Annotated in this window: 50 protein-coding genes, 1 tRNA gene and 1 pseudogene (2 of these 52 running past the window's edge); 28 read left to right on the top strand and 24 right to left on the bottom strand. The window is 70.0% G+C overall.

Annotation, left to right across the window (positions count from 1 at the left end):
• A protein-coding gene (locus ACZ6S6_RS12655; protein WP_469705423.1) for an immunity 49 family protein crosses the window boundary here: on the top strand, positions 1-353 show its final stretch. It extends 463 nt beyond the left edge of the window; 353 of the gene's 816 nt are visible here — the last part of the coding sequence; its start codon lies off the left edge, out of view; the stop codon is at positions 351-353.
• Between the two features lie 286 nt (positions 354-639).
• Positions 640-873 carry an Imm49 family immunity protein gene (locus ACZ6S6_RS12650; RefSeq protein ID WP_469705421.1) on the top strand — a complete coding sequence of 78 codons (234 nt, stop codon included), beginning with the start codon at positions 640-642 and terminating at the stop codon, positions 871-873.
• Between the two features lie 58 nt (positions 874-931).
• Here ACZ6S6_RS12650 and ACZ6S6_RS12645 read toward each other — a convergent pair whose 3' ends face one another.
• The 4 genes from ACZ6S6_RS12645 to ACZ6S6_RS12630 all read right to left on the bottom strand — a co-directional run bounded on the left by ACZ6S6_RS12645 (position 932) and on the right by ACZ6S6_RS12630 (position 2648).
• On the bottom strand, positions 932-1402 hold the full coding sequence (locus tag ACZ6S6_RS12645; protein WP_469705418.1) for a hypothetical protein: 471 nt from the start codon (positions 1400-1402) through the stop codon (positions 932-934).
• A complete protein-coding gene (locus ACZ6S6_RS12640) occupies positions 1403-1879 on the bottom strand; it encodes a hypothetical protein (RefSeq protein ID WP_469705416.1) in 477 nt (158 codons plus the stop codon).
• A 149-nt stretch (positions 1880-2028) separates the two neighbouring features.
• Positions 2029-2346 (bottom strand): hypothetical protein, encoded by a 318-nt coding sequence (locus tag ACZ6S6_RS12635; protein WP_469705414.1) that lies wholly within the window; start codon positions 2344-2346, stop codon positions 2029-2031.
• Entirely contained in the window at positions 2343-2648 is a 306-nt protein-coding gene (locus ACZ6S6_RS12630; RefSeq protein ID WP_469705412.1) for a hypothetical protein, read from the bottom strand. The genes ACZ6S6_RS12635 and ACZ6S6_RS12630 overlap by 4 nt, the downstream gene beginning before the upstream one ends.
• Before the next feature lie 226 nt (positions 2649-2874).
• Between ACZ6S6_RS12630 and ACZ6S6_RS12625 the strand changes: the two genes are divergently transcribed.
• Positions 2875-3669 (top strand): helix-turn-helix domain-containing protein, encoded by a 795-nt coding sequence (locus ACZ6S6_RS12625; RefSeq protein ID WP_469705410.1) that lies wholly within the window; start codon positions 2875-2877, stop codon positions 3667-3669.
• Positions 3662-3883, top strand: a complete 222-nt coding sequence (locus tag ACZ6S6_RS12620) for a DUF397 domain-containing protein (RefSeq protein ID WP_469705408.1) — start codon at positions 3662-3664, stop codon at positions 3881-3883. Before ACZ6S6_RS12625 ends, ACZ6S6_RS12620 begins: the two co-directional genes overlap by 8 nt.
• A 302-nt stretch (positions 3884-4185) precedes the next feature.
• On the opposite strand, the gene ACZ6S6_RS12615 is transcribed toward ACZ6S6_RS12620, so the two are convergent.
• Both ACZ6S6_RS12615 and ACZ6S6_RS12610 read right to left on the bottom strand, forming a co-directional pair.
• Positions 4186-4866: an RloB family protein gene (locus ACZ6S6_RS12615; RefSeq protein WP_469705406.1), complete on the bottom strand. Its 681-nt coding sequence runs from the start codon at positions 4864-4866 to the stop codon at positions 4186-4188.
• Positions 4866-6131: an AAA family ATPase gene (locus tag ACZ6S6_RS12610; RefSeq protein WP_469705403.1), complete on the bottom strand. Its 1266-nt coding sequence runs from the start codon at positions 6129-6131 to the stop codon at positions 4866-4868. Before ACZ6S6_RS12610 ends, ACZ6S6_RS12615 begins: the two co-directional genes overlap by 1 nt.
• Positions 6132-6407: 276 nt before the next feature.
• Here ACZ6S6_RS12610 and ACZ6S6_RS12605 point away from each other — a divergent pair, with 276 nt between their 5' ends.
• The 3 genes from ACZ6S6_RS12605 (at position 6408) to ACZ6S6_RS12595 (ending at position 9586) form a co-directional block, all read left to right on the top strand.
• The gene (locus ACZ6S6_RS12605) at positions 6408-7565 is read left to right on the top strand and encodes an acyl-CoA dehydrogenase family protein (protein ID WP_469705401.1); all 1158 of its coding nucleotides are present in this window, start codon (positions 6408-6410) and stop codon (positions 7563-7565) included.
• 19 nt (positions 7566-7584) lie between these two features.
• A complete protein-coding gene (gene tesB / locus ACZ6S6_RS12600) occupies positions 7585-8472 on the top strand; it encodes an acyl-CoA thioesterase II (RefSeq protein ID WP_362959829.1) in 888 nt (295 codons plus the stop codon).
• Positions 8473-8548: 76 nt separating this feature from the next.
• Complete coding sequence (locus ACZ6S6_RS12595) at positions 8549-9586, top strand: cation diffusion facilitator family transporter (protein WP_469705398.1); 1038 nt, start codon at positions 8549-8551, stop codon at positions 9584-9586.
• Between the two features lie 40 nt (positions 9587-9626).
• Here the strand turns inward: ACZ6S6_RS12595 and ACZ6S6_RS12590 are convergent, their stop codons facing one another.
• Positions 9627-9989 (bottom strand): DoxX family protein, encoded by a 363-nt coding sequence (locus tag ACZ6S6_RS12590; RefSeq protein ID WP_469705396.1) that lies wholly within the window; start codon positions 9987-9989, stop codon positions 9627-9629.
• Positions 9990-10093: 104 nt separating this feature from the next.
• Here ACZ6S6_RS12590 and ACZ6S6_RS12585 point away from each other — a divergent pair, with 104 nt between their 5' ends.
• The gene (locus tag ACZ6S6_RS12585) at positions 10094-10471 is read left to right on the top strand and encodes a winged helix-turn-helix transcriptional regulator (RefSeq protein ID WP_469705393.1); all 378 of its coding nucleotides are present in this window, start codon (positions 10094-10096) and stop codon (positions 10469-10471) included.
• A 97-nt stretch (positions 10472-10568) separates the two neighbouring features.
• Here the strand turns inward: ACZ6S6_RS12585 and ACZ6S6_RS12580 are convergent, their stop codons facing one another.
• On the bottom strand, positions 10569-11348 hold the full coding sequence (locus tag ACZ6S6_RS12580) for a phosphatase (protein ID WP_362959823.1): 780 nt from the start codon (positions 11346-11348) through the stop codon (positions 10569-10571).
• A gap of 366 nt (positions 11349-11714) precedes the next feature.
• Between ACZ6S6_RS12580 and ACZ6S6_RS12575 the strand changes: the two genes are divergently transcribed.
• Entirely contained in the window at positions 11715-13388 is a 1674-nt protein-coding gene (locus ACZ6S6_RS12575) for a glycosyltransferase family 2 protein (RefSeq protein WP_469705391.1), read from the top strand.
• Between the two features lie 14 nt (positions 13389-13402).
• Entirely contained in the window at positions 13403-16384 is a 2982-nt protein-coding gene (locus tag ACZ6S6_RS12570) for an acyltransferase family protein (RefSeq protein WP_469705388.1), read from the top strand.
• Here the strand turns inward: ACZ6S6_RS12570 and ACZ6S6_RS12565 are convergent.
• The 3 genes from ACZ6S6_RS12565 to ACZ6S6_RS12555 form a co-directional block, all read right to left on the bottom strand.
• Complete coding sequence (locus ACZ6S6_RS12565) at positions 16344-17873, bottom strand: DUF6056 family protein (protein WP_469705386.1); 1530 nt, start codon at positions 17871-17873, stop codon at positions 16344-16346. The genes ACZ6S6_RS12570 and ACZ6S6_RS12565 overlap by 41 nt on opposite strands.
• Before the next feature lie 64 nt (positions 17874-17937).
• Positions 17938-19374 carry a glycosyltransferase gene (locus ACZ6S6_RS12560; RefSeq protein ID WP_469705384.1) on the bottom strand — a complete coding sequence of 479 codons (1437 nt, stop codon included), beginning with the start codon at positions 19372-19374 and terminating at the stop codon, positions 17938-17940.
• 140 nt (positions 19375-19514) lie between these two features.
• Complete coding sequence (locus ACZ6S6_RS12555; protein WP_362959810.1) at positions 19515-20159, bottom strand: SACE_7040 family transcriptional regulator; 645 nt, start codon at positions 20157-20159, stop codon at positions 19515-19517.
• Between the two features lie 95 nt (positions 20160-20254).
• Here ACZ6S6_RS12555 and ACZ6S6_RS12550 point away from each other — a divergent pair, with 95 nt between their 5' ends.
• Genes ACZ6S6_RS12550 through ACZ6S6_RS12535 form a run of 4 tightly spaced genes read left to right on the top strand, consistent with a single transcriptional unit; the run spans position 20255 to position 26081 of the window.
• Entirely contained in the window at positions 20255-21862 is a 1608-nt protein-coding gene (locus tag ACZ6S6_RS12550; protein WP_469705381.1) for a carboxyl transferase domain-containing protein, read from the top strand.
• A gap of 13 nt (positions 21863-21875) precedes the next feature.
• Positions 21876-23954, top strand: coding sequence for an acetyl/propionyl/methylcrotonyl-CoA carboxylase subunit alpha (locus ACZ6S6_RS12545; protein WP_469705621.1), 2079 nt, complete (start codon positions 21876-21878; stop codon positions 23952-23954).
• A gap of 20 nt (positions 23955-23974) precedes the next feature.
• Entirely contained in the window at positions 23975-24907 is a 933-nt protein-coding gene (locus ACZ6S6_RS12540) for a hydroxymethylglutaryl-CoA lyase (RefSeq protein WP_469705618.1), read from the top strand.
• A gap of 7 nt (positions 24908-24914) precedes the next feature.
• Entirely contained in the window at positions 24915-26081 is a 1167-nt protein-coding gene (locus ACZ6S6_RS12535; RefSeq protein ID WP_469705379.1) for an acyl-CoA dehydrogenase family protein, read from the top strand.
• 75 nt (positions 26082-26156) lie between these two features.
• Here ACZ6S6_RS12535 and ACZ6S6_RS12530 read toward each other — a convergent pair whose 3' ends face one another.
• Both ACZ6S6_RS12530 and ACZ6S6_RS12525 read right to left on the bottom strand, forming a co-directional pair.
• Positions 26157-26357, bottom strand: coding sequence for a hypothetical protein (locus tag ACZ6S6_RS12530; protein ID WP_469705377.1), 201 nt, complete (start codon positions 26355-26357; stop codon positions 26157-26159).
• Positions 26358-26629: 272 nt separating this feature from the next.
• Complete coding sequence (locus ACZ6S6_RS12525) at positions 26630-27409, bottom strand: GntR family transcriptional regulator (protein WP_469705375.1); 780 nt, start codon at positions 27407-27409, stop codon at positions 26630-26632.
• Between the two features lie 58 nt (positions 27410-27467).
• On the opposite strand from ACZ6S6_RS12525, the gene ACZ6S6_RS12520 reads away from it, so the two are divergent.
• From ACZ6S6_RS12520 to ACZ6S6_RS12510, 3 genes are all read left to right on the top strand, one after another.
• Positions 27468-27884 carry an NUDIX hydrolase gene (locus ACZ6S6_RS12520; RefSeq protein WP_469705373.1) on the top strand — a complete coding sequence of 139 codons (417 nt, stop codon included), beginning with the start codon at positions 27468-27470 and terminating at the stop codon, positions 27882-27884.
• Positions 27885-27920: 36 nt separating this feature from the next.
• Positions 27921-28589: a YdcF family protein gene (locus ACZ6S6_RS12515; protein WP_469705371.1), complete on the top strand. Its 669-nt coding sequence runs from the start codon at positions 27921-27923 to the stop codon at positions 28587-28589.
• A 183-nt stretch (positions 28590-28772) separates the two neighbouring features.
• Positions 28773-29756: an ABC transporter substrate-binding protein gene (locus ACZ6S6_RS12510; protein ID WP_469705616.1), complete on the top strand. Its 984-nt coding sequence runs from the start codon at positions 28773-28775 to the stop codon at positions 29754-29756.
• A gap of 138 nt (positions 29757-29894) precedes the next feature.
• Here the strand turns inward: ACZ6S6_RS12510 and ACZ6S6_RS12505 are convergent, their stop codons facing one another.
• Entirely contained in the window at positions 29895-31556 is a 1662-nt protein-coding gene (locus ACZ6S6_RS12505; protein ID WP_469705369.1) for a beta-N-acetylhexosaminidase, read from the bottom strand.
• Between the two features lie 382 nt (positions 31557-31938).
• On the opposite strand from ACZ6S6_RS12505, the gene ACZ6S6_RS12500 reads away from it, so the two are divergent.
• Positions 31939-32214, top strand: coding sequence for a hypothetical protein (locus ACZ6S6_RS12500; RefSeq protein WP_024489833.1), 276 nt, complete (start codon positions 31939-31941; stop codon positions 32212-32214).
• A gap of 82 nt (positions 32215-32296) precedes the next feature.
• Positions 32297-34126, top strand: coding sequence for a glutamine--fructose-6-phosphate transaminase (isomerizing) (gene glmS, locus ACZ6S6_RS12495; protein ID WP_362959795.1), 1830 nt, complete (start codon positions 32297-32299; stop codon positions 34124-34126).
• A 308-nt stretch (positions 34127-34434) separates the two neighbouring features.
• On the opposite strand, the gene ACZ6S6_RS12490 is transcribed toward glmS, so the two are convergent.
• Positions 34435-34956 carry a universal stress protein gene (locus tag ACZ6S6_RS12490; RefSeq protein WP_123471258.1) on the bottom strand — a complete coding sequence of 174 codons (522 nt, stop codon included), beginning with the start codon at positions 34954-34956 and terminating at the stop codon, positions 34435-34437.
• Positions 34957-35890: 934 nt separating this feature from the next.
• On the opposite strand from ACZ6S6_RS12490, the gene ACZ6S6_RS12485 reads away from it, so the two are divergent.
• The 7 genes and pseudogenes from ACZ6S6_RS12485 (at position 35891) to ACZ6S6_RS12455 (ending at position 42806) form a co-directional block, all read left to right on the top strand.
• Positions 35891-37108: a GlxA family transcriptional regulator gene (locus ACZ6S6_RS12485; RefSeq protein WP_362957608.1), complete on the top strand. Its 1218-nt coding sequence runs from the start codon at positions 35891-35893 to the stop codon at positions 37106-37108.
• Positions 37109-37118: 10 nt separating this feature from the next.
• On the top strand, positions 37119-37721 hold the full coding sequence (gene orn, locus ACZ6S6_RS12480) for an oligoribonuclease (RefSeq protein ID WP_362957611.1): 603 nt from the start codon (positions 37119-37121) through the stop codon (positions 37719-37721).
• A 126-nt stretch (positions 37722-37847) separates the two neighbouring features.
• Positions 37848-37920 (top strand) — tRNA-His (locus ACZ6S6_RS12475).
• A gap of 135 nt (positions 37921-38055) precedes the next feature.
• Positions 38056-38244, top strand: a pseudogene (locus tag ACZ6S6_RS12470) (glutamate synthase-related protein); the annotation flags it as partial.
• Positions 38245-38713: 469 nt separating this feature from the next.
• Positions 38714-39040 carry a hypothetical protein gene (locus ACZ6S6_RS12465; protein ID WP_469705364.1) on the top strand — a complete coding sequence of 109 codons (327 nt, stop codon included), beginning with the start codon at positions 38714-38716 and terminating at the stop codon, positions 39038-39040.
• 298 nt (positions 39041-39338) lie between these two features.
• Complete coding sequence (locus ACZ6S6_RS12460; RefSeq protein ID WP_469705362.1) at positions 39339-39656, top strand: trypco2 family protein; 318 nt, start codon at positions 39339-39341, stop codon at positions 39654-39656.
• 339 nt (positions 39657-39995) lie between these two features.
• Positions 39996-42806: a P-loop NTPase gene (locus ACZ6S6_RS12455; RefSeq protein WP_469705360.1), complete on the top strand. Its 2811-nt coding sequence runs from the start codon at positions 39996-39998 to the stop codon at positions 42804-42806.
• Between the two features lie 276 nt (positions 42807-43082).
• Here the strand turns inward: ACZ6S6_RS12455 and ACZ6S6_RS12450 are convergent, their stop codons facing one another.
• From ACZ6S6_RS12450 to ACZ6S6_RS12425, 6 genes are all read right to left on the bottom strand, one after another.
• On the bottom strand, positions 43083-44114 hold the full coding sequence (locus ACZ6S6_RS12450) for a LacI family DNA-binding transcriptional regulator (RefSeq protein WP_362957623.1): 1032 nt from the start codon (positions 44112-44114) through the stop codon (positions 43083-43085).
• A 240-nt stretch (positions 44115-44354) separates the two neighbouring features.
• On the bottom strand, positions 44355-45815 hold the full coding sequence (locus tag ACZ6S6_RS12445) for a GH1 family beta-glucosidase (RefSeq protein ID WP_362957626.1): 1461 nt from the start codon (positions 45813-45815) through the stop codon (positions 44355-44357).
• A 121-nt stretch (positions 45816-45936) separates the two neighbouring features.
• Entirely contained in the window at positions 45937-46857 is a 921-nt protein-coding gene (locus ACZ6S6_RS12440; protein ID WP_362957629.1) for a carbohydrate ABC transporter permease, read from the bottom strand.
• A 15-nt stretch (positions 46858-46872) separates the two neighbouring features.
• On the bottom strand, positions 46873-47862 hold the full coding sequence (locus ACZ6S6_RS12435; protein WP_362957632.1) for a carbohydrate ABC transporter permease: 990 nt from the start codon (positions 47860-47862) through the stop codon (positions 46873-46875).
• 205 nt (positions 47863-48067) lie between these two features.
• A complete protein-coding gene (locus ACZ6S6_RS12430) occupies positions 48068-49396 on the bottom strand; it encodes an ABC transporter substrate-binding protein (protein ID WP_362957635.1) in 1329 nt (442 codons plus the stop codon).
• Between the two features lie 560 nt (positions 49397-49956).
• Positions 49957-50658, bottom strand: a complete 702-nt coding sequence (locus tag ACZ6S6_RS12425) for a FadR/GntR family transcriptional regulator (RefSeq protein ID WP_469705355.1) — start codon at positions 50656-50658, stop codon at positions 49957-49959.
• Between the two features lie 166 nt (positions 50659-50824).
• Between ACZ6S6_RS12425 and ACZ6S6_RS12420 the strand changes: the two genes are divergently transcribed.
• Positions 50825-52600 (top strand): 2-isopropylmalate synthase, encoded by a 1776-nt coding sequence (locus ACZ6S6_RS12420; protein ID WP_469705352.1) that lies wholly within the window; start codon positions 50825-50827, stop codon positions 52598-52600.
• 112 nt (positions 52601-52712) lie between these two features.
• Here the strand turns inward: ACZ6S6_RS12420 and ACZ6S6_RS12415 are convergent, their stop codons facing one another.
• The 3 genes from ACZ6S6_RS12415 to ACZ6S6_RS12405 form a co-directional block, all read right to left on the bottom strand.
• The gene (locus ACZ6S6_RS12415; RefSeq protein ID WP_469705350.1) at positions 52713-54194 is read right to left on the bottom strand and encodes a glycoside hydrolase family 18 protein; all 1482 of its coding nucleotides are present in this window, start codon (positions 54192-54194) and stop codon (positions 52713-52715) included.
• Positions 54195-54323: 129 nt separating this feature from the next.
• The gene (locus ACZ6S6_RS12410; RefSeq protein WP_469705348.1) at positions 54324-55772 is read right to left on the bottom strand and encodes a HAMP domain-containing sensor histidine kinase; all 1449 of its coding nucleotides are present in this window, start codon (positions 55770-55772) and stop codon (positions 54324-54326) included.
• Complete coding sequence (locus tag ACZ6S6_RS12405; RefSeq protein ID WP_362957649.1) at positions 55769-56479, bottom strand: response regulator transcription factor; 711 nt, start codon at positions 56477-56479, stop codon at positions 55769-55771. The genes ACZ6S6_RS12410 and ACZ6S6_RS12405 overlap by 4 nt, the downstream gene beginning before the upstream one ends.
• A gap of 89 nt (positions 56480-56568) precedes the next feature.
• On the opposite strand from ACZ6S6_RS12405, the gene ACZ6S6_RS12400 reads away from it, so the two are divergent.
• A protein-coding gene (locus ACZ6S6_RS12400) for a hypothetical protein (RefSeq protein WP_469705345.1) crosses the window boundary here: on the top strand, positions 56569-56745 show its beginning. The gene runs 390 nt beyond the window's last position; 177 of the gene's 567 nt are visible here — the first part of the coding sequence; the start codon lies at positions 56569-56571; its stop codon lies off the right edge, out of view.

Genomic DNA, 56745 nt, shown 5'->3' with positions numbered 1-56745 from the left:
ACATGTGGAGCAATCTGGTCGCCGCGATCAGTCACGCCACCCCCGAGACCGCCCGGATCGCCGACAAGGAAACGCTACTAAAGATCCTTTACCCACCGCTCGAACTATTCCAGCTTTACAACCGCGGGGAAGCTGACAAGTTCAACACATCACTGAACGAGTTCCTCTACTGGCACAGGCAGTATTGGACCGCAGACGAGGTGCGATCCTTGAGCAGTGACGGTTTGGTTGCTCTCGCTCCACTCGCCATTGCATGCATGGCCTTCGACAACGGCTTCGCAATCGAGATCGAATCCGAGTATCTACCAAAAGAACTGATGCAGTTCGGCTGGTCTGGTGAAATCGATACTTGAGCACCACCAGGGGTGTTCAAGACTCGCAAGGCTCTGCCTCCCGAGACATACAGGAACACCGGGACGCCGCGGAGTTCTTGCCTCTTGAGGCCCCTACCCATGAGGCGCCTCGCCACGACGCACCGGTGTCGACAGGACGCGTGGCGGGACGGCAGACAACGTGCTGGGCGGCTCAGCGGGCGGACTACCTGCCAAGCCGCAGTCTGGAAGGAGAAGCGCCCGGTGGCCCGGTGACGTCGCACTGCCTGTTGGACACCGAGGCAGATCTGCTGCCCACTTGGGAAGCATGGATCAGCGCCATGCAGGTCAGCTCGGCTCACTGGAGAAGGCGCTCTGCGCACACAAGGCCTATTGGACGGCTGATCAGGAGCGAGCCGACTCCTGCTACGGATGGGGCGCCTTGGCCCCGCTAGCCATGGCCTGCTTGGCACTCGACGCCGACTTCTCCGTCGAGATCGAGTCGGACTACATGCCCGGACACCTCTTGAAGGCAACGTGGGCTGGCGAGTTCCCCACCTGACGATCCGCCCAGTGACGCGTGCCCTGATGGACGGCCCAGGAGGCAATGCCGGCCTTGTTCATTTCAGGAGCTCCCACCGAACTGACCGCCGAGCCGGTGGGCACGCGTCGGAATGGGCCCAGCTCGCCCGCGTACATACCTGCTGGCGATCTCTTTGAGCCATTCCCGTTCCGCTTTCCGTTCCGCTTTCCGGGACGGAGCCGCTACGCGGAGGAGCCTGGTGCCGGGCGACAGCCTTGACCGTGCGCACGCTTCCGTCATCGGTCTCCACCGGCAACGGGATGACGTAGTGGCGTACGACGGTGAGGAACGCGGCGGGACGGAGGACGACGCCGACGAGCTTGTGCTGCTCGCTCAGCGGAGCGGGCTTCTTGCCCGGCGGGGGGTCCGGCAGCAGGCCCGCGGTCCGCAGTTCCCGCCTGAGCGTGCCCTCGTCCTCCGGTTCGATGCTGCGCCACGGGTGGAAATGCTCGGGTGTGGAGGTGAGGGTGCCGAGGTGCGCGGTCTCACCGGCCGCGGCGACCAGCAACTATACGGTCCGGAAGAGCTCGGGTACCCCGTCGAGTATCGACACATCGCCGGAACGGTTCTTTACGCGGAGCTGGTCGACGACCATGAAGTCGTTGAGCGCGACCCGCTCCTCATGCCACTCGGTGTACTGCACGGTGGCGGAAGCACCGCCGTGGACGGCGGAGGGGCCGGTGAGGTCACTTCCGTGGAGCAGCAGATCCGTGGTGTCGAAGTTGGCGGTGACGGTGTCCTTGCCGAGAGAGACGGAGGCGAGTTCCGCCACGGACCGGCGGATGTCGTGGTCGTCCACCCACGGTTTCTGGCCGTCCGCAAGGACGTTGATACGCCTCAGGGCATCGGCGAGCCGTCCGGTCAGCAACGGCTCCGAGACGTCGAGGGTCCCGACCTCCGTACCGGGTAGGTGGGTCCACCCCATCGCCACCAGCTGCGCGACGAACGGCCGCTCCACCTCGTCCCGTTCCACCTGCACGGCCACGCCCCCACACCTTCCGCCGACCGCTCAGGTGATCCATTCTGCGCCTGAGCAGGGCGGAAGGGGAGAGTTCAGGCCGTCCGGGCACGGCGGACCGGGGGACGCACCAGGAATGTACAGGTACGCCCCCAAGTTCCCTGCCCGAAACCGGATCAGACTCCGGACGCGGGCTCGTCGTACGCGAGTACGGGGAGGCGGGCGCCTCTGCTCTCGGCGATCCGTTGAACGTCACGCAGTGCCTCGGCCATCCTGGCGGCGAGGAAGCGGAGCTGCGCGGAGGTCACCTGGCGGTCGGGGATCATGTCGGTCGCGTGGTCGAGCAGCTCCTGACACATGGAGAGCTGCACGGCCTCGATGTCATCGGCGAGGCGGGAGACGTATCCGGTCCCGTCCGTGTCGAGATAGCAGGGCTTGCCTTCCGGGCCCGACCACGGAAGCAGCCGAAGGACGCCGCCCCTGTCGCCGATCACGCGGGCACCGCCATGCCGTGGATGACGCGCGGCCCGACGTCGACGCCGTGCACGGCGAGCCAGAGGACACGGCGCCGTGCGCGCTGCCGGCGCATTTCCTCGTTTCGTTCATGTGCGAGGAGGTACGGGCGGACCAGTGCGGTGTCCTCGCCCCGCAGCAGGTACGTGTGCCGTGGCCACGGAGCGGCGGGCGCGCGCACGGGTGGCGGGTAGAGATCCGCGTCGGTGGAGCGACGAGGGCCCGGGGCGGGCGCCAGGAGCCGTAGCAGCGGCTCGAAGATTCGGGCGATACAGTCCAACACGTCGTCAACTCCGTCAGGTTCGGTTGATGGCCATGCCCCCGGGCCGTGTACAGCGGTCGCGGGGGTCCTGCGTGTGCGGGCCGGCACCGGGCACACCCCTCCTTCGCCGTAGCGGGCAGCAGGAAGGACAGCTCTGTGTAGCGATCCACTCACAGAGTGAGACGGTGCGGGCTAGGCTCGCCAGGGGTTACTTGGTGACGAATGATCTGTCACACGGGAGTTGACGATGAGTAATTGCTATGGGGACTGGCTCAAGGAACAGCGCCTGGCAGCGGGAATGACGCAACAGGAGCTGGCCGACGCGGCGGTCATGACCCGTTCGCACATCGCGCACATCGAGGCGGGGCGCCGCATCCCTTCGAAGGAGGACGCGCGGCGGCTGGACAGGGCGCTGGGCACGGGGAATGTGCTGAGCAGCTTCCTGCCGGAGGACGACTCGGCGGTGGCCGACCACTTCGCTTCAGCTCGGGTGCTCGAACAACAGGCGACTGTCATCCGGGAGTTCGCGTCCACTCTTGTACCGGGCATCCTTCAGACGGAGCGGTACATCCGTGCACTGATGCGTACCGCCTTCCCCCCGTGGAGTGAAGAGGAATGTGACAGGCTCGTTGTCACACGACTGGCGCGCTCACAGCTCCTCGCTCAACCGACAACGCCCGTAGTATGGGCGCTTCTGGATGAAGCAGTCTTGCGTCGCCCTGTCGGCGGCCGTGAGGTCATGGCGGAACAGATCATGCACATCGTCCACGTGACCGAGACCGAGCGCGTACGGACTCACGTGTTGCCATTCAGCTTGGGTGCACACCCGATCATGCAGGGCATGATGACGCTGATGTGGTTCGAGGACCAACCCACGGTCGCGTACACCGAAGGCGTGAGTACCGGCAAGGTGCATGACGCTCCGGCCCTGGTCGAACGGATGCGGGGGGCCTACGATCTTGCGCTGGGCGACGCACTGCCGCTCCGAGAATCACTTGCCCTGATGCGGGCTACAGCGAAGGAATACGGACATCATGACTGAGCGCACCATCCGGACCGCCTCCACCCTGAGCGGATGGCGCAAGTCGTCGTACAGCGACAACCAGGGGGGCAGCTGCGTCGAGGTGCTGGACGGCTATCCCTCAGGCGTCCCCGTCCGAGACTCCAAGACCCCGCACGGCCCTGCGTTGCTCTTCCCGGCGGCTGGCTGGTCATCGTTCGTCACGGCCGTCAAGGACGGCGAGTTTCCCGCCTGAACCCCCAAGAACTCCCGGCCCCTGTCATGTCAGGGGTCTCGTCACCTGCCGACGGCGGCCCTGGAACCGCCGGACCAGAACCGGTACGACTCCCCCAGCCCGGCTGGACACTCGGGGCTTAGCCGCACACCGAGATGCTTCTCGTCTGGATCTCGCTGCACGGCACTCCTCGACCGGGACCGGGACTATCTGCACGTCCACACGGAGCTGTGGATCGCCTTGCGGTACAGGCGAGCACTCAGAGCAAACCCCACCGGGCGCATCACCGGACTCGGCGGAACCGATCAGGCCGGCAGCGGGCGTCAGTACGACGCGATGCCGAGCCCCTTCTCGACGAACTCGAAGACGTCCGTGTACGGGTCGCGGTGAGCTTTCGCGATGTAGTCGGGGTGCTCGGCATTCATGTCGAGAGCGTTCTTCTTGGCATCGGCGAAGCGGCTCTCGATCTGCTTCGGGATGACGGACTTGATGCCGCCGGGCACCTGGTGCCAGTCAGAGGGAAGCCGTTGTTCGGCCATTCCGCAGACCCCGCCGAAGGTCCCCGTGACGGACTTCAGGTGCAGCACGCGCCAGATCTCGAAGCACGGGTGCGAGTAGGCGACCTCCACGCCGGCCTTGGCCGCCCGGGACAGCGCCGTCTCCACCCCTTCGTGCTGATCCCTGTCGAACAGGCACCAGACCTGAGGCCACAGCGCCTTGGCCAGGCCGGCCCGCTTGGCCTCCCTGTTCTTCTCACGCAGCAAGGCGATCGCCTTTTCGACGAGGATCAGCGGCTTGCGCTGCGACCCCTCGTCCGACGCGTTGGCGATCTGGACGTCAACGGTGGTCCCCGGTTGCTTGAGCGTGCCGAGCTGCCGGACGGCTTTGATGTACTCCGGCTCGGTGACCTTGCCCTCGGTGAAGACGTACACGACCCGGCTGCGCCCGCGGCCGTAGGCCTTGCCCGATGTGAGGGACGCGTTCCCCTTGGTGCTCCTCGCCATCAGACGTGCTCCGCACTCTCGGTGCCCTCGTCCCGCACTGCCCCCAAGCGGCGGACGATCTGCCCGGCCAGGAGCGACGGAACGCCGCCGAACGCACCTTCCAGGTAGGACTTCGCCAGGTCTTCGTGGGCGCCCGGCGACATGGAGCTCAAGGGATAGAGCTCGGTGGCACCGTCCTCGTCCTTCTCCGTGAACCAGACCTGCCCGGCGTCGAGGAGCCGTTCTCCCGTCGGCGTGCTGAGCACCGTCGCCTCATGGGAGGTGAACACAAGCTGGGCGGCGTTCGGATTGGACAGCGGGTCCTTGAAGAGGCGGATGACCTCTGCGGCGAACCGAGGGTGCAGACTGGCGTCGAGTTCGTCGAGGAGCAGGACCGCTCCGTCGTCGAGGGCCAGGAGCATAGGGCCCAGGAGAGCGAACCAGGAACGGGTACCGAGGGACTCCCGCTGCCAGTCGAGTGCGACCTCACCCGACGCCGTGCGGTGCAGCAGCCGGACCTTGCCGATGCCGTTCACGGACGGTTCGACCACGGCGTCCGTAATGCCGAGGTCGGCGACGCGCAGGAGCTCCTTGATGCGGTATCCCTGCTCACCTGTGAGTTTCGAGGCCGTGAAGTCCTCGCGTTGCGCACGCTCCGTCTCCGGGCCGATGGACCACAGGTTTCGGAACCAGTGGAAGAGCGGAGACAGCTGCGGATGATTGTCCGTGCCCGCCGTCGAGAGCAGCAGGGCGTTGGGGCGGGTCCGGCGGACCAGCTGGGCGCGGTCCTTCACGCGGCTGCTCGGCCACCTGTAGACGTCGGACCGTGAGGCGTCCCGGTCCATCCACTCCTGCTGATGACCCAGTGGATAGCTGTGCACCCATTCGGACTCGACGCGCTGTTCGCCCAGCTCGAATCCGTAGGTCCAGCGAACGCCGTCGATGGCCACATCGACCTCGAAGAAGGTCGGCTCGGCGATGCTCTTCGCGTCCAGTGCGAAGACCTCGCGGGGGATGCCCTGGTACGAAGCCCACTGCGCGTAGGAGTTGAGGACGGCCGTCCGCATCGAGGCGAGACCGTCGAGTACGTTCGACTTGCCTGAGGCGTTCGCTCCGAAGATGCCTACCAGAGGAAATACGGAGACAGACCCGTCGGCCAGCTCCACCTCTCGGGCGACTGATCGTCCTTCGTTCGATGTAGCGACGAAGGACAGCTCCTGCTCGTCACGAAGCGACCTGAAGTTCGCAACACGGAACCTCAGCAGCACGGCGTCCTCCTCTCGCATGTTCTCGCGGTCAGACTAATGGCCGGCACCGGCATCCGGGCGTCTGAGAACCGGCCTCGGCCTCCCGAAACATACCGCTCTCGCCTTGATCGGGTTGCCGAACGGCTGATCATTCCAGAGCCCGCCCTCACTCGTACCGCCGCCGGGATGTGCCCTCAGGAGGGCGTGCTCAGCATCACCCTGGACAGCTCCATGACTGACGGGTAACTTTTGACCATGGCTGAGCAAGCGCTTAGCCGGTGACGAAGCCGAACCAGCCGACCAGGGAGGCACCCCGTGCGCCGTACGGTATTCAACGAGGACCACGAGGCGTTCCGGGAGACCATCCGCGCCTTCATCGCGGCCGAGGTCGTGCCGGTGTACGACGAGTGGTTCGCCGCCGGCGTGGTGCCGCGCGAGTTCTACGGCAAGCTCGGTGAGCTGGGTGTCTTCGGCATCACGGTGGACGAGGAGTACGACGGCGCGGGTATCGACTCGCACAAGTACGAGGCCGTCATCTATGAGGAGACCGCCCGCGCGGGCGTCTCCTTCGGCGGCTCCGGGGTGCACACCCTGCTCGGCCTGCCCTACATCAAGATGCTCGCCACCGACGAGCAGAAGAAGCGCTGGCTGCCGAAGTTCACCACCGGCGAGGAGATGTGGGCCCTGGCGATGACCGAGCCGGGCACCGGCTCCGACGTCGCGGGCATGAAGACCACCGCCAAGCTCTCCGAGGACGGCACGCACTACGTCCTCAACGGCGCCAAGACCTTCATCACCGGCGGGGTGCACGCCGACCGGGTCATCGTCTGCGCCCGCACCTCCGCCCCGCGCGAGGACGACCGCCGCTTCGGCATCTCGCTCTTCGCCGTCGACACCAAGTCCGCCGGCTACTCGGTGGGCCGCAAGCTCGACAAGCTCGGCCTGCGCACCTCCGACACCGCCGAGCTGGCGTTCGTCGATGTCGAGGTCCCGGCCGAGGACCTGCTCGGCGAGGAGAACAAGGGCTTCGGCTACCTCGGCACCAACCTGGCCTCCGAGCGCTGGGGCATCGCCTTCGGCGCGTACGCGCAGGCCGCGGCCGCCGTCCGGTTCGCCAAGGAGTACGTGCTGGACCGCACCGTCTTCGGCAAGACCGTCGCCTCGTTCCAGAACACCAAGTTCGAGCTGGCCGCCTGCCAGGCCGAGGTCGACGCGGCCCAGGCCGTCGCCGACCGCGCGCTCGAAGCACTGGACCAGGGCGAGCTGACCGCCGCCGAGGCCGCCTCCGCGAAGCTGTTCTGCACCGAGGTCGCGCACCGCGTCATCGACCGCTGCCTCCAGCTGCACGGCGGCTACGGCTTCATGAACGAGTACCCGATCGCCCGCCTGTACGCGGACAACCGGGTCAACCGCATCTACGGCGGCACCAGCGAGGTCATGAAGTCGATCATCGCCAAGTCCATGGGCCTTTAGAGCGGCTACGTTCTTCTCCATGAGCACAGCACACGACCCCCTGCTCGATCTGCTCCAGCTGCTCGACCTGGAGCAGATCGAGCGGGACATCTTCCGGGGCACGAGCCGTTCGGCGCTCGTGCCCCGTGTCTTCGGCGGACAGGTCGCGGCCCAGGCACTGGTCGCCGCGGGCCGCACCGTCCCGGCCGACCGGACCGCCCACTCACTGCACTCGTACTTCCTGCGGGCGGGCGACCCGGGCGCGCCGATCGTCTACAGCGTCGACCGGATCCGGGACGGGCGCTCCTTCACCACCCGGCGGGTCGTCGCCGTCCAGCACGGGCAGCCGATCTTCCACCTCTCCGCGTCCTTCCAGACGTACGAGGAGGGCCTGGAGCACCAGGCGGACATGCCGGCCGCACCCGACCCGGAGACGCTGCCCACGGCCGCCGAGATGCTGCCGCGCCACGCGCACCGGTTCAGCGATCCGGGTGTCGTGGACCGGCTGATCGAGGCACGGGCCGCGGTCGATCTGCGGTACGTGGACGCCCCGCCGTTCGGCACCGTCGGCCAGCCGCGCGAGCCGCGTTCGCAGGTGTGGTTCCGTACCAACGGCAAGCTGGCGGACGACCCGCTGCTGCACGTCTGCATGGCCACGTACGTCTCCGACATGACACTGCTCGACTCGGTGCTCCTCGCCCACGGGCGCGGCGGCTGGGCGGTCGGTGACGTGGTGGGCGCGAGCCTGGACCACGCGATGTGGTTCCACCGGCCGTTCCGGGCCGACGAGTGGCTGCTGTACGACCAGGAGTCGCCGTCCGCGTCCGGCGGGCGCGGGCTGGGCCAGGCCCGTATCTACACGCAGGACGGCCGGCTGGCGATCACCGTCATCCAGGAGGGCGTCGTCCGGGTCCCCCGCGGACACTGAACGGGACGCCGCGCGGCAACACAGGACACTGTGCGGCAGCTCCGACATATTACGTAGGTCCGACATACTCGCCATCATGAGTGACGAGAAATCAGCCGGCGGCGAGTCCACGTTCACCGTCATCGTCGCCGCGGCCGCCAATCTCGGGATCGCCGTGGCGAAGGCCGTCGCGGGGCTGATCAGCGGATCGAGCGCGATGCTCTCCGAGGCGGCCCACTCGGTCGCCGACACCGTCACCGAACTGCTGCTGCTCACCGCGCTCAAGCGCAGCGAGAAGCCCGCCGACGAGGAACACCCGCTGGGGTACGGCCCCGAACGGTACATCTGGGCGATGCTCGCCTCCGTCGCCACCTTCGTCGGCGGCGCGGTCTTCTCGGTCTACGACGGCGTCCACACCCTGGTCGAGGGCGAGAACCTCGGCGATCCGCTCGTCTCGTACATCGTGCTGGGCGTGGCCTTCCTGCTGGAGGGCTACTCGCTGCGTACCGGGCTGCGGCAGGTGCGCCGGGAGGCCGTCCGGCTGGACACCCCCGCCACCCGCTACTTCCGGCACACCCCGGACACCGCGGTCAAGGCCGTCGTCATGGAGGACTCGGCGGCGCTGGTGGGTCTGCTGCTGGCCGCGGGCGGGCTGCTCGGGGGCCAGTTGTCGGGCTCCGGGGTCTGGGACGGTGTCGCGTCGATCCTGATCGGCGCGCTGCTCGTGTACGTGGCCTGGGTGCTCGGCCGGTCCAACGCCCAGCTGCTGATCGGCCGGCCGGTGTCGCAGTCGATGCGGGAGGGGGTGCGGGATGAACTGCTGACCGTGCCGCACATCATCGACGTACTGGAGCTGACCACGCTCATCCAGGGGCCGGACGAGATCCTGATCGCCGCCAAGATCGACTTCCGGGACGTGGCCAGTGCCGAGCAGGTCGAGTGGGCCTGCGAGGAGGCCGAGCAGCAGTTGCGGGAGCGGTATCCGTCGATCCAGCGGGTCTATCTGGACCCGACGCCGGGGCTGGAGCAGCGGCGCCGGGCCCGCGCCGCCGGGCGAAACCCCCTCACCGGGCCCGGTGAGGACGAAGGGCCCGGTGAGGACGGAGAGCCCGGTGGGGATGAAGGGGCAGGGTGAGGACGAAGGGTGGGGTGAGCGGGGGCCGGCCCCCCCACGGTCACCAGGTCGTGGCCAGTGCGGCGGCCGCTGCCGCCAGTACGACGAGCGCGGCGTTCAGACCGGTCTCCCGGGCCTCGCCCCGGGACAGGTGCAGGCCCGCCGCCATCACCTGGAGCACGGCCAGGCCGATCGCGGCCGCCATCGCGAGGCCGGGCACGATGCCCGTGAGCGGCGGCAGTACGAGGCCGGCGGCACCGAGGATCTCGACGGCGCCGATGACCCGGACCAGCCGCATCGGAACCGTGTCCACCCAGCCCATCATGGGCGCCAGCCGCTCCTTGGACTGCACGGCCTTCTTGCCGCCGGCGTACAGGTAGAAGACCCCCAGGAGTCCGGCGACGATCCAGTAAGCGATCTCCATCTGCGTCCTCCGTCATGGTTACGACTTGTTCGTAGCCACATGGTCGGTGACTATGAGGACGCTTACAAAAGGCACACCGGTGTGCGTTGCGAACAGGGGGCGCCATGTCGAAGTACCGCAGCACCTGCCTCATCCGCGGCGACGGCGGCCGGGCGATCCGGGGCATCCTGGACCGCGTCGGCGACAAGTGGACCCTGCTGGTGGTGGCCACCCTCGACGGCGAGCGGATGCGCTTCACCGAGCTCCAGCAGCGCATCCCGGGCATCTCGCAGCGGATGCTCACGCGTACGGTCCGGCACCTGGAGCGCGACGGTCTGGTGACCCGCACGGCGTTCCCCGAGGTCCCGCCGCGCGTCGAGTACGAGCTCACCGCGACGGGACGCACCCTGATCGGGCCCGCCGTGAAGCTGGCCGAGTGGGCCGTCGACAACAACCCCGGGATCGAGCGGAGCCAGGCCTCCTACGACGCGCGGAAACCCTGAGGCGTCGCAGGAGGAAGCCCGGCCCCGTCCTCCCCGCGCGGGCGTCGCGGCGCGGGAAGCCCCGTCCTCCCCGCGCAGGAGTCGCGGCGCCCCCGGCTCAGAGCAGTCCGGCCGCGTCCAGCAGGTAGTCCGTCATCGGGTCGTAGAACCGCGGGTCCAGCACGTGGTCGTCCAGCGGGACGGCCACCTGGAGGGTTCCCTCGGACTCCCCCAGGAACAGCGCGGGGTCGTTGCAGTCCGCGTATCCGATGGCGTCGAGGCCGCGCTGCGCCGCACACCCGGCCCAGCCGTGGTCGGCGACGACCAGGTCGGGCATGGGGCGGCCCTCCCGCTCCAGGCCGTCCAGGATCGCCGCCATCGGGGCCGGGGAGTGGGTGTGCCAGAGGGTCGCGCCGCGCTCCTGCACGGCGACCTCCGCGAACTGGAAGACCATGCCCTCGTCCGCCATCAGCCCGGACGGGATCCGGACGATCTCGCAGCCGGCCGCCCCCAGGGCGGTCGCCGTCTGTCGGTGGACGTCCAGCAGACCGCCCGGGTGCCCGGTGGCGAACAGCACCCGCTCGGAGCCGTCGGCCGCCTTGCGCAGCCGGGCCGCCGCGCGGTCCAGGGCGGCGACGGTCAGCTCGGGGTCGATGGTGTCCTGGCCGAACCGGTGCTCCGGGTCGTCGCTGACCCCGCACCGCTCGGCCATCACGGCCAGCACGTCCTGCTCGTCGCGCCACCGGTCGCCGAGCTCCAGGCCCAGCCAGAAGTGGCGGTCGCCGTTGGCGAGCTTGCGGTAGTGGGAGAGGTTGTTGTCGCGCGGGGTCGCGACGTCTCCGGCTATACGCGTACGGACGAGATGTTCGACGAGGGCGGCGCGGCTGGGTATCGGCATGAACCCATTGTGCCGTCAGGTGTGCGCTGTGTGCCGTTCGTATGAAGCGGTCGGCGATTCCGGGCCCGGGAACGCGGGGCGGATGCCGCCGCAGCGGCGGCCGGAGGCCGCCGGTGGTGCGGGTCCGGAGCCGCGGGACGGCCTCCTCGGGATGTTGGGTGACTGTTAACCCGCGTGTGACCTGGAACTTCCCGCTCCATCCGGACGGGATCATGAAATAGGTCCAGACCACTCCCGGAGGAATTCCGGACCACTCCCCGCGCGCCCGGCCGACGTCTCACTCCCCGATCATCGGCGAATGGTCTATACCTTTGGCGCTAGGGTGGGTCCCCAGATACCGGGACATGCACAGCCGTGGGGGGCTTTATGACCGTCCATCACTTACCTCAACCTCCGTCCGACCAAGAGCTCTACTGGTACTTCGGACCACAGCGCCGCTGGGTACTGATCAGCTCCTCGTTCGCCTTCGTGCTCACGGCGGCGGCCATGTTCACCTTCGCCCTGCGCACCCCGGCCCTGTGGGCCTTTCTCGCGGTGCTCTCCCTGAACGTCGTCGCCCTCGCGCTCTCGTCGGTCAACAGCCTGCGCCAGCGCCGGCTCACCCGGCGCTCGCACGAAGTGCTCGTGCACGCCTGGGACCCGGCCGAACTGCCGAGCGTCGACCTCTACCTGCCGACCTGCGGGGAACCCCTGCCGGTCCTGGACAACGCCTACCGGGCCGTCGCGGACCTGGACTGGCCCGGCGCGCTGACCGTCTGGGTGCTGGATGACGCGGACAGCCCCGAAGTGGCCGCCCTGGCGGCCGAGTTCGGCTACCGCTACGTCGTACGGCCCGACCGGGGGCATCTGAAGAAGGCGGGCAACCTCAATCACGCGCTCACCCTGAGCAGCGCTCAGTACATCGCCATCCTGGACGCGGACTTCGCGCCCCGGCCCGACTTCCTGCGCCATCTCGTGCCGTACCTGGCCGACCCGGGCGTCGGCATCGTGCAGAGCCCGCAGTGTTTCGACACCGACGAGACGATGGAGTGGATCCAGCGCGCCGCCGGATCGGCCCAGGAGTGGTTCTTCCGCTGGATCCAGCCGTCCCGCGACGCGAGCGACGCGGCGATCTGCTGCGGCAGCAACGCGGTCTACCGGCGCAGCGCCATCGATCTGGCCGGCGGCTTCGCCCGGCTCGACCACAGCGAGGACCTGTACACCGGACTCGCCCTGTACGAGCAGGGGTTCCGGACCCTGTACGTGCCGGTGCTGGTGGCCAAGGGCACCTCGCCGGACAACCTCGCCTCCTTCCTCAACCAGCAGTACCGCTGGGCGATGGGCAATCTGCATCTGATCGGGACCCCGGTCCTCAAGCGGATGGGCGCCCCCTGGCGGATGCGGCTCTGCTTCCACGAGGGCGTCGTCGGCTACCTGACGACGGTGGTGAACACCTTCGCGGCCCCGCTGCCGCCGCTGGTGATGATGTGCTGGTACCCGGATCAGATCCGGCCCTGGCACGTGCTGCCGCTGCTCGCGCCGCTGTGGCTGTGGCACGTGCTGCTGCCGCGGATCAGCCGGACCCGCTGGCGGATCGAGGTGATCCGGGCCAACGTCCTGATGAGCGTGGCCGCCGGAGCCGCCTTCCTGCACACCCTGCGCGGCCACAGCGCGGCGTGGGTGCCCACCGGGGCCGGCGGCGGGAAGCCGGGCACGATGGCGCGGCGCGTGGTGCTCGTCTCGCTCGGCTGGCTCTGCTGCACCACCGGCGCGGCGGCGGGCGGACTCGCCCTGGCCGTCGCCCGCAACGGCTGGGAGCCCAACTGGGGGCTCGGCCTCTATCTGCTGGTGCAGCTCCAGATCAACGTCCCCCTGATCAGGGACCTGTTGACCGGACTGCGCCCGGCCGCCGCCCCTCGGCGGCCCGCACCGGCCCGGCGGCGCACCCGCTCCGTGCTGCCCCGCCGCTGGCCCGAAACGCTCGCCGTGACGGTCACGCTCCTGCTCACCGCTCTGCTCGCGTCCGGCTGGGTCGATCCGATGCTGCCCTGGCTGAGCTGAAAGGCCCTCGTACGATGCCCACCCTCGCCCCTTCCGCTCCGCGGCCCGGGAGCAGCGCCACCCCCGGATCACCGTCCGGTGGCGCCGGACCCGGCGCCCCGGGTTCCCGCCGGTCCGCGTTCCGCCCCGACATCGAGGGGCTGCGCGCGTTCGCGGTCCTCTCGGTCCTCGCCTTCCACGCGTCCGTACCCGCCCTGGCCGGCGGGTTCGTCGGCGTGGACGTCTTCTTCGTCATATCCGGCTACCTGATCACCGGACTGCTGGTGCGGGAGGCCGTCACCACCGGCCGGATCCGGCTGGGCGAGTTCTTCGCCCGCCGGGCCCGCCGGCTGCTGCCCTCGGCCGCCGTGGTGCTGGTCGCGGTCGCGGTCGCCGGGGCCTGGCTGACCGTCCCGCTGCGCCGCACGGATCTGGAGAACGACGTCGTGGCGTCGGCCCTGTCCGTCGCCAACTGGCGTTTCGTCCAGCAGCAGACCGACTATCTGGCCGCCGGGCAGGACGAGAGCCCGCTGCTGCACTTCTGGTCGCTGGCGGTGGAGGAGCAGTTCTATCTGTGCTGGGCCCCGCTGCTCGCCGTGCTCGCGGTCCTCGCCGCACGTTCGGCGCGCCGGGGGCGTGCGCTGCGGCCGGCGGCGCTCGCCCTCACCGCCCTGCTGACGCTCGGCACCTTCGCCCTCTCGCTGCGCTGGACAGGCGACTCCGTCTCGCTGGCGTACCTCGGAACGCCTTCGCGCGTCTGGCAGTTCGGCGTCGGCGCGCTGCTGGCCCTGCTGCCGTGGCATCTGCTGCGCGGGCCGCGCCCGCTGCGACTGCTGTGCGGCTGGGCGGGGGCGGCGGCGCTCGTGTGGTGCGTGCTGCGGTACGACGCCTCGACGCCGTACCCCGGATACGCGGCGCTCGTCCCGACCCTGGCCACGGCCGCGGTCATCCTGGCCGGGACACCCGGACGGCGCCCGGACGGGGCGGCCGGGCCGACCAGGTACGGGGTGGGGCGGCTGCTGTCGATGCGGGCTCCCGGGGCGGTCGGCAGGCTCTCGTACACCCTGTACCTCTGGCACTGGCCGGTGCTCGTCCTGGCCGAGGCCCGCTTCGGCGCCCTCGGCTGGCCCGCGAGAACGGCGCTGACGCTGGCCTCGGTGCTGCCCGCCCTGGCGACCGCGCGCTGGGTGGAACGGCCGCTGCGGCACAGCCGTACGCTCTCCGAACTGCCCAGGCGGGGCCTGTCGTTGGGGCTCGCGGCGGTGGTCGTGCCGGTGGCCCTGGCGCTGGTGGTGGGCACCACCACGCTGCATCTGCTGGGCCCGGCAGCCCCGGTGGACGCGAAGGGGCTGCCGCCGGGGGCGGCCGACGGCCCCTCGCTGCTGACGCGGACCGGTGCGCCGCCCGCCGGTGGCCCCGTGGTGCCGAGCCCCGTGCAGGCCCGCGAGAGCTTCCCGCCGGACGGGGCGTGCGAGGTGGCGCCGCCGGTGACGAGCAGCCCGCCCTGCCTGTTCGGGGCGGTGGACAGCCCGCACCGGGTCGTCCTGCTCGGCGACTCGCACGCCGGGCAGTGGTTCTCGCCGTTGCTCTCCCTCGCGGCCAAGCGCGGCTGGGCCCTCCAGGAGCTGGTGAAGCAGGGCTGCCCGCTCCCCGAACTGTCGGTGGTGAACCCGCAGTTGGGGCGCACGTACCACGAGTGCGACAGCTGGCGGGCCGACAGCCTGGCCCGGCTGCGCAAGGGGCCGAAGCCCGAGCTGATCGTGATCGGCTCCCTGAACCGCTACACCGATGACCAGAAACTGCTGCTCAGGGGCTGGGAGAAGACCCTGAAGCCGCTGCGCGCGCTCGGGGTGCCGGTGGTCTACATCGAGGACACTCCGGTGCCGGGGACCGACGTCCCGGCGTGCGTCTCCGGGCACCTCACGGACCCGGAGGCCTGCGCCTTCGGCCGGGAGGAGGCGCGGTGGCCCGATCCGCTGGCGCGGAAGGCGGCGGCCGGCGCGCTGCCCGGGGTGCGGACCGTGGAGGTGAACTCGGTGCTGTGCCCGGCCGCCGGGCCCACCTGCCCGGCGGTCCTGGACCGGATCCTGCTCTACCGGGACGACGCCCATCTGACCGATGTCGCGGCCGTGGTGCTGGCGCCCCGGCTCGAACGGCTACTCATGCGGACGGGCGCACCGGCGGCGGACGGCTGGACCCGGCTGCTGCACGAGGACTTCGACGGCCCCGCGGGCAGCCGCCCGGCCGCCTCCCGGTGGCGGTACGACCGCGGCACCTGCTATCCGGGCTGCCCGGCCCCGCGGTGGGGCACCGGGGAGATCGAGACGATGACGGACTCCACGGACAACGTCCGCCTCGACGGGAAGGGGGCGCTGGAGATCGTGCCCACCCGGCGCGAGGGGCGGTGGTACTCGGGCCGTATCGAGTCCCGGCGCTCCGACTTCGCCCCGCCGCCCGGCGGCGTCCTGCGGATCGAGGCGTCGATCGCCCTGCCGGACGTCACGGGTGCGGCGGCGGCCGGCTACTGGCCGGCCTTCTGGACCATGGGCGCCGAGCTGCGCGACGGGTACACGGGGTGGCCGGCCACCGGTGAACTCGACGTGATGGAGTCCGTCAACGGCCGGGACGCCGTCTTCGCCACCATGCACTGCGGCACCCTGGACGGCGGTCCCTGCCAGGAGCCGGTGGGGCTCACCTCGCCCCGGCAGAAGTGCTCCGGCTGTCGCGGCGCGTTCCACTCGTACGCCGTGGAGGTCGACACCGCGCCCGGCGCCGAGGAGGTCCGCTGGTATCTGGACGGCCGGGTGTTCCACCGGGTGAAGGCGTCCGGCATGGACGCGGCCACCTGGGACCGGGCGGTGAAGCAGGGACAGTTCCTGATCCTGAACGTGGCGGTGGGCGGCGCGCTGCCGGCCGCCGACGGCGCCACGCCGGGCCCCGCGACGGAGCCGGGTCACCCGATGCGGGTGGCGGAGGTCAGCGTGTCGGTCCGGGAGCCGGCCGGGTCGCGTAGGTGATCCGCTTCAGGTGGTAGTACTGCGCCGTGCAGGGGGCCGGCCAGATACTGCGGCCGTGGTGGCCGAAGGGGTCGCGCATCTGCCCCACCGAGGCCGGTACGTACGGCAGGACCTCGGCGCCCCGGGCCACCTCCTTGCGCAGCAGCCGGTCCTGGCGGTCCCAGTGCCGGGCCCGTACGCCCATGTCGTGCGCGAGGCCGGTCAGCGGCACGGCCAGCCCCACGCAGACCGCCGCGCAGAGCACCGCCGCCGTTCCCGTGACGAGGGGAACGGCGGCGGTGCCCCGCCCCCGGACGCGCAGGGCGTCACCGAGCAGGGCGCCGAGTGCGACGAGCAGCAGCACGAACAGGAACAGGTAGTCGTTCCAGGTGCGGGTGCCATACGTCATCATGTTGTGCTCGAAGGCGGGGAGGGTGACGAGGGTGCAGAGGTATCCGGACACCAGGAACGCCGCCACCGCGGCCAGGGCCGGGAGGAGCGGCCGGCCGCGCAGCGGTCCGTCGCCGGCCGGGTCGCCCCCGCGCAGCAGCAGGCCGAGCAGGACGCCGACGGCGAGTGCGCCGAGGTAGGTCCAGGTGGTGAGGACGGTCCCCAGGATGTCGCCGAAGGTCCCCAGCGCGTCGGCCAGCGACCCGGTGTCGGCGATTGACGTGGCGCCGGTGCGGAACCGCTGACGGCGGTCGCGGGACCCCGGCGAGGTGTAGATGATGATCATCCCCGCCACCACGGCGGCCAGCGCGACGCCGCACCACAGGCGGGTGCGGTCGCGGGCGGGGCCCGGCCGCGACCGGAGGCTGAGCAGCAGGGCCGTGCAGAGCAGGACGCCCGACACGATCGCGGTCCCTTCCGAGAGGGTCCCGACGAAGAGCCCGGCCACGACGGCGACGCACAGCGTGAGGATCCGCCCGCGCCGCGACCGGGCCCGCAGCAGCGGGATCACCGCGGCGGCGGCCAGGGCCGGGGCGACGGTGTGCGAGACGGAGGAGGCCGGCCAGTAGAACGTCTTGTACGTGTTGGGGGTGGCGAAGAAGAACACCACCACGGTCATCGACGCGACGAGCAGCGGCACTCCGCGCGGCGCGGTCCGCCCGGCGCCGCGCAGCGCGGCCGGGACCAGCGCCCACACCACGGCCAGGATCAGCAGCCCGCTGACCGTGGCGTACCACTGCTGGCCCGCCACGCCCCCGGCCCCGTAGAGCGCGACCATCAGCGCGTTGGCGATGCGCCCGTTGTCGTGCAGGTAGAACTTCCCGATCATGCCGGAGACGCCTTCGTCCCGCAGTACGGGCAGGAAGCACCAGTCGTCGCCGCCCGGCCGCACCAGCCGCCCGATCCAGAAGGACGCGCCCAGCAGGGCGAGCGGGAACACGGTGAGGACGGCCGCCCAGAGCGGGATGCGGGATCTCGGGGCCCGTACGCCGTCCGGCCGGTGGGACGCGTTCCCCGCCCCGGGCGGGGTGTCCGCTGTTCCCGATGCTTCCGCGCTCATGGAGGTGCCGGTTCCCTTCGTGCGGTGCCGTTGTGTACGTGTGCCGTGCCGGTGCCGTGGGAGGTCAGTCGCCGGAGCGGCCGGCCCGGGAGTCGGCCAGCGGTTCCGGTTGCCGGGACACGGCCGCACCGGAGGTGATCGCCCACCGGGCGAGCAGGAAGGAGAACGGGGTGGCGAGAATTCCGGCGGTGAGCGCGGCGATGTTCTTTCCCATGCCCAGATGGCTCACGCCGACATAGAGCAGCACCCCGGACAGGACGAGATTGACGAGGCTCGACAGCGGAAAGCGGACGAAGGCCCGCCAGGTCGGACTGGTCCGGCAGGTGATGTAGGAATTGAGCAGGAAGGAGCCGACAATGCTGACGCAGTAGCCGATGACGTGGGCGCTCAGATACGGAATCCAGTGGTTGAGCGTCGCGTACACGGACAGATAGACCGCCGTATTGACGACCCCGATCATGGCGAAGGTGATGAATTGGCGCACGGTCCGGGAACGGCCCGATCCAAAGGCACTCGCGCCGCCGCCCCTCACCCGTAACGGCATCTCGGGTGCGGCGGGTGTGGCGGGAGCGGGCCGCTCGCTGGTTTCCCGGATCAGGTAGTGGGGGCGGTTCTTCGTCTCGCAGTAGATGCGGCCGACGTATTCACCGACGATTCCGAGCGTGGCCAGCTGGATCCCGCCGAGCGCCACGACGGCGGTGAGCAGGGTGGTGTAGCCGGGCACCCCCACTCCGTTGCGCGCCACCTCCACGATGATCCACAGGGCGTACCCCATCGCCGCCAGGGCCAGCAGGAGGCCGGCGTAGACGGCCAGCCGCAGGGGGCGGTTGTTGAAGGAGATCAGCCCGTCGATGCCGTAGTTGAGCAGCCGCCTGCCGCCCCACTTCGAGCGCCCCGCCACCCGCTGGGCGTTGTGGTAGGTGAAGCTGGTGGTGTCGAAGCCGATCCAGGAGAAGATCCCCTTGGAGAACCGGTTGGACTCGGGGAGCGCGAGCACACTGTCCACCGCGCGGCGGGACAGCAGCCGGAAGTCGCCCTCGCCGTCGACCACCGACACGTCCATGAAGTGCCCCATGGCGCGGTAGTAGGAGCGGCTGGCGAACGAACGCAGGGCGCCCTCGCCCTCGCGGTCGCGCCGGGCGATCACCTGGTCGTATCCGTGCCCGCTCAACTCCATCATCCGGGGCAGGAGTTCGGGCGGGTGCTGGAGATCGGCGTCCATGAGCACCACAAAATCCCCGCGGGACATACGGAGTCCGGCGAGCATGGCGGCCTCCTTGCCGAAATTGCGGCTGAAGGCGGTGTACCGGACCCGTTCGTCGACGGCGGCCAGGTGGATCAGTTCGGCACGGGTGAGATCTTCGCTGCCGTCGTCGACATAGCAGACCTCGAAGCTCTTCCCAGTGGGTTCGAGGGCGGCGACCAGCGCGCGGTGAAACACCTTGACGGCCTCGTCCTCGTTATAGCAAGGGACGACGATCGATACCTGGCAGCTTTTCATTCAATTCCCCATCAGGCGCGGACGCGACCGTCCCGAAGCCTATGTCCGCACCCTGCCGAAACAACTCAGGCGAAAGGGAGTCGCGGGGAAAAGTCTGTACGGATTCACACCCGGTGGTCCGGGGTGTGCTTTCCGGCGGCCTATTCCGGAATACCGTCCGGCGACGGCCGCGCGCCGCCCGCCGCGTCGAACGCGCCCCGGGCCAGCCGGTGCAGCAGCGCCGCCGTGTCCGTGCGGTCGGGCAGGGCGCCGGGGCGGCCCAGGTGCGGGGTGGAGTTCAGCAGGCCGAAGACGGCGTGCACCGCGGCGCGCGCCTCGTGTTCGGGGAGATCCGGGTAGAGGTCGCGGACGACGCCGACCCACACCTCGACGTACTGCCGCTGGAGCCGGCGCACCCGCTTGCGGTCGGTGTCCCGCAGGCGGTCCAGCTCCCGGTCGTGCAGGGTGATCAGGGGGCGGTCGTCGAGGGCGAAGTCGATGTGGCCCTCGATGAGCGCGTCCAGGAGTGCTTCCCGTGACCCGCCGCGGGAGGCCGCGTCCTCGGACACGCGCAGCTCCCCGCCGGCCAGCAGCCGCTCGCTGATGCCGACCAGCAGCTCGGCGAGCATCGCGTCCTTGCCGGGGAAGTGGCGGTAGAGGCCGGGGCCGCTGATACCGACGGCGGCGCCTATCTCGTCGACGCCGACGCCGTGGAAGCCGCGCTCGGCGAAGAGGCGCGCGGCCTCCTTGAGGATCTGCTCACGGCGGGTGGGAGCCGCGACGCGGGCGGCGGCATGGGTGCTCATGACCAGTCATTCTAGACAGGGGGGTTAGCGCTCGTTAACCTGTAGTGACGTTAACGATCACTAACACCGCGGTACGGGCAAGGGGGCTCGACAGGATGCAGCAGGCACCGGTGCTGGCGAGCGCGGCCGATCCCGCCTCCGAGGCCTGGCAGGCCAACGAGGCGGCGCATCACGCGCTCACCGACGAGCTGCGCAAGCGGCTCGCCACGGCCAGGCTCGGCGGGGGTGAGAAGGCCCGCGCCCGGCATGTGGCGCGCGGCAAGCTGCTGCCCAGGGAGCGGGTGGACACCCTGCTCGATCCGGGCTCCCCCTTCCTGGAGCTGGCCCCGCTGGCGGCCGAGGGGCTGTACGGGGGATCGGCACCGGCCGCCGGGGTGATCGCCGGGATCGGGCGGGTCAGCGGCCGGGAGTGCGTGATCGTCGCCAATGACGCCACGGTCAAGGGCGGCACGTACTACCCGATGACCGTGAAGAAGCACCTGCGGGCCCAGGAGGTGGCGCTGGAGAACCGGCTCCCCTGCCTGTACCTGGTGGACTCGGGCGGCGCCTTCCTGCCGATGCAGGACGAGGTGTTCCCCGACCGGGAGCACTTCGGGCGGATCTTCTACAACCAGGCCCGGATGTCAGGGGCCGGCATCCCGCAGATCGCGGCGGTCCTCGGGTCCTGCACGGCCGGCGGGGCGTACGTCCCCGCGATGAGCGACGAGGCCGTGATCGTCCGGAACCAGGGGACGATCTTCCTGGGCGGGCCGCCGCTGGTGAAGGCCGCGACCGGTGAGGTCGTGACGGCCGAGGAGCTGGGCGGCGGCGAGGTCCACTCCCGTACGTCCGGGGTCACCGACCACCTCGCCGAGGACGACGCGCACGCGCTGCGGATCGTACGCGACATCGTGGCCACCCTCCCGGACCGGGGCGCGCTGCCCTGGTCCGTGCGGCCGGCCGACGAGCCGGCGGTCGATCCCGCCGGTCTGTACGGGGCCGTGCCCGTCGACTCCCGCACCCCGTACGACGTACGCGAGGTGATCGCCCGGGTCGTCGACGGTTCGCGCTTCGCGGAGTTCAAGGCCGAGTACGGGACGACGCTGATCACCGGCTTCGCGCACATCCACGGCCACCCGGTCGGGATCGTCGCCAACAACGGCATCCTGTTCTCCGAGTCCGCCCAGAAGGGCGCGCACTTCATCGAGCTGTGCGACCAGCGCGGCATCCCGCTGGTCTTCCTCCAGAACATCTCCGGATTCATGGTGGGCCGCGACTACGAGGCCGGCGGCATCGCCAAGCACGGCGCCAAGATGGTCACCGCCGTCGCCTGCACCCGGGTGCCGAAGCTGACCGTGGTGGTCGGCGGGTCCTACGGCGCGGGCAACTACTCGATGTGCGGCCGGGCCTACAGCCCCCGCTTCCTGTGGATGTGGCCCAACGCCAAGATCTCCGTCATGGGCGGCGAGCAGGCCGCGTCCGTCCTCGCCACGGTCAAGCGCGACCAGCTGGGCGACGACTGGAGCGCCGAGGACGAGGAGTCCTTCAAGGCCCCGATCCGCGAGCAGTACGAGACCCAGGGCAACGCGTACTACGCCACCGCCCGGCTCTGGGACGACGGCGTGATCGACCCGATGGAGACCCGGCAGGTGCTGGGGCTCGCCCTGACCGCCTGCGCCAACGCCCCGTTGGGCGATGCCGGTTTCGGCGTCTTCCGGATGTGAGGAACACATGACGATGTTCGACACCGTTCTCGTCGCCAACCGCGGCGAGATCGCGGTCCGGGTCATCCGGACCCTGCGCGAGCTGGGGGTGCGCTCGGTCGCCGTCTTCAGCGACGCGGACGCGGACGCCCGGCATGTCCGGGAGGCCGATACGGCGGTACGGATCGGCCCCGCCCCGGCGTCCGAGAGCTATCTCTCGGCGGACCGGCTGCTGGAGGCGGCCCGCCGCACGGGCACGCAGGCCGTCCACCCCGGCTACGGCTTCCTCGCCGAGAACGCGGGCTTCGCCCAGGCGTGCGCGGAAGCGGGTCTGGTCTTCATCGGCCCGCCCGCCGCCGCCATCGCGCTGATGGGCGACAAGATCAGGGCCAAGGAGACGGTCGCCGCGGCCGGCGTCCCGGTCGTACCCGGCTCCACCGGAAGCGACCTGACCGACGGCCAACTGGCCGACGCGGCGAACGAGATCGGCATGCCGGTGCTGCTGAAGCCCTCGGCGGGCGGCGGCGGCAAGGGCATGCGGCTGGTCCGTGACGAGGCGCTCCTCGCGGACGAGATCGCGGCGGCCCGGCGCGAGGCGCGCGCCTCCTTCGGCGACGACACCCTGCTCGTGGAGCGGTGGATCGACCGGCCGCGCCACATCGAGATCCAGGTGCTGGCGGACGGGCACGGCAACGTGGTGCACCTCGGCGAGCGCGAGTGCTCGCTCCAGCGCCGCCACCAGAAGATCATCGAGGAGGCGCCGTCCGTCCTGCTCGACGGGGAGACGCGGGCGGCGATGGGGGAGGCGGCCGTGCAGGCCGCCCGCTCCTGCGGGTACGTCGGCGCGGGCACGGTGGAGTTCATCGTCCCGGGCAACGACCCGTCCTCGTACTACTTCATGGAGATGAACACCCGCCTCCAGGTGGAGCACCCGGTGACCGAGCTGGTCACCGGCCTCGACCTGGTGGAGTGGCAGCTACGCGTCGCGGCCGGTGAGCAACTCCCGTACGAACAGAACGACATCACGCTCACCGGGCACGCCGTCGAGGCCCGGATCTGCGCCGAGGACCCGGCGCGCGGCTTCCTGCCCTCGGGCGGCACCGTGCTGGCGCTGCACGAGCCGCGGGGCGGCGGGGTGCGGACGGACTCGGGGCTGAGTGAGGGCGGCGAGGTCGGCAGCCTGTACGACCCGATGCTGTCGAAGGTGATCGCGTACGGCCCCGACCGGGCGACGGCCCTGCGCCGGCTGCGGGCGGCGCTCGCGGACACGGTGGTCCTGGGCGTCCCGACGAACGCGGGCTTCCTGCGCCGGCTCCTGGGCCACCCGGCCGTGGTGGCGGGCGATCTCGACACCGGCCTGGTGGAGCGCGAGGTGGACGCGCTGGTGCCGGACGGGGTGCCGGAGGAGGTGTACGCGGCCGCCGCGCTGCTGCGGCAGCACTCCCCCGCCGCGGCCGGCCCGCGGGCCTGGGCCGACCCGTTCTCGGCCGGTGACGGCTGGCGCCTGGGCGGCACCCCGGCCCGGACGCTGCGGCACTTCCACATCCCCGGCCACGACCCGGTCCAGGTGGGCCTGCGTCCGTGCGGCACGGGCACCGAGCTGACCTTCGGCCACGTCGGCGAGGGCGCACGGCCACCGGCCCCCGACTCGGGCACCTGCGGACCGCTGGGCCCGCTGCCCGGCAGCGCCGAGACGGCCCGGCTCATCGCGGCGGACGGACACCGCGTCACCCTGGAACTGGCCGGTGTCACCCACACATTCGCCCACGCCGCGTCCCCGGAGGGCCGCTGGCTCGGCCGGGACGGCGACACCTGGCACGTCCGGGACCACGACCCGGTGGAGGCGTCGCTGACCGGCGGCGCCCGCTCCGGGGCGGACACCCTCGCCGCACCCATGCCCGGCACCGTCACGGTGGTGAAGGTGGCCGTCGGAGACGAAGTGGTGGCCGGGCAGAGCCTGCTGGTGGTGGAGGCGATGAAGATGGAGCACGTCATCTCCGCCCCGCACGCCGGCACCGTCACCGAACTCGACGTCACCGCCGGGACCACGGTCGCCATGGACCAGGTACTGGCCGTGGTCACCCCCGTGGCCGCCGCCGGGGAGGAAGCATGACGACCACCCGCACCCTGCCGATGACCGTGGCCGCGCCCGACCTGCCGGCCCGGATCCGAATCCACGAGGTCGGCGCCCGCGACGGACTCCAGAACGAGAAGACGGTCGTGCCGACCGGGGTGAAGGCGGAGTTCATCCGCCGGCTCGCCGTCGCCGGGCTCTCCACGATCGAGGCGACGAGCTTCGTCCACCCCAAGTGGGTGCCCCAACTGGCCGACGCCGAGCAGCTGTTCCCGCTGCTCGGTGACATAGGGGACGTGGGCGACGTGGCGCTCCCGGTCCTGGTGCCGAACGAACGGGGCCTGGACCGGGCCCTGGCGCTCGGGGCCCGCCGGATCGCCGTCTTCGGCTCCGCCACGGAGACGTTCGCGGCCCGCAATCTCAACCGCACCGTCGACGAGTCGCTCGCCATGTTCGAGCCGGTCGTGGCCCGCGCCAAGGCGGACAGGGTGCATGTGCGCGGGTACCTGTCGATGTGCTTCGGAGACCCGTGGGAGGGGGCCGTCCCCGTCGCCCAGGTCGTCCGGGTGGCCAGGGCGCTGATGGACCTCGGCTGCGACGAACTCTCGCTCGGCGACACCATCGGCGTCGCCACGCCGGGCCACGTACGGGCGCTGCTGTCCGCGCTGAACGAGTCGGGGGTGCCCACCGACACGATCGGGGTGCACTTCCACGACACGTACGGACAGGCCCTGTCCAACACCCTGGCCGCCCTCCAGCACGGCGTCACCACCGTGGACGCCTCCGCGGGCGGCCTCGGCGGCTGCCCGTACGCGAAGAGCGCGACCGGAAATCTCGCCACCGAGGATCTCGTGTGGATGCTCGACGGCCTCGGCGTCGAAACCGGGGTCGACCTCGACGCGCTCACCGCCACCAGCGTGTGGCTCGCCGAACAACTGGGCCGGCCCAGCCCGTCCCGCACCGTCCGCGCCCTCTCCCACAAGGAGCAGTGATCCCCCGATGTCCCTGGACCACCGGCTGACCGCCGAGCACGAGCAACTGCGCCGTACCGTCGAGGAGTTCGCGCACGACGTGGTCGCACCGAAGATCGGCGACTTCTACGAGCGCCATGAGTTCCCGTACGAGATCGTGCGGGAGATGGGGCGGATGGGCCTGTTCGGGCTGCCGTTCCCGGAGGAGTACGGCGGGATGGGCGGCGACTACCTCGCCCTCGGTATCGCGCTGGAGGAGCTGGCACGGGTCGACTCGTCGGTGGCGATCACCCTGGAGGCCGGGGTCTCGCTCGGCGCGATGCCGGTGTTCCGCTTCGGCACCGAGGAGCAGAAGCGGCGGTGGCTGCCGAGGCTCTGCTCGGGCGAGGCGCTCGGCGCGTTCGGCCTGACCGAGCCGGACGCCGGTTCGGACGCGGGCGGCACCCGGACGACGGCCGTGCGCGACGAGGCGAGCGGCGAGTGGGTGATCAACGGCTCCAAGTGCTTCATCACCAACTCCGGTACGGACATCACCGAGTTGGTGACGGTCACCGCGGTGACCGGCCGCAAGGAGAACGGCGCCCCGCGCATCTCCTCGATCATCGTGCCCTCCGGCACCCCCGGCTTCACGGTCGCCGCCCCGTACTCCAAGGTCGGCTGGAACGCCTCGGACACCCGCGAGCTGTCCTTCACCGACGTCCGCGTCCCGCTGGAGAACCTGCTGGGCGAGGAGGGCCGCGGCTACGCGCAGTTCCTGCGCATCCTGGACGAGGGCCGGATCGCCATCGCGGCCCTGTCCACGGGCCTCGCGCAGGGCTGCGTGGACGAGTCGGTGAAGTACGCCGCCGAGCGCCACGCCTTCGGCAAGCCGATCGGCGCCAACCAGGCGATCCAGTTCAAGATCGCGGACATGGAGACGCGGGCGCACATGGCCCGCATCGGCTGGCGCGACGCGGCCTCACGGCTGCTGGCGGACGAGCCGTTCAAGAAGGAGGCGGCGATCGCGAAGCTGTACTCCTCGACCGTGGCGGTGGACAACGCCCGCGAGGCGACCCAGATCCACGGCGGCTACGGCTTCATGAACGAGTACCCGGTGGCCCGGATGTGGCGCGACTCCAAGATCCTGGAGATCGGCGAGGGCACGAGCGAGGTACAGCGGATGCTGATCGCGCGGGAACTGGGGCTGCCGGCCTGACGGGGGGGGCGGGAGGAATGGCCTCGGGGGCCGGGCCCGCCCGGCCCCCGAGGCCCGGCAGACCCGGCTGAACCTTCACACCTCGCTCTCCGGAGCCACGTAGTCGGGGCACAGCGAGTGCCCGCACTCACACGGCGGCCAGCGAAGCGCGGCGCCGGGCACGAGGTCAGCGCCTTCCGCCTCGATATCGGACTTCGGAATGACGAGGACACCGTCCGTACCGAACTCGTTCGTCAGTCGGGACAGAGCCCTCCGCCCCTTGCTGCCGCTTGTCATTCGCCCATCCCTTTCAGCCCGTGAAGTACGCGCTCCACGAGCACTGTCGTCAGTGGGGTGTACAGCCGAGGAACGGACTCGGGCGTCAGGCGCCAGCAGCCCCTGTGTGGACGACGACTGCCGGATCGCTATCGCTCATATCGATCGGGCGCATGTCCGCAGCTCCTTTACTCATGTACATGAGTTACGTCTTCAAGGATGCCCAACTCCTGCACATGAGTCAAGCGGGGTAGCGGCCAGGCCTTCGCGCGGCCTGGGTCATTGACCGCCCGTCACTCTCCGGCCGGAATGCGGTAGTCGAGTACAAACTGATCTGCCGCCATGACCGTGTCGCACACCTCGACGACGCGACCCGACGCCGCCTGAGCGCTTCGGGTGAGGTGGAGGACAGGCGAACCAGGGCTCAGACTCAGCGCCACAGTCTCCTCTTTGGTGGCAAGGCGGGCACGCACGGTCTCGGTGAACTCCATCAACGTGTGACCGTGGTCCTCAAGTCGCGCATAGATGCCACCGCCGCCAGTGTTCTCCGCGAACAGTTCCGGAATGTCCTTCGCGAGGTCCCACGGCAGATAGGAGATCGCCACCTCCGTGGGCGTTCCGTCACTGAGATACAGACGGCGGCGCGCAAGGACCTGACTCCCCGGGGGCAGGCCCAGCCGTTCCGAGATGTCACTGGGCGCTTTCACTGGGCCGATGAAGAGAACCGCTACCGCAGGGGCTTTACCCGCCTGTTCGGCTTCGGCAAGGTATGCGGCTTTACCCGCCCTGCGGTGCGAACGTCGGAAGCGGTCCGAGGACTTACGAAGCACTGGCGGCTGACTCTTCACGAACGAGCCCTTGCCGTGATGCGTATCGATCAGACCCATCGGCCGCAGTTCGGCTACCGCCTTGCGCGCCGTTCCCTGCGAAACCGCGTAACGGGCCATCAGCACTGATTCACTGGGCACCTTGTCCCCTGGCGCCATCGTCCCGGCCCTGATCTGCTGCGCCAGATCGTCGGCAATCTGCAGGTACCGGGGCTTGCCGGAGTCACTGGGAGCCGTGGTCGCCATGTTGTTCCTTCCCTCCTATGCTCCTCTACATAAGTACGCTACCCAGGAAGGTATCCGCATGTCGCTTCACTCGGTCTCCGTAGCCGGCGTCGTCGTCCGCGAGGACGGCCGCGTGCTGGTGATCCGCCGGGCCGACAACGGAGCGTGGGAGGCTCCGGGTGGCGTGTTGGAGCTCGACGAGCGGCCGGAGGACGGCGTCTGCCGCGAGGTGCTGGAGGAGACCGGGGTGAAGGTCGACCCCGTGCGCCTGAGCGGCGTATACAAGAACATGGAGCGCGCGATCGTGGCGCTGGTCTTCCTGTGCCGTCCGGTCGGAGGCGAGGAGCAGACCTCGGCCGAGACGTCCGAGGTTCGCTGGTTCACTCGCGAGGAAGTCCGGAGCCGAATGGCCGAGGCGTACGCCGTGCGCGTACTCGACGCGCTCGACAGCACCGCACCTCCCGTGCGCGCGCACGACGGACATCGGCTGAGGTAGAGGCCGGGGCTCGGGGCGAACCGAAAGCGAGTCACAGTGATCTCCACGCAGGTGTGGTCGGATGCCCGACGATTGTGGGACCACCACCTGATGCACCACGATCCGCGCCCCTGCTCGGTGGCGGTCGGCCTCGGGAGTCATGACCTCGGGGTCGCCGATGCGGCCGTGAGCCTCTACCGGCGCGGCATGACGCGCCTCATCGTCTTCACCGGCGCCACCAGCCGCACCACACGTGCGCGTATGCCGCGCGGTGAGGCCGTGCACTACCGGGAGCGGGCACTCGAACTCGGCGTCCCCGGCAGCGCGGTACTTGTCGAACCGCGCGCTCGCAACACGGGCGAGAACATCCGCTTCTCCCGAGCGCTGCTCGAAGAGGCCGGCGTGGACGTCTCGTCCGTGCTGCTGATCAGCAAGCCGTACGAGGAACGGCGCGCCTATGCCACGGCGCGCAAGCTGTGGCCGGGCGTCGAGTTCGTGAGCGCGTCGGACCCGATCACGTTCGAGGAGTACCTGGCCTCCATCCAGGACGACCGCCTGGTCATCGACATGCTGGTCGGCACATTGCAGCGCCTGCTGATCTATCCGGCCCAGGGCTTCATGGCCGCCGATCCGGTTCCCGGCGAGGTGGCCGCCGCCTATGAACGGCTGCGCCGAGCGGGCTTCACGAGCCGGCTCGTGACGGACGGGGCCGACGTCGGCCGCTGAGCGCGGGAGAGCGATGTTCCGGCAGGTGCCGGCCTCGCGGGCACCCGGCCGGGCCGGTCGCACAGAAGGTTAGGCTAACCTTCCTCCGGACCGGCTCAAGGCCGGTCTCCGGCTCGTACGAAAGTGGAACCTGTCATGCGCACTGCCCGAGCGTCCCGCCCCACCCGCCGCGGCCTGTTGGCCATGGGCGGTGCCGTAGGTCTCGGTGCCGTGCTCGCGGCCTGTGGTGACAGCGGCTCGAAGGACTCCGGTTCCGCCGGCTCCGAGGGTGCCGACGCCGGGCCGTGGAGCTTCAAGGACGACCGTGGCACGAGTGCCGAGGCCAAGTCCGTCCCGAAGAACATCGTCGCCTTCACCGGTGTCGCCGCCGCGCTCCACGACTACGGCGTCGAGGTCAAGGCCGTCTTCGGTCCGACGAAGACCAAGGACGGCAAGGCCGATGTGCAGGCCGGCGACCTGGACATCGGCAAGGTCGAGATCCTCGGCAACGTCTGGGGCGAGTTCAACGTCGAGAAGTACGCGGCGCTCGGCCCGGACCTGCTGGTCACCGCGATGTGGGAGAAGGACGCCCTCTGGTACGTGCCGGACCAGTCCAAGGACAAGATCCTCAAGCTGGCCCCGAGCGTCGCGCTGTGGGCGGCGCAGACCACGATCCCCAAGGCCATCCAGCGCCACGAGGACCTCGCCGCCTCGCTCGGCGCCGACGTGAAGGCCAAGGCGGTCACGGACGCCAGGGCCCGCTTCGAGAAGGCCGCGGCCCGGCTGCGCGCCGCCGCGAAGTCCAAGCCGAACCTCAAGGTCCTGATCGGCTCGGCCAGCCAGGACCTCTTCTACGTCACGCTCGCGAAGACCAGCGCGGACACCCTGTACTTCCAGGAGCTGGGGGTTAAGTTCGTCGAGCCGAAGGTGAACTCTGCGGGCTTCTTCGAGGAGCTGAGCTGGGAGAACGTCGACAAGTACCAGGCCGACATCATCATGATGGACAACCGGTCCTCCGCCCTCCAGCCCGACGCCCTGACGTCCAAGCCGACCTGGACGCAGCTTCCCGCCGTCAAGGCCGGTCAGGTCGTCCCCCGTACCACCGAGCCGATCTTCAGCTACGACAAGTGCGCGCCGATCCTCGAAGACCTGGCGAAGGCCATCGAGGACGCCAAGAAGGCCGCCTGACGCCGGAATCAGTCGTTCCGGTCGACAACGGGAGCAGAATCAAGCCCGTCCGGCGATTGAGGACGACTGACGACTGTTCGAGCCCGTCCGGCGATCGAGGACAAGACCCCCGACCGCCGGACGGCCGATCACCTCATGTCACCCCGCCGCAGCCGGCTCCGCCGGCCACGGCACCTGCGGCGACTTGTAGTAGTCGATCCCCATCGCGGTGAACCTCGGCCCGAGCGCGGCCAGCCGCAGCTTGTACGTGTCCCAGTCGTGCGTCGCCGCCGGGGACCAGCCCAGCTCCGCCGCCCCGGGCAGCCGCGGGAACGCCATCGCGTCGATGTCGTCGCTGTCCGTCAGCGTCTCCGCCCAGATCGGCGCCTCGACACCCAGGACCGCGTCCGCCGGAGCGCCGGAGAGATACGTCGCCGGGTCCCAGTCGTAGGAGCGCTGAACCTCGACCAGACCGGCCCACTTCAGGCCCAGTTCGGTCTGGTCGTTGTACTTCATGTCCAGGTACACCCGGTCGGCCGGCGACAGCACCAGCTTGGTGCCGTTCTTCGCGGCGTCCGCCACCTGCTGACGGTCCGCGGCGCTCGTCTTGTCGTAGCCCCAGTACTGGGCGACCGCGCCCTTGACCGGCGTGGCCCCGGTGATCTGGTGCCAGCCCATCACGGTCTTGCCGTACGTGCCGACGACGGCCTGCGCCTTGTTCATGATCTTCGCGTAGTCCTCGTGGCTGGTGGAGTGCGCCTCGTCACCGCCGATGTGGACGTACCTGCCGGGGGTCAGCGCGGCGACTTCACCGATGACGTCGTCGATGAAGTCGTACGTGACGTCCTTGTCCGCGCACAGCGAGCTGAAACCGACCTCGATGCCGGTGTAGAGCGGGGGCGCGACGCCGTCGCAGTTCAGCTCCGCGTACGAGGCGAGGGCGGCGTTGGTGTGGCTGGGCATATCGATCTCCGGCACCACCTCCAGGTAGCGGGAGGCCGCGTAGTTCACGATCTCCTTGTACTGGCTCTTGGTGTAGTAGCCGCCCTTCCCGCCGCCGACCTCCGTCGAGCCGCCGTACGTGGCCAGCTTCGGCCAGGAGTCGATGGCGATCCGCCAGCCCTGGTCGTCGGAGAGGTGCAGGTGGAACGTGTTGATCTTGTACAGCGCGATCTGGTCGATGTAGCGCTTGACCTCGGCGACCGAGAAGAAGTGCCGCGAGACGTCGAGCATCGCGCCCCGGTAGGCGTAGCGCGGCGCATCGGTGAGGCTGCCGCCCGCGACGCTCCACGGCCCCTTCTGGCGGCTGTCCGCCTCGATCCGGGCCGGCAGCAGCTGACGCAGCGTCTGGACGCCGTGGAAGAGCCCTGCCGGCTTGCGGGCGGTGATGGTGACGGAACCGCGTCCGGACGTCAGGGTGTACCCCTCCGCGCCCAGCGCGCTGTCGCGGGAGCCGAGCCGGAGCCGGATGCCGTCGGCGCCGTCCTTGTCCGTGACCGGCAGGGCGTATCCGGTGGAGGGGCGCAGCACGCCCGCCAGGTACTCGCCGATCTTGCGGGCCTCGCCGGACGAGCCGTCGACCCGGATCCTGGTTCCGTCGTTGAGGGAGTACGGGGAGCCCCCCGGTCTCACCGAGGCGGCGGCGGGCACGATCTGGCCGAGCGGACGCGGCGTCCGGGCCGCGGGATCGCTGCCGACCGCGGACGCCGTGGGCGCCGCGCACGCGGTGGAGACACCGGCCGCCGTGACGAGTAGCAGCGAGCCGAGAAGACGGGGCAGAGCACGGGGAAGCGCACTGCGCCGCGCGGTGTGCAGTCTCACAAGCCGGGTCCCTTTCTACGGGTTCACATCTGCGGATCTCCTGACCAACCGAACCGTCGCCATGCGTACCGCTTACCCAATGGATGGTCAAGGTGTAGACCACTTCCCCGCGTTGCCCCTGACAGAACGTGGCCGACGATCCGGGGCTTATGGCCGAATTCATCCCGGCGGCCCCGTCGACCCAGCGGGGCGGCGAGCGGCACGGGACCGACTCGGGGGACGGCTCGGGGGCGCCTCGGGGGGCGCCTCGGGGACGGCTCAGGGGTGACTCAGGGGGCCCGAAACCCTCGCGGAACACAGAAAGTGGGCCACTTGCCTCCAGTCCTGCCCGATATCGGGCAGAATTGTTGCGCTGCGGCCCCTTCCGCCGCAGTATCGACGAGTGCTCGAACGCCGCTCGTCGTACGACGACCTCATTGACCACCTGGTGCGCAGCACCGCGCTCCAGCGCGGCGAGGCCTCCCGGGTGATCCTCGACGTGCTGGCGTACTTCGACGAGACGACCGAGGACTTCGTCCGCCGCCGCCACCGCGAACTGCAGTCCGGCGGCCTGGTCAACGCGGAGATCTTCGAACGCATCGCGGCCGAACTGCCGCACCGGGCGGTCGCACCGCCGGAGCTCTCGCTCCGGCAGCTGCGCCGCATCGTCTACGGCTGAGACCGGTCCGCGGCCGGGCACCCACTCACTTGTACGTCCACTTGCTTGTACGTCGTCGGATTCACGGAGGGGCAGAGACGCTATGTGCGGAATCGTCGGTTATATCGGAAAGCGTGATGTGGCTCCGCTGCTGCTGGAAGGGCTGCAGCGGCTGGAGTACCGGGGTTACGACTCCGCGGGCATCGTGATCACCGGCAAGCCGGCGGCCGGGAAGCCCGCCGCGCTGAAGATGGTCAAGGCCAAGGGCCGGGTCCGCGAGCTGGAGGCCCGCGTCCCCAAGCGGTTCAGCGGCACCACCGGCATCGCCCACACCCGCTGGGCCACCCACGGCGCCCCGAGCGACGAGAACGCCCACCCGCACCTGGACGCCGGCAACAAGGTCGCCGTCGTCCACAACGGGATCATCGACAACGCCTCCGAGCTCCGCACCCGGCTGGAGGCCGAGGGCGTCGTCTTCCTCTCCGAGACCGACACCGAGGTGCTGGTCCACCTGATCGCCCGCTCGGAGGCGGACACCCTGGAGGAGAAGGTCCGCGAGGCCCTGCGCTCGGTCGAGGGCACGTACGGCATCGCCGTGATGCACGCCGACTTCAACGACCGCATCGTCGTGGCCCGCAACGGCTCCCCGGTCGTCCTCGGCATCGGCGAGAAGGAGATGTTCGTCGCCTCGGACGTCGCCGCCCTGGTCGCCCACACGCGCCAGGTCGTCACCCTCGACGACGGCGAGATGGCCACCCTCAAGGCCGACGACTTCCGTACGTACACGACGGAGGGCTCGACCACGACGGCCACGCCGACCACCGTGGAGTGGGAGGCCGAGTCGTACGACATGGGTGGCCACGACACGTACATGCACAAGGAGATCTCGGAGCAGGCCGAGGCCGTCGACCGGGTGCTGCGCGGGCGGATCGACGACCGCTTCGCCACCGTCCACCTGGGCGGCCTCAACCTGGACGCCCGCGAGGCGCGCGGGGTCCGCCGGATCAAGATCCTGGGCTGCGGCACCTCGTACCACGCGGGCCAGATCGGCGCCCAGCTGATCGAGGAGCTCGCCCGCATCCCCGCGGACGCCGAGCCCGCCTCCGAGTTCCGCTACCGCAACCCGGTGGTGGACCCCGACACGCTGTACGTCGCGGTCTCCCAGTCCGGCGAGACGTACGACGTGCTGGCCGCCGTCCAGGAGCTCAAGCGCAAGGGCGCGCGGGTGCTCGGTGTGGTCAACGTGGTCGGTTCCGCGATCGCCCGGGAGGCCGACGGCGGTACGTACGTGCACGCCGGCCCCGAGGTGTGCGTCGTCTCCACCAAGTGCTTCACCAACACCGTCGTCGCGTTCGCGCTGCTCGCCCTGCACCTGGGCCGGATCCGGGACCTGTCGGTCGCCGACGGCAAGCGGATCATCGCGGGGCTGCGCCGGCTGCCCGCCCAGATCAGCGAGATCCTCGACAACGAGGACGAGATCAAGAAGCTGGCCGCTCAGTACGCGGACGCCAAGTCGATGATGTTCATCGGCCGGGTGCGCGGCTACCCCGTCGCCCGGGAGGCCTCGCTGAAGCTCAAGGAGGTCTCGTACATCCACGCCGAGGCCTACCCGGCCTCCGAGCTGAAGCACGGACCGCTCGCGCTGATCGAGCCCGCGATGCCGACCGTGGCGATCGTGCCGGACGACGACCTGCTGGAGAAGAACCGCGCCGCAATGGAGGAGATCAAGGCCCGCAGCGGCCGCATCCTCGCCGTCGCCCACCAGGTGCAGGAGAAGGCCGACCACACCATCGTCGTACCGAAGAACGAGAACGAGCTGGACCCGATCCTGATGGGCATCCCGCTCCAGCTCTTCGCCTACCACACGGCGCTCGCCATGGGCCGGGACATCGACAAGCCGCGCAACCTGGCGAAGTCCGTCACCGTCGAGTAGCGGTCCGCCCGTGACCGGCGGAGAGCGGCCCCGCACCCACCTGGCGTGGGTGCGGGGCCACTCTCCGTCGCGGGCGCCCCTCACATGTCCCATGCGATCGCGCGACCGTGCTGTTCCGCCGTGACTTTTATGCGCCCTTCACAAGCGCACAATCCACGTCTTCGGATCGGCAGTCTGTTTCATCCCGCTGTTTTCGTAGTCGAGTTGACGCCACCCGGCTCCGGAACGGCGGCCGGAACGAGACCGCCCGCCCCCGATGTTCCGGACGGCGGGCGGACAGTGCCTCGAAAGAGTGCGGGAAGAACGGGCTACGGGATGACGACGACCGGGCGCTGGGCGCGCCGCGCCAGCCGGCCCGCCACCGAGCCGAAGATCCGGCCGACGATTCCCTGCGTGGAACCCACCACGATCGCGTCGGCCGAGTACTCCCGGCCGACCTCCTCCAGCTCGTGGCAGATGTCCCCGCCGCGCTCGACGAGGACCCACGGCACCTCGGTGAGGTAGTCCGCGCAGGCGAGCTCCAGGCCGAGCACCTCGGTGCGGTGATCGGGCACATCGACGAACACGGGCGGCTCGCAGCCTGCCCAGACGGTGGTCGGCAGCCGGTTGGCGACATGGACGATGATCAGACCGGAACCCGATCTTCGGGCCATGCCGATGGCGTAGGCGAGGGCTCGCTCACTGGAGGTCGAGCCGTCGAAGCCGACGACGACCCCGTGCCGGAACGCGGGATCGCAGGAATGACGTGTTTCTTCGGCCGCCTGCGGGCCCGACTCGGGGTCGGCTACCTGCTTGCGGTCCGCGGGTTCGGGGATTTCGTGACCGGCCATCGGTGTCTCGGCGAAGAGAGTCCTCGTGAGGAGAGCGACTTGGGGAGCTGCGTCAGTGGGCGGTGTGGTGGTGTCCGGGAATCATCTTCCCAACCCCTTACCCCCAAGGGTACGGCGCCACTCCTCCACAGCCCAGACCCGCGCAAAGCGCGCGCGACGTTTCACGGAGCATGCCCGAGACCGCCCCGTATGGCAATGCCGGCTGCGCCGTACACCGACGTCACAGGAGCCGTGCGGCCGCGATCAGGGACCGGCGGGGGCCGGACCGGCCGGCCGGCTCCGCCGCCCCGCGGCGCACCGTCCACGGGCCCCTGATCGGGTTCCCCGACCCTCGGTACCGAGGGTCGGCGCCGCCGGACGGCTCCGGAGGGCGCTCCCGCTCCCGAACGCGCCCCGCCCGCCCGTCCGGAACCCGCCGCACGATCGGGCGCCGACGCGGCCCGCGGTCGGCGTCCGGCCACCCTTCAGCCCCGATCGCCCCAACTCCGGACCGGCCGAGGGGGCGTATGGAGGCGGCCGCCCCTTCGGGGCGTGCGCCGGTTGAACGAATGATTTCCGCACACGCGACCGTATGTTTTCAGCCAACTTCGTTCGCCAGTTGATTCCTTGTCGAATTGGCCGATCAACCCCCTTGCCAGCAGGCAGGAAGAGACCGCGCGGTACGCTTCCACCCAACGGGGACGGGCCATGAACGCCAGGCGTACTTCCCTGCGCGACTCACGAGTGAAACGCTTCGTGATCGAATGCTTCCCGCCAGGTTGCCTTGTCGACATAAAGCCGGTTGGTGAACTTGTCACGAGGGCACCACGGGACGCAGTAGATTCGATCTTGGGTGTCGAAGGCTGGGGACTCGTGCACGACCGAGGGGACATGTGCAGGTGCGACAGGCCCGTAAGGACCAGGAAGACGCGAACACCGAGGGGGGCTTAGCGTCATGAGCCAGGACTCCGCCACCGCAACGGAGGCTGTACGGAAGCTGAGCGGGCGCCGGCGCCGAGAGGTCGTGGCCGTACTGCTGTTCAGCGGTGGCCCCATCTTCGAGAGCTCCATTCCGCTCTCCGTATTCGGTATCGACCGCCAGGACGCGGGAGTTCCGCGCTACCGGCTACTCGTGTGCAGCGGCGAAGAAGGGCCGCTGCGCACCACAGGGGGACTCGAACTCACCGCGCCCTACGGGCTGGAGGCGATCAGCAGGGCCGGCACCGTCGTGGTGCCCGCCTGGCGCTCCATCACCTCGCCACCGCCCGTGGAGGCACTGGACGCGCTGCGCCGCGCCCACGAGGAGGGCGCCAGAATCGTCGGGCTGTGCACGGGGGCCTTCGTCCTCGCCGCGGCCGGACTGCTCGACGGCCGCCCGGCGACCACGCACTGGATGTACGCACCGACGCTGGCCAAGCGCTATCCGTCGGTCCACGTCGATCCGCGCGAACTGTTCGTCGACGACGGCGACGTGCTCACCTCCGCGGGCACAGCGGCCGGCATCGATCTCTGCCTGCACATAGTGCGCTCGGACCACGGCACGGAGGCCGCCGGGGCACTCGCCCGCCGGCTCGTCGTGCCGCCGCGGCGCAGTGGCGGACAGGAGCGCTACCTCGACAGGTCTTTACCTGAGGAGATCGGCTCCGACCCGCTCGCCGAGGTCGTGGCCTGGGCACTGGAGCATCTGCACGAGCAGTTCGACGTGGAGACGCTCGCCGCGCGCGCCTACATGAGCCGGCGGACCTTCGACCGGAGGTTCCGTTCGCTCACCGGCAGCGCACCGCTCCAGTGGCTCATCACCCAGCGGGTGCTGCAGGCGCAGCGACTGCTGGAGACGTCCGACTACTCGGTCGACGAGGTCGCGGGCCGCTGCGGCTTCCGCTCGCCGGTCGCGCTGCGCGGACACTTCCGGCGTCAGCTGGGCTCCTCCCCCGCCGCGTACCGGGCCGCCTACCGGGCCCGCCGTCCGCAGGGCGGAGGTCCGGAGCCGGTCGCCGCGGTCACCGAGGCCGTGGTGCCCGCCCAGGGCAGCCCCGCGAGCCGCCGTGCCCCGGTTCCCGCTCCGGTGGGTCCGTCCACGGCCGAACCGGGCCGCGGGGAGCACGGGAGTCCGGGCTCCGAGGCGTACGCCTCGGGCCGCCCGGCCCTGCCGGGACAGCGGAGCGCCCCGTAGGGTGGGGCGCATGAACGACCGCATGGTGTGGATCGACTGCGAGATGACCGGGCTCTCGTTGACGGAAGACGCACTCATCGAGGTGGCCGCACTGGTCACCGACTCGGAGTTGAACGTGCTCGGCGAAGGGGTGGACATCGTGATCCGCCCGCCGGACGCGGCGCTGGAGACCATGCCCGAGGTGGTGCGGCAGATGCACACCGCCTCGGGCCTGCTCGACGAGCTGGCCGGGGGCACCACCCTGGCCGACGCCGAGGAGAAGGTCCTGGCCTATGTCCGCGAGCACGTGAAGGAGCCCGGCAAGGCCCCGCTCTGCGGGAACACGGTCGGCACCGACCGCGGCTTCCTGCTGCGGGACATGCCGTCGCTGGAGGGCTACCTCCACTACCGGATCGTCGATGTCTCCTCGGTCAAGGAGCTGGCCCGCCGCTGGTTCCCGAGGGCGTATTTCAACAGTCCGGAGAAGAACGGCAACCACCGCGCACTCGCCGACATCCGTGACTCCATCACGGAGATGCGGTACTACCGCGAGGCGGTCTTCGTCCCCCAGCCGGGGCCGGACTCCGAGCGCGCGAAGTCGATCGCTGCGCGCGTGTCGCAGCCCTCGGCCTAGGTCCTTGGGAAAGCCGCTGGTCACGGCCCTTTCGGGGGCCAGGACCGGCGGCAGAACAATGAGGGCGCGAGCACCCTCTCAGACCCTGTACACTTTTTCTCGGCCGGTCGGAAACGCCCGGACATGGTGGGTATAGCTCAGACGGTAGAGCACCTGGTTGTGGTCCAGGATGTCGCGGGTTCGAGTCCCGTTACTCACCCTGAATGATCGAGGGCCGATTCGCGAGAGCGGATCGGCCCTCCGTCATGTGCGGGGCTTGGGGGACGGGCCGGTCCGTGGCGCCCGGCTTCGACGTCCGCGCCTCGCGCCTCGCGCGGCGCAGCCCGGCGCCGTGATCGGTTCCGGCAAGCTCGGCCTGCCCCGAGAACGCCGCCGTCGTGTTCGCCCCGGGTGTCGACATGATCAACGTCGCCCGTGAGGCGATGCTGTCCATCGGCTGCATCCAGGCGCAGAAATGCAACACCGGCAAGTGCCCCACCGGCATCGCCGCCCAGGCCCGTGGCTGGTGCGCAGCGTCGACGCACCCCTGGTTGCCGAATCCGGAGGGTCCAGCCGATCGGGGGCGCACGCCCCCATGGCTGCGACGTGCCCCTCCGGGCGGCAGCCTCCGACCGGACGGGCAGCCGCCACGAGGAACGTCGGCTGTTGTCCGAACGGGGTGCCCCGTGGCCGTACTATGAGGCCATCAGGGGGCTCTGATACGGGAGTTGAGACTGACAGTCGAGATCGTGGCGGCTGACGTGAAGGCGGCAACGTACGCAATTACGAGCAGCGTAGACCAGCGCCCCGGTCAGGACCCCCGAGCGGATCTGCGGTGTATTGACCCGCATGGGGACGGCATAGTAGGTATGCCACCATTTAGTTCCTTTGCGCCCCTCTGTGCGGAGCGCAGGGCAATGCCCGGCTGCGGGTGAAGGCTGAGACCGGAAGAGCTGCCTGCTGAACCTGCGGTTCGCGGATGCGGCGCTCCATGACGAGGAAGCGTGGTTTTGGTGAGGCGTTTCAAGTTTCGCGCGGTTGTGACTGGCTGTGTACTGCTTGCCATTGTGAGCATGTCCGGATGCGGGAAAGTCGACACCGCCATGAAGGCGGCGAAAATCGCCCAACACCCGAACGATCTGAAGCTGCCGGGATTTCTGCACGACATTCCGGACTTTTTTAACCATATTGCAGAGAAGGTGACCCCGAAGGATCAGCACATCAAGGCAAACTTCAAGATCGGGGAGTCCGCGGATCGACGGGTCGGCCTCGACGGCGAGCGCCCCATGCCGACTACGCCGCAGACCTTCCGTGATCATGGAGTTGTCTACGCTCTGTGACCCTCGGAAGCTCATGGCTACGGAGGCACCTTCTTTGATCTCCCCCGCCTTGACCAACTCGGCCCACGCCCTGAAGCAGTCCGCGGTGAGATCTGCCCCTGCCCTTCCACGTCAACGACAGCTGCTACACGCCGTCGCTACCGAGTGAGAAAGGGGTGATTCGCGGCATCCCCACACAGGACAGGGCGGGCACGCGGTGAGGCAGAGATCGGCTGCAGCGGCCACTGGTCTGGCTCTAGGGTGTCCACATCAGTGTGATCAGGTGTCAGTTAGGGGTGGTCTGATGGATATTCCTCTGGTGGATGCGGTGGCGGCGGTACGCAACGAATTGCTCGCGGCGGCGGCGCAGGTCGGTGAGGATCCGCGGATGGTGTTCGCGGTGGGGCCGGTGGGGATGGAGTTCGAGGTCGAGCTGCGGGCGGACGCGAAGGCGAAGGCCGGCTTCAAGCTTTGGGCGGTCGGCGCTGAGACCGAGGCAGGAGTGTCGCGCGGGCGCACGCACCGGGTGTCGTTCACCCTCACCCCGAAGACCGCGGCCGGCGGGGATTTGCTGGTGCATACGACGCAACCGCGCCAGTCCGGGCCCGGAGACTCCACGCAGCGGATCGAGGACTGAGCCGAAGCCGGCCCGAGGCAACTGTTCCGGTCCCTGGGCGTGGGGCCTCAGGCGAGACCGTGGAGGGCTGAGATGGAGCGGGAACGTGTGGCTGGGGTGACTGGGCTGGGTGGGCTTGGTTCGGGGTATGCGGTGGGCGGGCGGCTGGTGTTGACCTCCGCTCACGTTGTCGGTCCCACCGGAACCCAGGCGAGGGTCTTTCACCCCGCCGGCAGAGGAGAGGCGAGCGGGAGGGTCGTGTGGCGTGGCACCCCAGGTGCCCATGATGACGCTGCTCTGGTCCTGGTCGACGATGATCCGTACTGGCAGCCGCCGGTGGAACCAGTGAGGTGGGGCCGGTTGGCGACGGACCAAACGGGCATCGCCTGCGATAGCTGGGGCATGCCGGATGTCGCGCAGCGTGACGGCAAGGCAGTTGAGGCTGCGCAGCTGGAAGGAAAGTTGAATCCGGGCAGTGGATTCGTGGGCAACCAGTACGTGATGGACCTGCTTCAGCAGCCCCCGCGGTGGTCACCCGATGGGACCTCGCCGTGGGGTGGCATGTCGGGCGCGGCGGTATTCTGCGACCGGCTGCTGATCGGGGTGGTGGCCTCGGACCGCGCACACTCCGGCGGTGGGCAGCTGAACGTCGTACCCGCCTACGTCCTCCACGCCAAGAAGGAGCCGGCCTTTCGGGCCACGCTCGCCGAGCACGGCGCCGGAGCGGATCACGGCCTGGAGGCAGCGGAACTTCAGCTTCTTACCGACTCCGCCCAGGTACCCGGCCGAAGCGGGAGTCTGTCCTCGCCCGCGGCGCTGCTCGATGCCCGGCACCAGACCGTGCCCTTCCACGGCCGCGAAGAGCTCCTCGGGGAACTGGAGAACTGGTGCAACGCCGAGGACGCGTTCGGGGCCAGGCTGCTGCACGGGCCGGGAGGCCAGGGCAAAACCCGTCTCGCACACCGCCTCGCTGCCCAACTGGCCCCCGACGGCTGGGTCGTCTTGTGGCCGAAGGCGAACGCCGCCGTGAACCAGCTGACGGATGTGCGGCACGTTTCCAAGCCGCTACTGGTCATCCTTGATTACGCCGAAGCCCGCGTCGAACAGCTCGCCGCCCTGGTGGAGGCCGCCTCCGACCACACTGCAACCTCCCCTCTCAGGCTCCTGCTGCTCGCCCGCGCCAAGGGTGAGTGGTGGGGCCGGGCAATCAGCGCTGCCCGACTGGACGACCCCACAAAACCTCCCACTCACTTCCTCGACCCGCTGGAGGACAGCCCGGACGACCGGGCCGACCACTACAGCAACGCGGCCGGCGCCATGGCCCGCGCACTGTCGCGGAACCACTGTCCGGCCGGACACGACTGGCTCAAGAATGCGGCCGGCCTGCGGCCGCCGACGCTGGACCAATCCCCCTACAGCAACGTCCTCACCCTCCAGATGACCGCCCTCGTCGACCTCCTCGACACCATCGATCCTCCCGGAGCCACCGACGCCGTCGGAGACCACCCGAGCGATGTTTCTCCGGCTGCGGATGTCGAAGACCGGCTGCTGAGACACGAAAGCCGATACTGGAAGCAGAACGCAGACTCCCAGGGCCTCACCCCCCAGCCCCTGAGCCTTTCTACGCTGGAGACGGCGCTGGCCGCCGCCCACCTTGTCGGCGCCGCCGACCGCGAACAAGCCGACCGACTGTGGCAACGGCTTCCCGTGCTGAAGGATCAGCCTCGCGACTGTCGCAACCGAGTCACCACCTGGATCTCCGCCCTCTACCCCCCTCCAGCAGGCACTCAGCTGCCCTGGGGCACGCTCCAACCCGACCGACTCGCCGAACGCCACGTCGGCCACATCCTGCGGGATAACCCTGCCCTCGCCGAGCAACTCCTCAAGGAAGCCGACCAAACCCAGGTCGATCGGCTGCTCACCGTCTACAGCCGCGCCGCAGCCCACCCCGTCTTCCGAGAGAGACTTGCCGGACAACTCACTGCCCTCTGCAGAAGCCGCCTTGATCTCGGCGCCTCGGTCATAGCCACCGCGACCCGCACCGACCATCCCGATCCCCTCATCACCGCCCTCACTAAGGCCATCAGCGACCCCGACACCTCCCTCGCTGATCTCGAAACCCTCAGTACGCAGCTCCCGAGGAGCAGCCAACGCCTAGCCGCCCCAGCGGTGCACCTCAGCCAAGCCCTCACCCGCCGGTACCGGGCGATCCTTGCCGAGGCAGGCCTCAAGGCCTGCCTCAAACGCAACACCTACAACACCTACCTGCGCGACCTCGCCACATCCCTGCACTACCTGTCCATGCGGCTGGGGGAGGCGGGACGGCGGAAGGAAGCCCTGGCCGCCATCGAGGAAGCCGTCAGGATCCGCCGCGGCCTGGTCAGACTCAGCCTCAGGGGCAGCCGCAACCGCAACGCCTACCTACAGGATCTCGCCCAGTCCCTGAACAACCTGTCCGCCGATCTGAGCATGGCGGGACGGGAGAACGAAAGCCGAGCCGCCAGCAGAAAATCCAACACGATCCGCAAGAGCCTGGAAAAGGCCGACCCCAACGCATACCTGCCCGACATCGCCGAGTCCCTGAACAACCTCTCCATCCGGCAGCGGCACGTGGGACAGCGGGACGACCGCCTATACGCCGTCAAAAGAGCCATCGAGCACTACCGTGGCCTGGCCGAGGCCAACCCCACCGCCTACCTGCCCAAGCTCGCCATGTCCCTGAACAACCTGTCCAACCGCCTGGGTGAGGTGGGACGGCGGAAGGAAGCCCTGGCCGCCATCGAGGAAGCCGTCAGGATCCGCCGCGGCCTGGCCGAGGCCAACCCCGACGCCTACCTGCCCGACCTCGCTCTGTCCCTGAACAACCTCTCCATCCAGCAGTGGAAGGGCGGACAGCGGGACGACGGCCTGGCCGCCATCAAAGAAGCCACCGAGCACTACCGTGGCCTGGCCAAGGCCAACCCCGACGCCTACCTGCCCGACCTCGCCGAGTCCGTGTACGTCCTCGCCGTCCGGCAGGGGCAGGGCGGACAACGGGACGACGGCCTGGCCGCCATCGAAGAGGCCGTCAAAATACACCGTCACCTGGCCAGGACCAATCCACCTCTCTTCGAAGCCGATCTAAAGAAATCTCTAGAAGTGGAAGCCCGACTCAAAGATCTCGGACAGTAGAGTCCGGCCTTTCTGTCGGCGACCAACACCTTGACGCCGGCAAACCGACCTCGGCGAGCAGCGCACACGGCTGGCCTTGAGCGCCGCGTACTCGCACTTCCCTCGCGCCACCGAGTTGAGAGCGATCTGGACGCATATACGCGCCCGAGACGCCCCTCTTCACGCCCACTTCGCTCTCAATTCTCTGCCGGCACCGTTGGGGGCGGGGCTTGATCGCCTCGCGCCGGTCGCGCCGCCGCCGCCGCCCCCGCCCCCGCCCCCGCCCCCGCCCCCGCCTCACGAGGAGTCCCGGACCACCAGTTCCGTCGGGAGCACGATCTGCGGCCGGTCGTCGCTCTCGCCCGCGATCATGTCGAGGAGCACCCGGGTCATCGTGCGCCCCATCTCCTCGATCGGCTGGCGCACGCTCGTCAGCGCCGGGTCCATGTGCCGGGCCACGGCCGAGTCGTCGAAGCCGATGAGGGCCACGTCGTCCGGGATGCGCCGGCCTGCCTCGCGGAGCACCTGGCGGGCGCCCGCCGCCATCAGGTCGGACGCGGCGAAGACCGCGTCCACGTCCGGGCGGCGGTCGAGCAGTTCGCGCATGGCCCGCACGCCGCCCTCCTCGGAGAAGTCGGCGAGGGCGACCAGCCGCTCGTCCGGTTCGAGCCCGGCCTCGGAGACCGCCTGGCGGTACCCGTCCAGGCGCCGCTGGGAAGCGTAGACGTCCAGTCGGCCGGTGATGGTGGCGATGGAGCGGCGGCCCCGGGAGACGAGGTGCTCGACGGCGCCGCGGGCGCCCTCGAAGTTGTCGGAGTCGACCGAGGGCAGCGGCTCGGTCGCGGACCTGCGGCCGTTCATCACGGCGGGCATGCCGAGCTGTTCCAGCAGGTCGGGCAGCGGGTCGTCGGCGTGCACGGAGACCAGCAGCACGCCGTCCACGCGGTGGGCGGTCAGATACTGTGCGAGTCTTCGGCGTTCGCGGTCGCTGCCGACGAGGGTGAGCAGCAGCTGCATCTCGGTGTCGGCCAGCGCCGCGCCGACCCCGCGGACGATGTCGGAGAAGTAGGGCTCCGCGAAGAAGCGGCTCTCCGACTCCGGCACCACGAGCGCGATGGCGTCCGTACGGTTCCCGGCCAGGGCGCGGGCGGCGCGGTTGGGTACGTAGCCCAGTTCGGCGACGGCAGCCTCCACCGCCTCCCGGGTGTGCGCGCTGACCCGCGGTGAGCCGTTGATGACCCGTGAGGCCGTGCCGCGACCCACTCCCGCCCGTGCCGCGACTTCCTCTAGCGTGGGCCGGCCCCCGCTCCGTACTCGCGCTGCCGTCATGGCTGCCTCCCGTTCGCGGTCAATTTCTCACAGTCGGATAACCAAACCAAGTCCTGGTGTTGGCTCTCTTGACACTCGACGGGACCGGTCGGCCGCTCCCCAGCCCCCACAGCGTGGGAGCGCTCCCACTCTACGCGCGTGGTCAAGGGGCCCCCGCAGGTCCCGGAGGCGGGGCGGAGAAAGGGGACGCGGACATGCCTGAGACCCGGCACGGGGCCGGGTCTCAGGGGTGGTGCGGGATCAGGACAGGCCGCCCGGCGGCAGGGCGTGGCGGCGGATCACGTCGGCGTACCAGTGGGCGCTCGCCTTGGGGATGCGGCGCTGGGAGGCATAGTCGACGTACACGGTGCCGAAGCGCTTCGAATAGCCGTACGCCCACTCGAAGTTGTCCATCAGCGACCACAGGAAGTAGCCGCGGACGTCGGCGCCGTCGGCCACCGCGCGCCGCACGGCGTCGAGGTGCCCGTGCAGGTACTCGATCCGCTCGGGGTCCTCCACCCGCCCCTCGGGCGAGACGTAGTCGTCGAACGCCGCGCCGTTCTCCGTGACCATCAGGGGCAGTCCCGGGTGGTCCCGGGTGACGTCCATGAGGAGGTTGTAGAGCCCGTCGGGGTCGATCGACCAGTTCATCGCGGTGCGCTCCTTCCCCTCGGCGAGGTGGAAGGCGACGTGCTCGGAGCCGGGCCACGGGGAGTGGTCGCTGGCGCCGTGGCCGTCGTTGCGCGTGTCACCGGAGCCCGCCTCGGGCGTGGAGACCAGCGTCGGCGTGTAGTAGTTGACGCCGAGGACGTCGACCGGGCGGGAGATGGCCGCCAGGTCGCCGTCCTGGACCAGCTTCGACCAGTCCACCAGGTGCCCGGTGTCGGCGATCAGGTCCTCGGGGTACTCGCCGCGCAGCATCGGCCCGGTGAAGATCCGGTTGCCCACCGCGTCGATCCGGCGGGCCGCGTCGGCGTCGGCCGCGCTCGTGGTGAGCGGGCGGACCTGGTGGAGGTTGAGGGTGACCGAGGTCTGCGCGGCAGCGGGGAGTTGACCGCGCAGAACCTCGATCGCCCGGCCATGGGCGAGGTTGAGGTGATGGGCCGCCCGCAGGGCGGAGGCGGGCTCGGTGCGGCCCGGAGCGTGCACGCCGGAGCCGTATCCGAGGAAGGCCGAGCACCACGGCTCGTTGAAGGTGGTCCAGGTCGCGACGCGGTCGCCGAGCGCGCCCGCCATGATCGCGGCGTAGTCGGCGAACCGGTCCGCGGTCACCCGCTGCGGCCAGCCGCCGGCGTCCTCCAGCTCCTGGGGCAGGTCCCAGTGGTAGAGGGTGGCGACCGGGGCGATGCCGGCTTCGAGCAGCTCGTCGACGAGCTTGCGGTAGAAGTCCAGACCGCGTTCGACGGCCGGGCCGCGCCCGGTGGGCTGTACCCGGGACCAGGAGATGGAGAAACGGTACGCCTTCAGCCCGAGCTGCTTCATCAGCGCAACGTCGTCGCGGTACAGGTGGTAGTGATCGGCGGCGATGTCTCCGGTGTCGCCGTTGCGGACCTTGCCCGGCGTACGGCTGAAGGTGTCCCAGATGGAGGGGGTGCGGCCGTCCTCGGCCGCGGCGCCCTCGACCTGGTAGGCGGCGGTGGCCGCCCCCCAGACGAAGCCTGTCGGGAATCTCGTTGCCTCGGGCGCCTGCTTCGGGGCGATGTCGGGTCGTACAGCAGTCATGCGGGAGCGCTCCCAGGAGTGGACGGACAGGGGCAGGGGGAGGTGGAACTCCGGAACCCGCACGGCCCGCGGTCAGGTACGGGCCGTACGGGGCTTCCGGGAAACGGCAGTTGACGGGGTGTTAGCCCTTGACTGCGCCGGACATGATCCCGCCGACGATCTGCTTGCCGAAGATGACGAACACCGCGAGCAGCGGCAGCGTGCTGATCAGCGCGCCGGCCATCACGATGCTCTCGTCGGGGGTGTAGGAGGCCTTCAGCTGACCGAGGGCCACCTGAAGGGTGGGGTTCTGCTGAGTCAGTGCGAGGTAGGGCCAGAAGAAGTCGTTCCACGCCTGGACGAAGGTGAGCATGCCCAGCACCATCATCGCGGGGCGGGCCACCGGGAGCACGACGCTTCGCACGATACGGAAGTTGCTCGCACCGTCGATCTTGGCGGCCTCGATGAGCTCGTACGGCAGCGCCTCGATCAGGTACTGCCGCATGAAGAACACGCCGAACGCGCTGACCAGGGTCGGGAAGATAACCGACTCCAGGCTTCCGCTCCAGCCGAGATCGGCCATCATCATGAACAGCGGGACGACGCTGAGCTGCGGCGGGATCGTCAGGGTCGCGATGACCGCGGTCATCAGTGCCCCGCGGCCGCGGAAGCGCATCTTGGCGAAGGCGTAGCCGGCCAGGGTGCAGAAGAAGAGCGTCGCCAGCGTGATGCAGCCGGAGACGATGAAGCTGTTGACTATCGCCTTGCCCAGATGCGCCTGGGTCCAGGCGGCCTCCAGGTTGTGGAACAGCCGCCCGCCGGGCACGAACGGCGGGGTGGAGGCCAAGACCTCGTCCTGGGTGTGGGACGCGGCCACCAGGGTCCAGTACAGCGGCAGCAGCGAGCCGATACCGACGACGGTCAGCGCGATGTAGGCGAACGGACCGCCCTTCAGCTGCTGCCCCGCACCGGGCTTGAAGCGGCTCGGACGCTTCGGCGCACGGTGCGCGGTGCGCGCCGGGAGGGCGGACCCCGAAACTTTGGTGGGGCTGGTGATGGTCATGGATATCGCTCCCGGTCAGACCGCGGATTTGCGTACGAAGCGGCCGATGAGCCAGTTGACCGCGGCGATGAGCAGCAGGAGGACGAGCATCGCCCAGGCCACTGCGGCGGCCGGGCCGAGATGCCCCAGGCTCCAGCCGTAGTTGAAGAGGTAGATGCTGAGGGTCTCGTACTGGTTCTCGTTGCCGCCGGTCGCGCCGAGGGGGCCGCCCTCCAGCAGCAGCGGCTCGCCGAACAGCTGCATCGAACCGATGGTCGAGATGACGATCGTGAACAGAATCGTGGGCCGCAGCGAGGGGATGGTCACCTTGAGGAACTGCTGCCAGCGCGAGGCGCCGTCGAGCGAGGCCGCCTCGTACAGGTCCGACGGAACCGCCTGCATCGCGGCGAGGTAGATCAGCGTGTTGTAGCCGGTCCAGCGCCAGATCACGATGACGGAGATGGCGATCTTGGACGTCCAGTGGCCGTTGGCCCAGTTGGTGTCACCGAAGCCGACGAAGTCCAGCGCCCAGTTCAGCAGACCGCCGTCGGCCCGGAAGACCAGGGCGAAGACGAGGGCCGCGGAGGCCACCGAGGTGGCGTACGGGGTGAGGATGACCGTGCGCCAGAAGGTGCTGGCCCGGAGCTTGTAGTTCAACAGGTGCGCCAGGCCCAGGGCCACGAGCAGCTGCGGGACCGTCGACATGACACCGATCAGGAAGGTGTTGCTGACAGCCGTCCAGAACTCCGAGTCGTGCAGGATCTTGTCGAAGTTGTCCCAGCCGACCCATTCCATCTTGTTCATGCCGGTCATCTCGACCCGGTGCAGGGCGATCCAGCCGGTGTAGATCAGCGGATAGAGCCCGAAGGCGCCGAAGACGAGGAAGAACGGGGCTATGTAGGCGTACGGCGACGCCTTGTCGTCGAACCGCCAGATGCGGCTCCGCCACGTCTGCCGGCGGATGCTCACTGGCTTCTTCGGGGGTGGCGGGGCGTATGCGTCCCGGGTGGGAGACGAGGTGGCCACGGGCGGGATTCCTTCCCTGGAGTGCTTGAGTTACCCGGGTACGAGGCAGGGCCCAGGACGCGTGCGGTGGGCTTCCACGGGGCGGCCGGGAGGTACCCGGTCGCCCCGTGCAAGCCCATCGGCAGACGTGTCCCGCCCGGCCCTGCACCCGCGGGACGGTGACGCGCAGGTGCGGGCGGCCCGGGGCCGCCCGCCGCTGCGAACGTCAGCCGATCACCTTGTCGATCTTCTCCGTCGCCGCGTCCCACGCCTTGTCGGGCTCGGTTCCGCGCTGCTCCATGTTGTTGATCTGGGTGGAGATGGCTTCCTTGATGGCGGCGTCCTTCGGGCCGATGACGGCCTCGGGGATGGACTTGGCCTCGTCGGCGTAGACCTGCCCGATCGGTGCGTCGCTGAAGTACGGGAGCGTGGCGCCCTTCACGTCGGCCAGCTCGTACGCGCCCTCGTTGGACGGGAAGACACCGATCGCCTTGAAGACGGCGGCCTGCTGCTCGGGGGCGGTCAGCCACTTGACGAGCTTGCCTGCCTCCTCGACGTTCTTGCCCGACTTGGGCACACCGAGGAACGATCCGCCCCAGTTGGCGGCGGCCGAACCGGGGGCGGTGGTGATGTCCCACTTGCCCTTGTTGGCGTCACCGGCGGCGATCGAGATCTGACCGGCCATCCAGGCGGGGCAGACCACGGTGGCCACCGTGCTCTTGCGCAGACCGGCCTTCCACGGGTCACCGAACTGGGCGAGGCCCTGGGTCAGTCCCTTGTCCGCGGCCTCGGCCGCCAGGTTCCAGCCCTGCTTGACGCTGGGGCTGTCCTTGTAGATCGCCTTGCCGCTCTCGTCGTAGTACTGCTTCGAGTTCGAGCTGACGACGGCGTTGAACATCGCGCTGGCGGAGTCCATGAAGTACGTCTTCGCAGGCGCCTGCTTCTTGAACTCCTCACCGAGCTTGAGGTAGTCCTCCCAGCCCCCGGCGAGCTTGGCGGCGACTTCCTTGCGGTCAGTCGGCAGGCCGGCCTTCTTGAAGAGCTCGGTGTTGTAGCAGAGCGACATCGGGCCGATGTCGGTACCCGCGCCGATCACCTTGCCGTCGGTCGTGGTGGCCTGCTTCGCCTTCCAGGACACCCACTCCTTGACGTCGATGACCTTGCTCAGGTCGGCGAACTGGTCCGCCTTGGTGTCGACGAGCTCCTTGATGCGTCCGACCTCGAGGCCCTGGACATCGGCCAGTCCACTGCCCGAGTTCAGCTGCTGGAGCAGCTTCGGGTAGTAGTCCTCCTCCTTGGCGGTGGTCTCTTCCTTCACCGTGATGTTCGGGTGCAGCTCGTGGTACTTCGCGAAGAGGCCGGCTTCCTTGTAGCCGAACTGCCCGTAGTCGGCGACGGTCAGCGTGATCTTCCCGTTCGCATCGGCGCCCGTGCTGTCCGAATCGTCCGAGTCGCTGCTGCAGCCGGTCAGCAACAGGGCCGTGGCTGTCAGGCCCGTGGTGGCCAGGACCGCGACTCTGCGGCTCCGACCGGCGGCGGTGCGGGTGATACGCATTCCACTACTCCTTGTTCCAGGGTGGGACTGGCGTTCTGACTGCGTGGCATACGCGCTGGTGGGTGCGGGTGCCGGATGGTTCAGGGGGGAGGACACGGGCAGTGCCGTTCGCACGAGAAATCCTCCTGCGATGTGGGAGCGCTCCCATGCGTCGATGTCGGAAGGTTCCTGCCTGAGAGGGGTGGGTGTCAAGAGTTGAAGGCGCTTCCGTTGCGCGAGCGTGTCCTGCAAGTCACGAGACCGTGTCCGGCCAAGGGCTTGCCAAAGCGCGTGGACAGGTGATGCGGAATCTTCCATTCCCGAATTCCCGCAGGTGACAGGCTTGTTGGGGCAGGATTACGACGCCGGCGCCGGGAAGCCGCGATGATCTCCCCGGATTTCCGCCGACCCCCCGAAACGCCCTCCACCGGTCCCGATTTCCCCGGACCGCCCGCCGGAAGGTGAACGGGAGACCGCGCTACGGGGGTACTGGGGAGCGCTCTCGCGTTCTTTCCCCGAACCCGGGGGGGGCCTGGATCCTGCCGTGGGGCGTGCGGCGGGCGGGAGTTCCCTGCGGAGGGTCAGGTGGCGCGCAGGCGGGCCAGGGTCTGTTCCAGCTCCGCCTCGGCGGCCCGGCCCGCCGATTCCGCGTCGCCCGCCACGACCGCCGCGACCAGGGCCCGGTGTGCCGCGTCGCCGTGGTGCGGGTCGTCGCGGCGCAGGCCGGTCAGCTCCACCAGGTCGATGAGCGCCTGCCGCAGCACGGGGACGAACTCACCGAAGAGATCGGTGAGTACGGGGTTGTGGGCGGCCGCCACCACGGCCCGGTGCAGGGCGATGTCCGCGTCCACGAACCCGTCGTCCGGCCCGGCGCCCGCCGCCCGCCGCGCCGTGAGTGCCGCGTCCAGGGCGGCCAGGTCCTCGTCTGTGCGCCGCCGGGCGGCCAGCCGGGCGGCCTGGACCTCGATCAGCATGCGCACCTCGTGGACGTCGGCGACGGCGGCCCGGCGCAGCCGGTCCGGCCAGTCCCGCGCCGCGTGGTCGGCGATGACGAAGACGCCGGCTCCCTGGCGGGACTGGAGCAGGCCGAGCGCGGCGAGTGTGCGCACCGCCTCGCGGACGGTGGAGCGGCCCACGCCCAGCGTCTTGGCGAGGGTGGTCTCGCCGGGGATCTTCGTGCCGACCGGCCAGTGCCCCTCGGTGATCTGCGCGCGCAGATGGCTCGTGGCCTGTTCGACCAGAGGGCTGGGGCGGAGCGGACCGAGCGAGGACACGGGATTCACCTGTCAGGTTGTCTGAGGACTTGGTTTCTGGCTACTGTACCGATCATGACGTACGGCGGTTTCCTTCTTCTCGGCTGCCGCGGCGGGGCCTGAAGCGATCGGCACCCCGCCGCGGGGTGCCGTGCTGTGCCGGTCGCGTCCGGCGATGCGAGAAGAGACCGCGTTCATGTCCGAGTTCACGTCCGACGTGCTGTCCCCGATGCACGGCTTCCCCACGATCCGCACCCCGCGCGGGCCCGTACCCGAGGCCGCGCCCCACTGGAACCGGCAGCGCTCCAGCTCCATGCCGTCACACCGCTACCGTTCCGCCTTCGACCGCGTCGACATCCCGCTGACCGGGCGCACCTGGCCGCAGGCCCGGATCGAGCGGGCCCCGCTCTGGGTGCCCGTCGATCTGCGGGACGGCAACCAGGCGCTGGCCGAGCCGATGGACACCCCGCGCAAGCGCCGGATGTTCGATCTGCTGGTCGCGATGGGGTTCAAGGAGATCGAGGTCGGCTACCCGTCCGCGAGCCGAACCGACTTCGACTTCGTCCGGCACCTGGCTCGGAGCGGGGCCGTGCCGGACGACGTGACGGTGGTCGTCTTCACCCCGGCCAAGGCTGATCTGATCGAACGGACCTTCGAGTCCGTCGCGGGCCTGGACCGGGTGGTCGTCCACCTCTACATCCCGACCGCCCCTGTCTGGCGGGACGTCGTCCTGAAACGCGACCGGGCCGAGGTGCACGGCGTGGTGCTGGACGCCGCGCGGCAGATGGAGCGGCTGGCGCGGGCCAGGCCGGGGGCGGACATCCGGTTCGAGTTCTCGCCCGAGGTCTTCATCCTGACCGAACCGGACTACGTGCTGGAGATCTGCAACAGCCTCACCGAGGTCTGGGACGCCTCACCGGACCGGCCGGTGATCCACAACCTGCCGGCCACGGTGGAGATCGCGACGCCCAACGTGTACGCGGACCAGATCGAGTACACGCACCGCCATCTGGACCGGCGCGACGCGGTGATCCTCTCCGTCCACCCGCACAACGACCGGGGTACGGGGGTGGCGTGCGCGGAGCTCGCGGTGCTGGCGGGGGCGCAGCGGGTGGAGGGCTGCCTGTTCGGCAACGGGGAGCGCACCGGCAATGTCGACCTGGTCAACCTGGCCCTGAACCTGCACGCCCAGGGCGTCGATCCGATGATCGACTTCTCGGACATCGACGAGATCCGCCGCACGGTCGAGCACTGCAACCGGCTGCCGGTGCCGCCGCGCCATCCGTACGGCGGCGACCTGGTGTACACCGCGTTCTCCGGTACCCACCAGGACGCGATCAGCAAGGGCTTCGCGCACCACGAGAGCAGCGGTTGCGAGCTGTGGTCGGTGCCGTACCTGCCGATCGACCCGGCGGACGTGGGGCGCAGTTACGAGGCCGTCATCCGGGTCAACAGCCAGTCGGGCAAGGGCGGCATCGCCCATCTGCTGCGCGGCAGCCACGGCGTGGACCTGCCGGCCCGGATGCGGGCGGACTTCTCCCGTACGGTGCAGGACGCGACGGACGACAGCGGTCTGGAGGCCACGCCGAAGGATCTGTGGGAGCTGTTCGAGGCGACGTATCTGGTCCCGGGGCGGGACGGGGCGATCGCCCTGACGTCCTGGTCGGCGGAGCGCGATCCGGCCGGTGGCCACCGGTTCGTCTGCACGCTGCGGGTGGACGGGCGCGAGGGCGACTACGAGGGCACGGGCAGCGGCACGGTGTCCGCGTTCACGCACGCTCTGGCGGCCGCGGGCGTGGAGGTCACGATCCTCGACTTCTCGGAGCACGGGGCGGACGCGGCGTGGTCCACGGTGACGTCGTACGCGGAGTGCCGGGTCGGCGGTGAGGTGCGCTGGGGGGCGGGCCAGGACGCCTCCGCGCTCGCGTCGTCGGTGGCGGCGGTGCTGTCCGCGGTGAACCGGGCGCGGTAGCCCGGCTGCCGCGGTAGCCCGGCTGCCGCGGCTTCCGCCCGCGGGAATGGGGGCGCACCCCGGCCGGATGTGGGGGGAGTGGGGACCGGCCGGGATGCGCGGGGGGTGGTGGCTACTTGTAGGCTCCGAACGCCTTCGTGAAGGCGAGCGGCTCCTGCGCGATCGAGCTGCACGAGGCGTCGGCGGACGGCTTCGCGCCGCCCTCGCACTCCTTGTCCCGGGTGCCCGACCACATCGCGAGCCAGCCGAGGCCCTTGTCCTGGGCGAACTCGACCAGTTGCGTGGCGTCCTCGACCTTGAAGATCTCGGTGCTGACGTCGTTGACGCCGATCATCGGGGTGACCGCGACGGCCTTCCAGGCATCCGCGTCGGAGAGCCCGAGCACGCCCTTGACCTGGGCCTGGGTGGCGGTGGCCGCCTGGATCGCGTACGTGCCCATGTCGCCGCTGTACGAGGCGCCGTAGTCCATCGCCATGATGTTGACCGCCCCGACGTCCACGCCGTTCTTCTTCGCGTCGGCGACCAGGTCCACACCGGGCTGGGTCAGGCCCTCGGGCATCGCCGGCAGGGTGAAGGAGACGTCCAGGCCGGGGTGGGACTTCTGGAGCTGGGCGATGGCCTGCGAGCGGCGGGAGTTGGCCGCGGTGTCGGGCAGCGCGCCGCCCTCGATGTCGAAGTCGACCTTGGTCAGCTTGTACGTGTCCACGACCTTGCCGTAGGCCGTGGCCAGGTCGGCGGCCGAGGTGCAGTTCAGCGCCAGCTCGGAGCCGGACGCGCCGCCGAAGGAGACCCGGACGTCGCCGCCCGCCGCGCGCAGGCCGTCGATCTGGGAGGCGACCTGGTCGTCCCCGAGGCCGGTGACACCGCCCCAGAGCGGGGCGCAGCTGCCGCCGGAGGTGATGAAGGCGAGGTTGAACTGCTTGACGCCGGTCTTGGTGGCGGTGCCGGTCAGGTCGAAGGCAGGGTAGAGCGAGGTGTCGACGTACGGGGCGAAGCCCGCCCCGCTCGCGGTGCCGCCGCTGCCGCCCGCGTCGGTGCTGGTGGGGGTCGGCGTGGGGGCCGGTGTCCCGGTCGGCGGGGCCGTGGGGGTGGCCGAGCCGGTGGGGGCGGGGGTCGCGGTCCCGGTGGGGCGGCCGCTGGGCTCCGGGGTGGCCCCGGTGTCGACGGAGCAGGTGGCGTCGTCGATGAGGCAGCCGGTGGGGTCGGCCGCCTTGTCGTCCGAGCTGGTGACGAAGCCGATGGTGACGGACTTGCCGGGGGCCAGCTCCTTGTCCCAGCTCGCCGGCGTGACCGTGACGTGGCTGCCGCTGACGGTGTGCTCGCCGTTCCACAGCGAGCTCAGCTTCGTGCCCGCGGGCAGGTCGAACTCCAGGGTCCAGCCGGACTTCGCCTTGTCGGTGTCGTTGGTGACGACGTACTGCCCGGTGTAACCGCCCGTCCAGCCGCTGGTCCTGGTGTAGGCGGCGCCGACCGATGACGCCTGGGCCGTGCCGGTGAGGGCGAAGACCGCTGTGCCGATCACGGCCGCGGCGACGACCGCGCCGATCGCCTTGGCCCTGGTGCTCGCCGTGCGCCGGTGCGTGCTGGTGCCCATCGCGTTCCTGCCTCGTCATACGGAAGTGGGGGATGCGAGAGCACGCTAGCGACACCGAATCCGGCACATGCCGCAATTCGGGCCCGCGTTGATGTTCTTAGGGTGGGCTTAAGGAGCGCATCGGCCGCTCTAAAGGTTCGGGCCCGCTCCGGAGCGGAACCGGGGCCCCGCGTTCCGCCGGGTCACCGCGCGCCGCTGCCGCCCGACCCGGTGCCCGCGCCCCTTCGGCCGCTGCCCGTCGAGCGCGATCCAGACGCGCACCTCCGTGCCGCCGAGCACCGAGCGCCCGATCCGCACATCGCCGCCGGTGGACTCCGCGACCCGGCGGACGATGTCGAGGCCCAGCCCGGTCGAGCCCACCGCGTCCTTCGTACCGCCGCGGCCGCTGCCGCCGCGCGCCAGGGCGGCCCTGGGGTCCGCGATGCCGCCGCCGGCGTCCGAGACCAGCACGATCACCGCGTCGCCGCTGTGGTGCACGTCCACGGCGAAGGCGGTGCCCTCGGGGGTGTGCCGGAAGACGTTGCCCAGCAACGCGTCGAGTGCCGCGGCCAGTTCGGGGCGGGCCACCGGAATGCGTACCGTACGGTCCACTCCCGCGAGGCGCACCTCGCGGCCCTCGTCCTCGGCCAGCGCCGACCAGAAGTCCATGCGTTCCCGGATGACCTCGGAGGCGTCGCAGCCGGCTCCCGGCCCGCCGCCGCCCTGCCCCTGGGTCTGCGGGCGCTGCTCCCTGGCGGTCCTGATGATCGTGTCGACCTCGCGCTCCAACTGCTCGACGGCCGCCCGGGTCTGCTCGGCCGCCGGGCCCTCGCCGAGCGAGGCGGCGTTGAGCCGCAGGACGGTGAGCGGGGTGCGCAGCCGGTGCGAGAGGTCGGCGGCCAGCTCCCGTTCGTTGGCGAGGAGTTGGACGACCTGGTCGGCCATGGAGTTGAACGCGACGGCGGCGGAGTGCAGTTCGGTCGGCCCCTCCTCCGGAACCCGGGTCCCGAGCCGCCCCTCCCCCAGGTCCTGCGCGGCCCCCGCGAGCCGCCGGGCGGGCTCCACCATGCGTACGCCGAGCCGGTCGGCCACGGCGACCGAGCCGACGATCAGCGCGATGCCCACGCCCGCCAGCATCAGCCAGGCGGTGGCGACGCCGTTGGAGACCTCGTCCTCGGGCACGAACACCTCGACGACGGCGATGCCCCCGGAGCCGAGCGCGGTGGGCTGGAGCAGCGCGGAGCCGCCGGGCACCTCGGTGATGGAGGCGCGCCCCGACTCCCGTACGGTCTCCAGGTCCTCACGGGTGGCGCGCCGGCTGCCGATCTCCACCGCCCGGCTGCCGGCCTCGCCTGCCGCGGGTAGGTGGACGGCCATCCGGCCGGCGGCGCCGGGTTCGGTGGTGAGCACGGCCGTTTCGAGTTCGGCGCGGTCGGTGGTGATGGAGAGGGTGGGGCCGATCATCGCGGCCTGCCGTTCGGCGTCGGAGAAGGCGCGGTCGCGGGCCATCTCCTTGACGACGAGGCCGAGGGGTACGGCGAAGGCGACCACGACCATCACGGTGACGGCCAGGCAGACCTTGACCAGCGCCCATCTCATGCGGGCGGCTCCGGGGGCCCGGCGGGCGGCTGCAGCTTCACGCCGACGCCGCGCAGGGTGTGCAGATAGCGGGGCCGGGCGGCCGTCTCGCCCAGTTTCCGCCGGAGCCAGGAGAGATGGACGTCGATGGTCTGGTCGTCCCCGTACGACTGCTGCCAGACCTCGGCGAGGAGTTCCTTGCGCGCGACGACGACGCCGGGCCGGCCGGCGAGGAAGGTCAGCAGGTCGAACTCCCGCCGGGTGAGGTCGAGGTCCGCACCGTCGAGTTCGGCCCGGCGCCGCAGCGGGTCTATGGAGAGCCCGCCGACCCGGATGACGCGCGGGGAGGCCGCCCGGCCCTCCGCGGCCCGCGAGCGGCGCAGTACGGCGGCCATCCGCGCGGAGAGGTGCTCCACGGAGAACGGCTTGGTCAGGTAGTCGTCCGCGCCGTCGTTGAGCAGCCGGACGATCTCGCTCTCGTCGTCGCGGGCGGTCGCGATGATGACGGGCACGTCGGTGATGCCGCGCAGCATCTTCAGCGCCTCCGACCCGTCGAGGTCGGGCAGCCCGAGATCGAGGATGACCACGTCGAACCGGAAGTGGGCGACCTCGCGCAGCGCTTCGAGCGCGGTGCCGACACTCCGTACCGTGTGGGAGGCCTCGGTCAGGTGCCGGATGAGGGCGGAACGTACGAACTGGTCGTCCTCGACCACGAGCACACTTGGCATGGGCGGCACCGTACGCCATCCGGCATCCCCGGGTCCGGCCGGTGGCGGTACCGGTACACCGTGCGGGCCGGTGGTGCAGGATGTGCCGGATGCAACGAGGACTCGTACACGCGCTCGCGTGGTCGCTCGCCACCGGCGCGGCGGTCACGCTGTCGTGGTGGGGCGTGCACACCGTGATGGCGGGGACGGCGTACGACCCGCCGCGCGCGGTGCCGATCTCCGCGAGCGCCCGGGGCGAACGGGGCGGCCTGGGCGACCGGGCGGGC

The sequence above is a fragment of the Streptomyces sp. NPDC048671 genome, from assembly GCF_055587045.1.
The sequence above is the reverse complement of the archived record's forward strand: the minus strand, read 5'-3'. Positions and strand labels throughout refer to the sequence as shown.

Coding starts and splice junctions, on each gene's coding strand:
- ACZ6S6_RS12625 (WP_469705410.1), top strand. CDS start 2,875: ATGAGTAATTGCTATGGGGACTGGCTCAAGGAACAGCGCCTGGCAGCG.
- ACZ6S6_RS12620 (WP_469705408.1), top strand. CDS start 3,662: ATGACTGAGCGCACCATCCGGACCGCCTCCACCCTGAGCGGATGGCGC.
- ACZ6S6_RS12580 (WP_362959823.1), bottom strand. CDS start 11,348: ATGCCGATACCCAGCCGCGCCGCCCTCGTCGAACATCTCGTCCGTACG.
- ACZ6S6_RS12565 (WP_469705386.1), bottom strand. CDS start 17,873: ATGAGCGCGGAAGCATCGGGAACAGCGGACACCCCGCCCGGGGCGGGG.
- ACZ6S6_RS12420 (WP_469705352.1), top strand. CDS start 50,825: ATGTCCGAGTTCACGTCCGACGTGCTGTCCCCGATGCACGGCTTCCCC.
- ACZ6S6_RS12555 (WP_362959810.1), bottom strand. CDS start 20,159: ATGAGCACCCATGCCGCCGCCCGCGTCGCGGCTCCCACCCGCCGTGAG.
- tesB (WP_362959829.1), top strand. CDS start 7,585: ATGAGCACAGCACACGACCCCCTGCTCGATCTGCTCCAGCTGCTCGAC.
- glmS (WP_362959795.1), top strand. CDS start 32,297: ATGTGCGGAATCGTCGGTTATATCGGAAAGCGTGATGTGGCTCCGCTG.
- ACZ6S6_RS12510 (WP_469705616.1), top strand. CDS start 28,773: ATGGGCGGTGCCGTAGGTCTCGGTGCCGTGCTCGCGGCCTGTGGTGAC.
- ACZ6S6_RS12410 (WP_469705348.1), bottom strand. CDS start 55,772: ATGAGATGGGCGCTGGTCAAGGTCTGCCTGGCCGTCACCGTGATGGTC.
- ACZ6S6_RS12615 (WP_469705406.1), bottom strand. CDS start 4,866: ATGGCGAGGAGCACCAAGGGGAACGCGTCCCTCACATCGGGCAAGGCC.
- ACZ6S6_RS12560 (WP_469705384.1), bottom strand. CDS start 19,374: ATGAAAAGCTGCCAGGTATCGATCGTCGTCCCTTGCTATAACGAGGAC.
- ACZ6S6_RS12650 (WP_469705421.1), top strand. CDS start 640: ATGGATCAGCGCCATGCAGGTCAGCTCGGCTCACTGGAGAAGGCGCTC.
- ACZ6S6_RS12610 (WP_469705403.1), bottom strand. CDS start 6,131: ATGCGAGAGGAGGACGCCGTGCTGCTGAGGTTCCGTGTTGCGAACTTC.
- ACZ6S6_RS12585 (WP_469705393.1), top strand. CDS start 10,094: ATGTCGAAGTACCGCAGCACCTGCCTCATCCGCGGCGACGGCGGCCGG.
- ACZ6S6_RS12485 (WP_362957608.1), top strand. CDS start 35,891: ATGAGCCAGGACTCCGCCACCGCAACGGAGGCTGTACGGAAGCTGAGC.
- ACZ6S6_RS12445 (WP_362957626.1), bottom strand. CDS start 45,815: ATGACTGCTGTACGACCCGACATCGCCCCGAAGCAGGCGCCCGAGGCA.
- ACZ6S6_RS12405 (WP_362957649.1), bottom strand. CDS start 56,479: ATGCCAAGTGTGCTCGTGGTCGAGGACGACCAGTTCGTACGTTCCGCC.
- ACZ6S6_RS12595 (WP_469705398.1), top strand. CDS start 8,549: ATGAGTGACGAGAAATCAGCCGGCGGCGAGTCCACGTTCACCGTCATC.
- ACZ6S6_RS12535 (WP_469705379.1), top strand. CDS start 24,915: ATGTCCCTGGACCACCGGCTGACCGCCGAGCACGAGCAACTGCGCCGT.
- ACZ6S6_RS12590 (WP_469705396.1), bottom strand. CDS start 9,989: ATGGAGATCGCTTACTGGATCGTCGCCGGACTCCTGGGGGTCTTCTAC.
- ACZ6S6_RS12415 (WP_469705350.1), bottom strand. CDS start 54,194: ATGGGCACCAGCACGCACCGGCGCACGGCGAGCACCAGGGCCAAGGCG.
- ACZ6S6_RS12575 (WP_469705391.1), top strand. CDS start 11,715: ATGACCGTCCATCACTTACCTCAACCTCCGTCCGACCAAGAGCTCTAC.
- ACZ6S6_RS12545 (WP_469705621.1), top strand. CDS start 21,876: ATGTTCGACACCGTTCTCGTCGCCAACCGCGGCGAGATCGCGGTCCGG.
- ACZ6S6_RS12550 (WP_469705381.1), top strand. CDS start 20,255: ATGCAGCAGGCACCGGTGCTGGCGAGCGCGGCCGATCCCGCCTCCGAG.
- ACZ6S6_RS12530 (WP_469705377.1), bottom strand. CDS start 26,357: ATGACAAGCGGCAGCAAGGGGCGGAGGGCTCTGTCCCGACTGACGAAC.
- ACZ6S6_RS12490 (WP_123471258.1), bottom strand. CDS start 34,956: ATGGCCGGTCACGAAATCCCCGAACCCGCGGACCGCAAGCAGGTAGCC.
- orn (WP_362957611.1), top strand. CDS start 37,119: ATGAACGACCGCATGGTGTGGATCGACTGCGAGATGACCGGGCTCTCG.
- ACZ6S6_RS12430 (WP_362957635.1), bottom strand. CDS start 49,396: ATGCGTATCACCCGCACCGCCGCCGGTCGGAGCCGCAGAGTCGCGGTC.
- ACZ6S6_RS12525 (WP_469705375.1), bottom strand. CDS start 27,409: ATGGCGACCACGGCTCCCAGTGACTCCGGCAAGCCCCGGTACCTGCAG.
- ACZ6S6_RS12450 (WP_362957623.1), bottom strand. CDS start 44,114: ATGACGGCAGCGCGAGTACGGAGCGGGGGCCGGCCCACGCTAGAGGAA.
- ACZ6S6_RS12540 (WP_469705618.1), top strand. CDS start 23,975: ATGACCGTGGCCGCGCCCGACCTGCCGGCCCGGATCCGAATCCACGAG.
- ACZ6S6_RS12570 (WP_469705388.1), top strand. CDS start 13,403: ATGCCCACCCTCGCCCCTTCCGCTCCGCGGCCCGGGAGCAGCGCCACC.
- ACZ6S6_RS12440 (WP_362957629.1), bottom strand. CDS start 46,857: ATGACCATCACCAGCCCCACCAAAGTTTCGGGGTCCGCCCTCCCGGCG.
- ACZ6S6_RS12520 (WP_469705373.1), top strand. CDS start 27,468: ATGTCGCTTCACTCGGTCTCCGTAGCCGGCGTCGTCGTCCGCGAGGAC.